Raw genomic sequence first — 57,671 nt, forward strand, 5'->3', positions numbered from 1 at the left:
GAGTCGTCGCGGGAATTGTTGGGATAACGCACCAATGGAGCGTTTCTTTAGAAGTTTGAAATCTGAGTGGATACCCGTAAGTGGTTATGGGAATTTTACAGAAGCAGATAAAGAGATCACAAATTACATCACTGGATATTACAGTGAGACCAGACCCCATCAATATAATGGTGGGTTAACGCCAAATGAGTCAGAACGTTTATATTGGAATGACTCTAAAATCGTGGCCAATTTTACTTGACCACTACAAAGCGCAATGACGTGTACACACAAGACTTAAGCCTAGCAGCGGTGAGCTCTGTTTTAGCTTTATAATCGTTAATATCAAAATCCCGAATAACTTGCTCTTCAGGTGCTTGCCCCGGCTGACCCGTACGCAAAATAATGCGGGTACTGTGGTTATTTAATTCAGTGCGAATTTTTTGGACGAGCTCTAAACCTGCATGATCGGTTTCCATGACGACATCAATAAAGGCCAAAGCGATATCTGTTTCGGTTTGAAGTAACGCTAAGCCTTCCGCGGCGCTATAACAGGAATAGAACTGCAAGACTCGATTATCTAAGGTCAGATTTTTTAACGCAAATCGAGTGACATCATGGATCCCAGGTTCATCATCAATAATGGCCACCTTCCAAATGCCTTGTTTAGGCTTATGGGATGTATCTTCGATAACATCAGCACTTTTCTTAAATAACGCCACAAAACCACCGTTTACGATGAATAGTTACGTTTTAGTATAGATTCAATCTTAAAAGTGACTAGTTTCAAAGGATAAATTATCATCCCATTAATTACCGCTTAGGACTAACAACTAACATACTGGCCACTTAAAACCCACACAAAAACAACTTAAGTTATTGTTATAAAAATAGAAATAGCAAAAATTAGCCTAACCCAGTCTTGGCGGGTATGATGAGTGCACTTAATGCATAATTCCCAAAATTTCTATTGGAGCTACTATGAAAAAATCACTATGTTACATCGCACTGCTGGCTTTATTCACCACGGCTTGCTCAGAAGCCCCAAAAGAAGAAACGGCAGTCAATACAGCCCAAGCCCAAGCTCAAACAGAAGCGGCAAAATCCGCCCCAGTAGGTGATACCAGTCAAAACTCGCTCGATTGGGCTGGTAGTTATGAAGGCGTATTGCCTTGCGCCAGTTGTGAAGGAATGCAAACCCTAATCACTTTGCAAGCTGATAATAGCTTTGTTCAAGAAACAGTTTATTTAGGTAAAGATGAAAAGATTTTAAAACTGATGGGCAAAATGACATGGGACGAACTGGGCCAGAAAATCACCCTAGAAGATGGTACACAATATTTGGTCGGTGAAAATCAGTTGATCATGTTAGACACTGAAGGCAAACGGATCACCGGCGAACTTGCTGCAAATTATGTGTTGAAAAAGAAAGGTCTATAAAAGCAGAGCTGACAGCTAGCACTAAACTGCGGTACTAGATTATGAATAACGGAGGCTTTGCACTTACCGTAAGAGCAAAGCCTCCGTACCGTTATCCATAAGTCACGCTGAAATGTTCTGCAATCGCAAAGCTATGCTTTAGAAGTTGTGAAGCTAAGAAAGGCGAAACAAACCTTCTTAAACAATAAAGAGGTGATTTTGAATAACAGCATACAACTGATCCGCTATCAAGATTGCCCATCAACACCATGGAAAAATGGTGGTGGAAGCACAAAACAGCTACTCATTTCCCCCATCAATGCCGAACTTACTGAATTTGATTATCGGATCAGCATTGCAAGTATTAGCAGCAACGGACCTTTTTCATCATTTATTGGCATAGACAGGCAACTGGTCATTCTGAAAGGTGATGGTGTTGAACTCAGCATCAATAGTCATGAAAGGACAAAACAGATAAATGGCCTTGGAGCTGGAGAAAAGATATCAGGAAATACAGATACAACTGAGTATAAACGACTCACACCCACAGATAGCCCATTCTGCTTTACTGGTGAAACCTCAATAACAAGTCAATTATTAGGCAGTGATGTTATTGATTTCAATGTCATGACCAAACGCGGCGCATTTAAAGCGCATACGCAAAAACTTAGCTTTGATGACACATTTATCGAAGAACAGATTGCAACCTCAAACAACTATCCAAATGAACTGCAAAAAACTGAAGCTTACGTCCCTATCATCCAAATACTTTGCTGCTTAGATATCATGACATGGGAGCACAATGGAAAGCTTATCAAGATCATGCCCTATGATATTCTCGTTTTCCAACAAGGCGATGGTATAAGGTTAAAATCAACAAGACCAAGTCGACTACTTAAAGTGTCTATTACTGCCAGTTCTCTATAACAGTATTTGCAGGTTAAGTTCCAATATTACTCAATTGACGCGTTAAAATACCGAGCTACTATCCACTCGACAGTTTTTCTGAGCCCAGAATCGAAGGACTCTAATGGTTGCCAACCAAGTTCTCGCTGGATCTTGCTCGCATCAATGGCATAACGCACATCATGCCCAGGTCTGTCTGTAACGTCATTTGCCCAATCAGCATCAGGACCAAGGCAGAACCGATAAAGCAGACTCCACCGATAATGAGTATTCGCTTATCGCTAACCCAAAAGTAGAAGGTTAGAAAAACAAAAAGCCGAATCTAAAAAATTCGGCCATCATAAAAGCGTGTACATCTATATTAGCTCTAGCAAAGTTAACTCACTTTGTAGTAAGTACGATACCAATCTACGACACTCTGAACGCCTTCTCGAACACTAACTTTAGCTTTATAGCCAGTTGCAGTGAACAGGTCCGCCGTATCAGCATAGGTTTTATAAACATCACCGGCCTGCATTTCCCTGTAATTTTTAATGGCTTCTCTACCTAACGCCCTTTCAATCTCTTGGATAAAATCCATCAAATTAATCGGGCTTCCATGGCCGATATTATACACTTTATAAGGGGCAGAGCTGCCAGCGGGCGTACCAGTTTCAACCTTCCAATGTTCATTACGCCTAGGTATCACATCTGCGATACGCACAACCCCTTCAACAATATCGTCAACATGGGTAAAATCACGCCACATATCACCGTTATTATTAATATCAATTGGTTGACCTTCTAGTATTTTCTTAGTGAAAATAAAGGGCGCCATATCAGGTCGCCCCCAAGGGCCATACACAGTAAAAAATCGCAAGCCAGTGGTAGGCATATTGTATAAGTGCGAATAACTATGTGCCATCAGCTCATTAGACTTTTTGGTCGCCGCATATAAGGATACAGGATGATCAACAGAATCAGAGGTTGAAAATGGCGTTTTTTCATTTAGGCCGTAAACAGAGCTGGATGAAGCATAAATCAAATGCTGTACTTTTGTATGCCGGCACCCTTCTAAAATATTAAGATGCCCCACTAAGTTACTATCTGCATAGGCCATTGGATTATCAATTGAATAACGAACACCAGCCTGCGCCGCTAAATGTATAACCCGATCAAAACGTTCATTAATAAATAAACGCGAAACAAGGTCACGGTCCGCTATATCCAACTTAATAAATGTAAATGAAGTATCACTGACGATAAATGCTAACCGAGCTAATTTCAAAGACACATCATAATAGTCATTTAAATTATCAACACCAGTAACAGCATGACCACAAGCCAACAACCTTTCACAAACCTTCGCTCCAATAAAACCTGCTGCACCTGTCACTAAATATTTCATTTTTACATCCTAAATTCAGCACTTACCCAATAAAATCAATCGCTACCGAATAAATCACGGGTATAAACCTTGTCAATAACATCGGAGAGTTCTGCTGCCATGCGATTAGATATAATAACATCGGCTTCAATTTTAAATTCAGCAAGATCTCTCACTACACGAGAATGAAAAAACTCATTCTCGTGTAGTACAGGCTCATAGACTATTACCTCTAATCCCTTCGCTTTAAGGCGTTTCATAATCCCTTGAATGCTTGAGGCTCGGAAGTTATCGGAGCCTGATTTCATGATCAGACGATAGATACCTACCGTTCGAGGATTACGGCTTAGAATTGAATCAGCAATAAAGTCTTTACGTGTCGTATTAGAATCAACAATCGCCCCGATAATACTATTAGGTACATCTGCATAATTTGCTCTAAGCTGTTTAGTATCTTTTGGTAGACAATAGCCGCCATAACCAAACGAAGGATTATTGTAGTGATTGCCTATTCGAGGATCTAAACACACTCCCTCAATAATTTGTCGGGTATCTAATCCACGAGTCTCGGCATAAGTATCAAGCTCATTAAAGAAAGCCACTCGCATAGCAAGGTAAGTATTTGAAAACAACTTAACTGCTTCAGCCTCAGTTGAGTCGGTAAATAATACTTGAATGTCTTTCTTTACAGCACCTTGCACTAGTAAATCAGCAAAAACGCTTGCTCGCTCACTGAGTTCACCCACGATAATTCGTGATGGATACAAGTTATCATAAAGCGCCCGACCCTCACGCAAAAACTCGGGCGAAAAAATAATATTATCACAATGGAATTTTTGCTTAACCTTAGCAGTAAATCCCACCGGTACAGTTGATTTAATCACCATTACCGCACTAGGATTAATAGCTAAAACATCTTGGATAACGGATTCTACGGTAGAGGTATTAAAATAATTAGTTTTGGGATCATAATCCGTAGGCGTAGCAATAATGACAAACTCAGCATCTTGATAGGCTAACTTTTTGTCCAAGGTAGCAGAAAAACTCAGCGATTTATCAACTAAAAATTCGGAAATTTCTGCATCAACAATTGGCGATCTTTTATTATTGAGTAAGTCAATTTTCTCTTGAACAATATCAACTGCAATTACATTATTATGCTGTGCAAGAAGCATGGCATTTGATAAACCAACATACCCAGTTCCAGCAATTGCGATTTTCATTTAAGCCTTTCCTTTATTTACTCACAGTAACTATGAGCTCGATTGACAAGAGTATTAAACATGACGTACTAACGACCTAACAAGTAAAATTTACCGCTCAGCACCTTTTACTACCTGTACTGTAGTCGTTGGGCTATCAAGCTTGATCTGAAGGCAAATCTAAACATAACTTAATCAATTGCATACACCTTGCCACATAACCAAAAACTCCTACAAAATATCTATCAAGCAGCCTAAAACAAAAATGCCAATTCAAATGAATTGGCATTTAAAAAAGAATGAACGCTTAAAACAGTTAAGCATCACAAACTTCAGGTTTAGGCTGCTCGTACCGCATCTGCGATATATTCAGCTTGAGTCTGCGTCATAAGATTATCAGTAGATTCGACCATTACCCGAATAAGCGGCTCTGTACCCGATTTACGCAGCAACACACGCCCTTGGTCACCTAAGATCCCTTCGGCTTTAATCACAGCTTGCTGTACGCTGCTTGTCGCTAAAATGCTGTCAGCATCAGCCGTGGCCAAACGCACATTAATTAACACTTGAGGAAATTTAGTCATGCCAGCTTTAATCTCAGACAAACTCTTCTGGGACTCTAATATAGCTTTAAGCACCTGTAAGGATGCAACAATGCCGTCACCCGTTGAAGCATATTGCAAGCTCAATATATGTCCAGAACCTTCACCGCCTACTTGCCAGCCAGTCGCTTTAAGCTGTTCAACTACATAGCGATCGCCCACATTAGCGCGTATAAAAGGTATCTCCATCTTTCTTAAGGCTAACTCTAAGCCAAGATTTGACATTAAGGTACCAACCACGCCACCCGTCATTTCACCTTTGCTGTGGGCTGCCTGGGCAAGAATAAATAAAATCTCATCACCATCAACCACATGGCCATTGTGATCGACAAACATAACCCGGTCAGCATCACCATCGAGCGCAATACCTAAATCAGCTTCATGTACCATAACCGCTGTTTGCAAACTGTCTAAATGTGTCGCCCCACAGTGATCATTAATATTCACACCATTAGGTTTATCATTGATGCTAATCACTTCAGCACCAAGTTCACGGTAAACATTCGGCGCGATATGGTATGCAGCACCATGGGCGCTATCGACCACGATTTTCAATCCAGCTAAAGACAAATGATTTGGAAAAGTGCCTTTGCAGAACTCAATATAACGACCGGCAGCATCATCAATACGGCGCACTTTGCCCAGCTTCTCAGAGGCAACACACTGCATCGCATTCTGGTTCAGCGCCTTTTCTAACAAGGTTTCGATTTCAAGTTCTTGGGCATCATTTAACTTAGTGCCGGAATTAGAAAAAAACTTAATGCCATTATCATAAAATGGATTGTGCGATGCGCTGATCACGACCCCTGCGTCAGCGCGAAATGTTGAGGCCAAATACGCCACCGCGGGTGTAGGCATAGGGCCAATAAGCGCAACATTCACGCCTGCAGCAGAAAACCCTGCTTCCATTGCCGACTCAAGCATATAACCACTACTACGGGTATCTTTACCAATTAGCACTTCTTTCGTTCCGCTAGACGCAAGCACAGTGCCCACAGCCCAACCTAACTTCATCGCAAAATCGGGGGTAATTGGAAACTCACCCACCTTGCCACGCACACCGTCAGTTCCAAAATACTTCCTAGACATGAAAAATCCTTTAACGAATGATAAAAAGCAAAATGCCAATTCAAATGAATTGGCATTTTAAAAAGAGAAAGATGGATCGGCTAATCTTTACGAACCCAAGTCAAAATTTGCCACACATTTGATAAGGCCCAGTTATAGCAAACAAAAATAGCCAAAAATGTAACAAACATTACCCATTCAGGAAGATGCAAAATCTCAGCTACGACACCGATAGTTGCAAGTAAAAGTGAAGCAAGCGTAATTCGAATTAATGTTTGCTTACGATTATAGCCAGCTCGTTCGAAAATATGGTGCAAATGATCTCTATCGGGCTTAAAAGGGGACATACCTTTTTTTACTCGCCGATACATAATGGCGGTCATATCCATCAAAGGAATAGCGATTAAATATAATGCGGTCACTGGGCTAAATACACTAGTCTGAGGTTGAGTACCAATCACCAACATCCAAACTACAGTCAAGCCGATTAACATACTGCCGGCATCACCCATGAAGATTTTGTCGAAAGAAGGAAACGGCCACCTTAAATTGAAAAGTAAGTAGCCACTGATAGCCCCAATAAACAGCAAAGGTAGCATAAACCAACTATTTCCAGCCCAGTAAAACAAAAAAGCTAAAGATGAAAAAGTCACTAAACTCAGCATACCCGCTAAACCATCAATACCATCAACCATGTTAAAAGCATTAATAGCACCAATTACGGCTAAAATAGTAATAACAACACCGACATAGCCTAATTTAAGCTCAAAAAAATGCAGGATATGACCAAATGATGTTAAATATAATCCCGCACCAAAAATCAATATGGATGCAGTAATGACCTGTGCAGCCATTCTCACCCGTACCGAAAGATCATATTTATCGTCAAGAACGCCCAGAAAGAGGATTAGCGCAGCAGAAATCAAATATAGGTTAAAAACTTGGCTCTGCTCTATCACCATGCTAGAAACAAGTAGCACACTACAATAGATAGAAATGCCGCCAATCAAGGGGATAGCACCAACATGTAACTTACGCTCATTCGGCAAATCAACTAAGCCAACCCGTTGAGCAATAGGGTTAAACACTTTTATGGCGACACAAGTTAAACAAAACACAGTAAAAAGCGGTATGAGGTATTCCATAAATCTCTTCCTTAAGCCAAATACATCATCATAAAAATGACTCTAATAACATTTTATTTAAAAAAAATGACACAGGATTATAGCAGTAACAGATGAAACAGATAAGCCATGAAGGAACAGAAAATGTACTGTTCGATTTAAGCCATTAAATAGACTTAGTAAATTTAAAGTCTCTACGCAAAAATGCAGTAATCCGCCATATATTATTCATAACGATAAAATACAAAGTAAAAGTGGCTAAAAAAGCAAAAAACATAATATTTTCATTCACTTTAGCTAGCTCAGACCAAATACCGATTACTGCCATAATGCTTGCAGCAGCACAAATAACGAATAATGACATATGGGGTGACAACCCCACACGTTGACAAATATGGTGCAAATGCTCTCGGTCCGGCTTAAACGGCGATTGGCCTTTGCGAATACGGCGGATCATGATGCACACCATATCCATCAGAGGTAAAGCAATTAACCAGAGTGCAGTAACAGGGCGGATAGCAGTAGCTCGCTCACCTTGACTTGCGACAATCAATAACCAAATGACGGTAAATCCAATGAAAATACTGCCCGCATCACCCATGAACACTTTAAAACGTTTACCAAACGGAAACCCTAAATTCAGCATGATGTAAGGCAGCATAGCGGTCACTAGCAGTGTGCAGAAGGCGGCAAAACTGTGCATACCATGTAAATAAAACAAAATACCTAAGCCACCAAAAGTGACGGATGCTAAACCACCAAGTAGGCCATCAATACCATCCACCATATTAAAGGCATTAATTGCCCCGATAACCGCAACAACAGTTAAAAAGTAACTGGCAACTTCAGGAACACGTATAGCGTCACTTCCCATTAAATAGCCAAGGTTGTGCAAACTCCGTTCACCAAGCACAATCATCAGTATCGAAATCCCCACCTGCACGATAAGACGAAACTTAAAACTGATGTCATAGCGATCGTCAATCACACCTATGACGACAAGAATAAGGGCACACCCAACGAACAATCCAGGAGCCAACAATAGTTCAGGCGCTAAGAGCAGTGTGAGCATCATGGTAAAAAAAACGCTGACCCCTCCGACTAAAGGGACCTGACCAGTATGATGCTTTCGCTCATTAGGCTTATCAACTAGCCCTATTTTTTTAGCGATCTTGCGAAACACAAACAAACTGATGAAAGAAACAAAAAAAACAAATAAAACAGCGATGTTTGCTGACATAAAACAACTCAATAATTATGTAATATATGAGAACAATTAGCGAAGTACTAAATAACCCCATCAATAAAGCATACCAGCCCCTACTAAGGCAAAAAATTAATGCCATTCGCACTATCATCAGAGACAATCAATAGCTCAAAGTAAGCAGGAGTCTAATAACTAAATACAATCCATAGAGATTAAATCATAATAAAAGTATATAAATAAAAATTGAGACAGTTTCAAAAACTATCTCACAACACCACTTCACATTTGATTTATAAGACAATAATCGCCGTAACCCTATACGCAATACGATCAAAAATACCTAATCTGAACCAAACAAATCGCGAGTATAGACTTTATTAGCGACATCAGCCAGTTCCTTAGCCATCCGATTCGACACTATAACATCTGACTTAGCTTTAAACTCGTCAAGGTCTATCACTACGCGGGAGTGGTAAAATTCAGTCTCTTTTAACACAGGTTCATAAACAATAACCTCAATACCCTTAGCCTTTAAGCGCTTCATAATCCCTTGAATACTCGAAGCACGAAAGTTATCAGAACCTGACTTCATGATAAGACGGTAAATACCTACTACTTTAGGATCGCGACTTAAAATGGACTCAGCAATAAAGTCCTTACGGGTAGTATTAGATTCTACAATCGCACCAATAATGCTGTTAGGTACATCGGCATAATTAGCACGTAATTGCTTTGTATCTTTAGGTAAACAATAGCCACCATAACCAAAAGAGGGGTTATTGTAATGGCCGCCTATACGAGGGTCTAAGCATACTCCCTCAATAATCTGCCGTGAATCTAGCCCATGAGTCTCAGCATAGGTATCAAGTTCATTAAAATAAGCTACACGCATGGCAAGATAAGTATTGGAGAATAATTTAACCGCTTCCGCTTCAGTCGATTCAGTAAATAATACCTGAATATCTTTTTTTATAGCGCCTTGCACTAATAAATCAGCAAAGACTTTAGCGCGCTCACTACGTTCACCGACAATAATCCGCGAAGGATGCAAATTATCATAAAGTGCTTTACCCTCACGTAAAAACTCCGGCGAGAAGAGTATATGATCACAATTATATTTTTGTTTAACCTTAGCAGTGAAACCCACTGGCACAGTAGATTTAATTACCATCACGGCTTTAGGATTAATAGCCAACACATCTTGGATAACTGATTCGACAGATGAAGTATTAAAGTAATTGGTTTTTGGATCGTAATCCGTAGGAGTCGCAATTATGACAAAATCGGCGTTTTGATAAGCTAACTTTTTATCTAAGGTAGCGATTAAATCGAGTTTATGATGAGCTAAAAAATATTCAATTTCAGCATCCAGAATTGGCGACTGTTTACTATTAATCAATTCAACTTTTTCAGGAATCACATCAACAGCAACAACTTGGTGGTTCTGGGCTAATAAAATGGCATTAGAAAGACCAACATAGCCAGTGCCAGCAATAGCGATTTTCATTACTTATGTCCTAATGTGTGTAAGCAATGTCTAATCTGCTCACGAAAAATATCACTCAATATGTCGTCATTCCTGCGCAGGCTGAAATCCATAACAAATAGCTAAGAGTTACAAACATGCAGAGAAAATACAAACCATCAGGCGAATTACTACCATCAAGAATGGCGGCAAAACAAGGCATTTTACGTACGCAAAGCGCGTTATAAATTTCGTCTTACAATTTAAATGGTTTAAATAATTCAAATGACATTTTTAACAAACTTAAATCCGGTAATAACTGCGATACCATGCCACAAACTCAGCCACGCCTTCTTTTACGCCAACTTTAGGTTGATATCCTGTAACAGCAAATAAGTCTTGGGTATCCGCATAGGTTTGATAAACATCACCAGGCTGCATCTCGCGGAAGTTCTTTTTCGCTACAATGCCTAATTCATCTTCAATGGCTTTAACAAAGTCCATTAAATTAATTGGCGAACCGTGACCGATGTTATACACCGCATAAGGCGCTGAGCTGCTAGCGGGAGTACCAGTTTCAACCGTCCAGTCATTATTGCGTTTAGGAATTACATCACTGATACGCACCACACCTTCGACAATATCGTCTACATGGGTAAAATCGCGCCACATATCACCATTGTTATTAATATCTATGGTTTCACCTTCTAAAATCTTCTTTGTGAAGATAAATGGCGCCATATCGGGGCGGCCCCAAGCGCCATAAACAGTAAAAAAGCGTAATCCGGTTGTAGGAATATCGTAAAGATGAGAATAACTATGCGCCATCAACTCATTTGCCTTTTTGGTGGCAGCATATAAGGATACTGGGTGATCAACGCTGTCACTAGTGGCAAATGGAGTTTTAGCGTTTAAGCCATATACAGAACTGGAAGAAGCATAAACTAGATGCTTCACTTTGGTTTGGCGACAACCTTCAAGAATAGCTAAATGACCCACCAGATTGCTGTCCGCATAAGCAAAAGGATTTTCAAGCGAATAACGCACGCCAGCTTGGGCCGCCAGATGGATCACCCTATCGAAACGTTCTTGTACAAACAACTCTGCCATCCCTTCACGATCAGCCAGATCGAGTTCGCGAAACACAAAATGGGGCTCATCCGCCAATCTGGCTAGCCGCGCCACTTTTAACGAGACTTCGTAATAATCATTCAGATTATCGATACCGATAACGGTATGACCTTGCTGACAGAGACGCAGACTGACTGCACTGCCAATAAATCCTGCTGCACCCGTGATAAAGTAATGCAAAACCTAACTCCTTGACTGTAATCAATTAAAAATAATACTTTTATATAAAAACTCATTCTTTGCTAAGAAAGTTACCTTAGCAAGGTATGGCGCAATAAGATAAATCACATACAATCCAAATTTAACGAAACCTTTTCTATAAAATATAATCCCTACGTAATATAATGGGAAAACAATAAAAAACCAAAAATAGCTAGATATCCTTGATAATATAGCTATATCTAATGACATTAAAAAAGACCAGTATGTACAAGAGAAGATAAATATTAAAAAAGAAAAATATCCATCTTTATAAAAAAATCCACTGGCTTTAATGCTTTTATTATACAAATAGAAAAAAAATAATAATGCGGGTAGATAGTAAACTTTTGTGATTATAGTTATATAACTCCCTGCATCGAAGTAATCACTTTCAATGTATGATGAGAACCTTAACCCTAAGCTCTCTAGAAGTACTGGCGTATACTTTGCAATTAAAAAGTAAAACGGAATAGACAATATAAAAATTGTAAAACCACATCTATAAAGTCTTTTGTATAAAAAAGGAATGAAAATCAAAGCAATAAATATTACCGAAGATGAGTGAAAACTCATTGCGAGAGCCATCAGTACTCCAAAGTAAAAAAAACGCCTCTCATATAGAAAAATTGTTAGTAACGGCAACAATGTTAATGCTGCATATTGCCTAATACCATTCATTTGATTGTGATATATGTTTGTGACAACAAAAAAAATCAAAAACAATAGCCAAAGAACAAAACCTTTCTTCTTCAATTCATTAAAGTAAACAAATATAAAAATTGATTGCAAAAATGAAAAAGCAAAGAAAATAGATTGACCTGAAAAACCAAAATTTTTAAAAAAAATATTCAAATAATAAAAAAAATACTCACCCGACTCAAAGTAACGACCCAAGACCCATTGATTTTCGAAGATATAAATATATGAGAAATAATCAGAGCCTACATTATACTGAAGTGAGGATATTAAAAAATATAAAATAAAAGGAGGAAGTAAAATTATAAAACTTGCCTTGTAATTTTGGACGCTATACATATAGAGCGTACAAAAAACACATAGTGATATATATACCATTTTTTATCCAAAATGAATCACGGACTTCTTTCTAATGCCACTTATCTGGAGAAGTCAAAACCCCTACTTTCTTAGCTAAAAGAGGATACTTAGCCCTTAAAACACCACGGAAGGCGTATTGAAAAAAATAATACAATGCAATGACCAAGTACAATTTCTCTTGTTCTCTTAGAAGCATCCAGTTTTCTTTAGCCATGTTGAGCTTCTTAGATGATGACTGATATGGATAAATTCGATAGCTAGCAAGTACTTTGTTAATACCATACGCAATGATATTTTCTTCGCGCATTATCTTTAACCATAATGCATAATCCTCGCGCTTGGTACCAAGTGGCATATACATTTTACCTATTTGAGTGGTATCGTAAATAACGGTCAAGCAACCTATGATACAAGCTTTCAATAAATCTCGATATGATAGAGAAGAAGGAACGCCAAACTCTAAAATATCATTTCCATATTCATCTACTTTCTTGTACGCAGTATAAGAAAAAGCTATTTTATTTTTTAGCATGAAGTCAATCTGAATAGCCAGCTTTTCAGGGAACCAGATATCATCGCTATCAAGAAATGCAATGAATCTCCCCTCTGCAAGTTCAATAGCTTTATTGCGAGCAATAGCTGCTCCGGAATTCTTATCTAACTTGAATAATTTAATACGACAATCTCTATCACAATATGATTGCGCGATAACAAAGCTATCATCACTTGAGCAGTCATCAATCAATACTAGTTCCCAGTTGGTGTAGATTTGTTTTAAAACTGACTCAATTGATGCCGTAAGAAAACGTGCGCTATTATATAATGGCATGATAATGCTGACTTTTTCCATACTATTTTTTTATCTCCATTGCACCTTTTACCATATTATTACAAAACTTTATAAATGAAACTGAATGTCGATAAACTCTATATTTTTTAATAGCGAAAATTATTATCATTGGATAACATATGTAGGAGGGAAAAACCCGTTTTAACATTGCCCCTTTTGCCATTATTTTATGTTGTGAGCTATAGAAATCATCACCACTTGATAGTGGCGGATGCTTGCATAGCTTTATCGGATAAAAAGCAACCTTTCCACCAGTAGAAAGGAAATCATTAATAAATATAAATTCCTCCCCAGATGGATACCTGCTCCCCAAGCCAAACCTGCAATCAAATAAAATATTATTTGAAAAAACAAAATCAAGATCAATTATAATCTCGACGCTACATACTCTGGCGGCACTCAATCTAGAATGAAAATATGTGTGAGCACTATATTTTTTTAAAAAACCATCATCCGTAGCAACGATACCTGTCAAGCATGATAACTTTTTCTCACGCAGTACTGTAACGGCATCTAATAAACCATCAACAGATAATGAAATATCATCATCACATACATATAGATAATTCCCCGCACCAGAAAAATTATCTAGGGTAAGTTTTATAGCATTATTTCTGTTATGTGACAAACCTAATTCTGGCGCTTCTCCCCATACAATATCATCACCAAATATTTGGCTCAGAGACGATTGATAGTATGTATCATCAAATTCTTTTCTACCTTGACATGAGATCACATACATTAAATTTTCATTTAGTGGGAATTGTTCTTTCTTTATTCTATTAATACGACTAAATAGTGTTGAAATAGCGACAACAAGCATAATTTACTCGAACATTATTTTTGAATATGAATTAAATACTGCTTCTTCACTGTACTCAGTCCTCATACGAGAAGAAACATCCTGTTCTTCATCAGAACTGACTATAGACTCTAGTTTTTTACCAAAATCATCAATGTTATCGTTTATATAAAAAGAGCCTATGTTCAATTTATTAAGAAATGCAACTGATGTTGTCTGCGAATCAGAAACCAATATCTTTTTATTTAATGCTGCAGCTTCTAGTAGAGCATTAGAAAATCCTTCATAAAGTGAAGGCAGAACAAATACATCACAGGCATTCACAGTTGCCAATGGATTCTCTTGAAAACCTAAAAAAACAACATTATCGGATATACCTAATGACTCTACTCGCTCTTTAATTTCTTCTTTAAGTGGTCCATTACCTACTAAAAACCACTTAACGTTTGGATTTATATTGATGTACTGTGCTAGGGCATTTACCATAAAAAGATGATTTTTTTGTGGGTAAAGACGAGCTACAGTGACAAGCTTCAATATAGTGTTATCATTTAAAGCGTCATGCTTAAGAGGTGACATGATCGCTTTTTTCATTTTATCAAAACCAATTGGATTAGGTATAACACTAATTTCCTTTGATAAATGAAAAGAACACACCAGATCAACCTTTATCTCTTCTGATAGCGCAATAATCTTGTCAGCAAATCGGTAAGATATGGCAATTAAATAATTCTTAATTCGCTGTACAAATTTTTGCTCTTCTTTTAATTGGAACGATATCGTATTAGCTTCTCGAATAACCATCTTAGCATTCGAAAATGCAATATATTTTGATACAATCATGATGAAACAACTTTCTTTCATCGTTGTAAAAATCACATCTGGTTTCATTCTTTTTATAAGAGATGGCATTTTAAATAAGGTATGCCATTGATTCTTTAACCCCAAGCATAGATATTCGATTCTTGAGTCTAGAATGTCTTCAAGTGGCCCGCCATCAATTGAAGTAATCAATTTAACTAAGTACCCTCTGCCTGCTAGGTAATTAGCTAAACGCACGGTAACAGACTCTGCTCCACCACAGTTCAAATTCGGTAAATAGATAAGCACCGTTTTCATATTTTTTCCATTTATAAATATCTTAGATTGTTCAAGCAGTTCACATTTGAAAGATAATGTCAATTACGACTCCTAATCGTCGTATATACAAGCATAAAGTCAAAGAAAAATAACATTCTTGCTATTGTAATTGCTATCGCACCACCTAATAGCCCATAAAAAAAAATAAGGCCACAAGACATGACTCCCGCGATAAAAGATACTCTGAGTGAGACGTTACGATAAACTCGGTCGTGACCATTTGGCAAGAGGTAGCCTTGACTTATAGCGTTCGACAGTCCAATAAAAACAATACCGACACAAAGAATTAATAGGTATTCATTAACACCAGAAAAACCCTGACCTAAAAAGATTTTTAATGCCCACTCCCCAACACTAAAAATAATAATCGCAGGAACAATGGAAACTAGAAGATTAAGATAAATCAATTTTTTAACTTGGCTATTTTTTAACATAGCAAGCACTGGATATGCAGCCTTTGCTATCACGTTCTGAAGTGTCACAATAACCGAAGCCAAACGTGTGGCAATTGCAAATTTGGCAAATTCTGCAGGAGGATACATCGAACCAAGCGCTATTGTTGGAACAGCATTATAGAAATTGGGAGCCAATAGCCCTATAAATACATCTCTGCCTTCATAAAATGATCTTCTGAGCCGAGAAAATGTTGGGAGAGCAACACCATATTTCACCGATGCTAGATAGCTAAGGTATATTCCACCAAGCAACATAGGTATGCAAAGTGAAGCGATCACGATGATCAAGTCTTCTGGTGAATGTATTGCGAATATAATAACCAAGAGATTAACTAGTTTAATCACAATAGATACTTTCATCGCTCGAGCCACCTCACCAATCCCCTGGAAAAACCAGAGAGGTGTCAGGGCGTATCCCAATAAATAGGTCGACGAAGCAAATAGCATATAAATTGCTGCATTATCGAACGATAAAAACAGTGAGTATGAGATAGCACCAAGACTGTAGAGAATACATAGAAAAAGTCGCAATCCCTGCGTGTGCTGATATATACAACTTACTTCATGAGGATTATCACGATGATTGGCTAATGCTCTTACTGCGGTGTACTGAGTGCCATAATCTATAATGGTATGGCCGAAATAGAGTATGGTCAGTATCAACATATATACACCATACTGACTTGGCCCTAGAGCCCGAGTCAGTATAGGCATAGTTATAATAGGTATAAGCAACCCTAAAATATCAACCGCTCCAAAACTTAGGAAGTTTTTGATGAGCTCTTTTTTATGTGACATTTTATTTTCTTGTATATGGGTAGTCTGAGCTTCGCTTCTGAAATTCAATGATTTTTTTATTAATAACAAAACCACTGTCAATCTCTACTGCTGCTGCAAGTACTGGGTTATGTTTCCAAGTTCCATCAATAAAATCAGGCAAATAACTCATAATAGAACGTGTAATTTCATACGATGCAGAATCCCAATAAAGAGTTGGAGTATGATCTACACTGTAATAATTGATATGTGCACCAACGTTAAAAGATGGCTTATCAAATGAGGTTGGTTTTGCAAAATAGAAACCCATGCCACGATCACAACTGATATCAATAATATCCATTTGTTTATCAATTGAAGACATATCATGCTCTTCAATAAACATGATCGGATTTACAGGATCTTGCAGGATGCAATTCACTACCACATCATAATCACACAACACTTCGACTGGAGTAACAAAGTGTTGATATTCGTCACTTTCGAGAAAGGTCTTCCCATCTCGTCGCTGTATCTGCTTATAGGTAATACTTTCAATGGGGGCATTGAGCAGATGATTTGGCCTTTGACTATAGACACTCACATCTACGATACCAAGAGATTTTAAACAGTTAATAGCACCTCGAGCAGTGGCTCCAAATCCGAGCACAGCAGCTCTTAATCGACGACCAAAGTAACCCGTTTTGCCAGTAAGCATCATCATATGCTGTACGGCAGCATATCCGGCGAGTTCATTATTTCTATAAAAAACATGAGTCCGATCAGAACCACCGAACATTGCTTCCCATGCAACCAATGTCATTTTTGCATCAATTGCCGCTTGTGCAATGTCATGTCCTTGTACGCAGTGCGGCCATCCCCAAAGAATTTTCCCTTCACTGAAGAATTTAAAATCTTCTTTTTCTGGTTTAGGCAATAGGAACACATCACCGATGGAAAATAGCTCTTTACGAGAAACAACTCCCCCAAAATGTTCACCTAGATATTCATCTTTAATCCCCAATGAAGAAGCATACCCCTCTTCAAATATTAATTGACTGCGTACCTTTTCAGGTATTTGCTCAAATAATGCAGGATGAATGGGGATTCTCTTTTCATTTTTTTTGCAGGAGGTCCCAAAAACACTTATTTTACGCATTATCTCTATCTCCATTTAGCATTCGAATAAAATCCTCCACACGGGGATTCCAACATGCATTCTGGCAATGGATGCCTTCTTCAAATTGGAACTCTCCATCTCTAAGGATGAAACGGCCAGGCTTCCCATCCACCTTCATTTGATATGGTCGATAAGCACCGATAATAGCCTGCATTTCATTAACATAAAATTCACCATTAACGGTCTCAAAAATATCTAACGTCATACAACGCATTCCCATTTTCTCGGTTGCGTTATGTAATAACCAAAGTAGTTCGTCAGAAGGCCTTTCCCATCCAACTAATTCCGAACCACTGGCAAACCCATTATCCCCTAATAATTTTTGATGACCAATATAACTGTCACCAATCCGTATCATTCTCCATTCCCACTTTATATTTAGAAATTCTTGGGTTAGCAGATAATGTTTTTGTGCTCTACCAAATCTAGGCAAAGGAATTCCATATTTTTTGCCTATAGGAAACCATCCAAATGAAAATTCAGGGCTAAATCTGCCAAAGACTTGGTTTACCAAACGCACATACTTGCGTTTATTTTTAATAATTTGAACGGCGCTACCACTGGCACCAATATTACTCTTAGATACGATAGGGAATTGCAACTTATCCAAATTAGCAAGAGCCTCCACCTTTCTCATATAAACTTTTGTATTTGCATGGGGAATACTATGCCCCGACAAAAATAAATGCATATTCCTCTTATTTTCATACGTATAAAGTTCTTTAAATGAGGGATATATTGGTTTACCCAACACCTCATTCAAGAAGTAAATCCTCTCATCAAAAATACATTTGTGTTCTTGGTAAGTGCAAGGCGGACGAATAAGATATCCATCAATATCATCCTGACACTCAGTCATCCAGTCTGGAGACATGATATTAATTTCGACATATTTTGCATTATGATCAAGACAAGCAGATTTTATTTCCTCTAGCCCCATACCAGGATAACATATAATTCCAAATTTATTTTTTTTCATTTCAAAACTCACTAGGCCAATTCCAAATAAAATCTATTCCATAATCAAACCGAAATCCAACAGACGTCCTAGGAACAAGCTGGCCACCTTCTGTTTACATACCTGCCAGGCTCTTTGAAAGAAATAACTTTTGCAGGTACACCAGCAACAGTACAATTATCAACAATATTTCTTGTTATTACGGAGCCTGCACCTATTGTAACACTATTTCCTATATCGACATTTTCTACAATACAAACATTTGGTCCAATGTAAACATTATCTCTAATAGTTGCAGCTTTGCCATGATTAGAACCTATTGTAGTAAATTGACTTAAGTTGCAATTATTACCAATTTTAACGGTTGGATTTAATACTAAAGCCATTCCATGACCTATATACAGTCCATAACCAATATCAACAGTTATAGGTATTTGAATACCATACTTCCTACTGAGTCTGAAATGCATTACTTTAGCTATAAAACTTATGCCTTTATTTTTAGATTTACAGAGTCTAAACCAAAAAGTATAGCAAAAAGATCTATTAAATAAATAATTTTTTAATAGGTGTTTTTTTGATACTTCTCCAGTATATCGATAAAGATCACTTTTTATAAACTCGATTATTGCTCCAAATTGCATCCCCCCCATAAATTAAGCCTCCTCATAACTATTTTACGCTTCGAAATATAGGAGCAGTACCAAAACATTTTGCTTCTAGAGTTGAATTTAATTGACAGTAACTTACAATTTGTTATTTCAATATTCAGTTCTCAATACCCCAAGCATTTCCTAATCGATATCATATTCTCCAGTTTGATTACTTCCCACTTCCCATAGAATCATAATGTCTTCTCTGAGGGGCAAGTAGTAATATACTGATGATAAACCAAACACATATTCCGGAATATAATAACTCATTGATGAATAAACAATACTTAATTTTTTGAGTTTAGCAATGCAGTGCCGTACAAAAAATTAACTTTGTAGCGTTCTTCAAGCTCGCTTAGCCGGAACCATATTTTTTTTATTTTTTGCAAAATCTCTTACCAATACAAACATTATACCGAGCATCACCCCCAGCATAGTGCCTAATACGCAAATTAATGCGCGTTTAGGTTTTGCCTTTTCTTCAGGTACTAATGCTGGATCTATGGTTTTAAATACGTATTCGTCTCGGACTTCAGCGAACATAATGGTTTTAGCTTGTTCTTCCACCAACTTGTAAAGAATCGCTTTAATATCAGCAACATTAGTTAGGGCAATTTGTCTATTTAAAAACTCACTGCTGCGATTAGCCTCGGCAACATCACGCTCTTTCATGACTTTATTAATATCTTCGATTAACCAAGTAACCCATTGTTTTGCAACGCTTGGGGATACATGCTCAACCGCTAGAGTAACCATACCAGTTTCTTTAGCCGTATTAATAGCTAATATTTTGCTAAAAACTTTATAGGCTTCCTGCATTGAAGGTTCTGATTTAAGTGGAGGGTCAACTTCGCGTACCCAATGATTTGATTTAACATCATAAAGATCCGCATCGTATACGATTATATCCAAATCTCGATCCCACTTTTTTGCTGCCATTATATCAGCAAGAATATTATGCTTTTGAATGAAATCACTGGTAAATTGACGGGATTTTAATACCTCAATGGCAAGCTGGGTTTTATCAGTGCCACCCTTAGCACCTAAATTAACACCAGCAAGACTGGCTAAGCCGCCAAATTGAGAGGCTAAGGCACTTAACCCACCACCTTGCTCTTCTGCTGCAGGGGCCAGTAATGCCTCAGACTTATAGATATTGGGTTGCATTATCGCAAACACCACAGAACCAATCGCGAATACAGCCGTAATGGCAATGATTAACCATTTGCCTTGCCATATAACCGAAAAAAGTTCACGAAGATCAATTTCGTCATCTTGCACTTGAGGAAATCTTGCGTCGGATTGGTATGTGTTTGGATTTTGAGTAATTTGTGTATTCATTGGCTCTTCAAATTCTAGATTCTAGTACGCTGCGCGGCTAGAGCGCTGCGCTTCTATAAAAGCAAAAGTTAACAGCAGAACGGGCAGAGCGTCGGTTCGCTCCTTCTAGAATCTAGAGCGAGCTGACGAGCGTTCTAGCAGCTGCGAAGCAGCGTTCTCGATTCTAGGTCCACGCAGTGGCGTCCTTCTTAGCTTTTACTCTTACTTTGCTTTTGTTTGATAATTGCACCTAAGATTTTGGCTAATTCTTTTGCCTCTTGGACCATAAGTAACGCGGGTTCCCTTGGCAAATATCCAACTTCAATACCTATATAGAGTTGAGTGACTAACTCACCTAGAGAGCCTTTGGCATAGTACAAAAAGCGAATTTGATCTTTTAGTGTTTCACGCTCTTCACCCTCAGCAATATTTGAAGGGACAGATAACCCTGAACGAGTTATTTGATCTTTAAAACCCCAATTACTTACTGATTCTGTCACTTGATATATTTGACAAGATAATCGCGAAGCGCGTTTCCAAACATCCAGTTGTTCGAATCGCATATGGGCTCCTTTCAGTCGCGATAGTCTAGAAAAATCAGAGCGTCGCTTCGCTCCTTCTAGATTCTAGAGCTTGCGAGCGTCCTAGAAGTTGCGAAGCAACGCCCTCGAACTTTGCTTCTACAGTCCTGAGATTACAGACACTGCAACAGCAGTATTATAGATAATGCCAGTGACTTGACTCCAAAGCGTTAAGTTGTCTTTATATTCAGTATCTAATGGCACAACTATGGTATCGCCAGGTTCTATAGCACTGCCACCATTAAACCAGAAGGATGTGGTTGGCATTTCGACCGAGCCATCAGCCCTTAGAATATATGAGCGAGATTCATCGGCACGTTTACGTGCGCCACCAGATAATGCTAAATATTGGTCGAATGTTAAACCTTGCTTATATCTATGTGTGCTTGGGTGCTGTACTTGGCCCATGACTGACACGGTTTGATTAGTCGCAGGAATGTACAACGCATCCTCATCTTCAAGCATAAGGTTAGCACTATCTATACCCAGTTGGATTGCATTGATATCAACAACTAATCGACCGACAGTTTTAACATTTTCAAGCTGATTTAACATCAGCTGCGCATCGTTATAGCCAATAGTTGGTGTATCTTTTGTCAACGCTTTAGCAGCAATTTCACGGCGTAATTCATCAGCAAGTTTTGATAACTCAAGCTGCTCTTTATCTTTTACTGACTTACGTAAAAATACAGCACTGCGAGGAGCTGCATCGCTCGTCAAACCACCTGCGCGAGATATCACATCTTTCAAGCTTTCGCTACGCTGAATACTGTAAGTACCGGGAAACTTAACTTCACCCTTGATAGTCACCCAGCGAGTCTCCTGCCAATCAGGAAGCGTGCGAACAGTTAGGATGTCACGGCTTTGAAGTATAACGTTTGCAGTTGGTACATTTTGCATGACCTGATCTAAGCTCAGCTGCATATGTTCAACCGATACACCGTTTTGCTCAGAAACATTTTGACGAGTCAATTCAGCCGAAAGTGTGTAGGCACCTTCTTCTAAACCACCAGCCGCAATGAGTAATTCTTTAACATCGCCATTAATAGTAATGGGGTATTGCCCAGGAAAACGCACATTTCCATTGATGCTGACTAACTTAGCGGCATCGCCGAAACGACTCTGCTCTCTCAGTTTTTTAACTATAGGTTTTAATAACTCTTCACGGTCTGCGTAATCAAAAACAATGATTGAATCACGCGGATTTAGTTTAGGATTATAATGTGATTTAGGTTCTGCTATCGCTCGTCCAAGCGCAATACGTTCCACTTGAATATCACCGCGTTGATTTATTTCACGGACAAGTAAGGAATAATCCAAATCAGCGGATATGGTTAGATCCCCCCAAACTGAAGGGAGTAAATCGGCAACAGTTAAACCTTTAGTCCATTGATACTTACCAGGTCGAACAACAGCGCCTGCCAGAGTAATCGCATTATCAATACGGCTAGAGGCAGATCTTACATTTAAGAGGTCGCCATTTTTGACTAACGTGTTTAGGCCTAAATTTTCAGTTAGATCAACGCTTACTACAGTTTTAACTGATTCATTACTATAACGTTCAACTGTACTTGCTTTTGGATAAGCGCCCGGATTTAAACCACTGGCCATGCGAATAACATCAGCCATGGTTTCATTATTTTTAAGTTCATATATAGCAGGACGACGAACTTCACCAATCACGCTAACTGAACCACCTGATGATGGAATAAAAACCACATCACCTGATTGCAAGCGAATATCACCTGATGCATCACCACGCAGAAGTAAATCATAGAGATCTAGGCGACCTACGGTTTTACCTGCTCGTTTAATTTGTATGTCACGCAAGCTACCAATTTGATTCACACCACCGGAAATAAATAATGCTTGAGTGATCGTCGATAAACTAGAAACAGTGTAGGAGCCTGGTTGAAAAGCATCACCAGCAACAAAGATACGAATTGACCGTAATTCGCCCATTGTGATATTTGACTCTATGCCAATCATACTTTGGCTAATTTTTTGCTGTAACAATTCGCGTACTTCTGAAAAACTCAAACCAACAAGCGATATTGGCCCTAAACCCGGAAATTGAATTGCTCCATCACGACCAACGGTTAGCGTGTACTGGTTATTCTCTTTACCAAACAACTGAACATTTAAGCTATCACCGGGACCAATCATGTACTCAGCAGGCACTGGCACATCGCTAACTGGTGCAAAAGTGCTTGGCGAACCCGCAAAGAGATCGTAACCAAAACGCTTTAATTGATTTTCTTTTTTGTCTTCAATAGCTTCAACCTTGTCCGCCGATTTAGTGGCCTGATTTAGCTGGTCATTATCAGACTGGTCAACTACATCATTATTGGCAGCACGTGGGGTCACCACAGTTGGATTTTCAACTACTGTTTGAGCAGCTGAACCACCAGTGATCATCGAAGGGTCAACGCCATATTGACGTGCTAGCCTTTCTTGTTCTGACTTAGGTAAAGCTTTGAACTGCTCGATCATCTGTGGAGATGGCGTAATGGCATTAGCCTGCGCGCCCATCAAAATCGCGGCACTTATGCCTAGTATGATGAATTTTTTGACTTGTCGTAGCACCAGATATCTCCGTTTATAAAAATGAGTCAAAGCTTATTATTGGATTTTTAGAGGTAAAACCTGAGTTTCACATTCAAACACTCGGCAATCAAACGCCATTTAGAGTGTACAAAAAACTAACGATTCTTTGGGGTAAATGTTGGATTGTTTACATCATCAAGCAGCTACGGTTAATCGTATCATGGCTGAATAAAGGTAAAATTGGACATATTAATGGCTATTGAGGCTCCCTGCATTACCCATTTAATGAAGAAACTGTTTTTCGATAAATATCCCTATATACCTGCCTGTTCGGTATCCATACCTCTCGTTCGAGGGATCAACCTGCGGTTTCTCACCTTTCAGACACGCTACCGATCCGCGTGGCGGCCCGAGGCCTTCGGCGTCCGCTTAACGAATGAAACTTTTCATTCGTTGCCTTTCAGACACGCTACCGCCCATAGATTGCGGCTTCTATATTGCCCTTCGCGACGCGAAAACTCATATTTTTCATGTAATAAAACCTCATCATTCTTTATAAAAAGAATTACAAGGCTCCAATCCATTTGAATTTCTAGCGAGTGATATCACCACTCTTGTGGGAAAAACACGCCAAATTATTAATTAGAACAAGACTATCGCAGCCTAAACCAAATAGTCACCTAAACGTCAATGCAGGCCTTAGGCAGCTAAGTTTGCGCATCAACTAAAGATTCATTTTTAACAACATACCAATGACGTTAAGAAGGATAAACGACAATCTTAAAGTCTGGTTACATAAGTTTACTTCAAACCCGAAAGCTTGACTGGCTAATTAACAAGCAATTACAAGTCTATGTTTCAAATTTTAGAGATAAATTAAAATCTTAATGATTTCAATTTTGTAAAAATCCATAAAAATCTTATTATTTAATAACTTAACAAAATTTTATCCATCTCTGGCAAAAAGCCTTAATAATAAGAATAGTCAATTTCCTACAAATATTTCATCTTAATTCTTACAATGAAACTTGTGTCAATTAGTTAACTACAAACTCTTTCAACCGTTTGCTCAGGTACAGTAACCGTCTTTATCTGCCCCATAATGTTAAAAAGAACATGACAACGTTTATTTGGGCATTTTTCTTGAAAAATGCCTTCGAGATCAACAAAGGGCCCATCTGTAAAACGAATTTTTTCCCCCGTTTTTAGCTCTAATTCTTCGGCTAATACTGTTTGGGAAGGCGTTAGTTCTTTCATGCGAATGGCATGGATAATTCTGTCGTCAATGGGCGTCATTTTCTCTTGACAATTAACGATTCGATTCACACCACGAGTAGAATGGACCTGCCTGACACTTGTCTGGCTTGGGTCAAAATTGATGAATAAATAATTTGGAAATAGTGGTACACGACAAACTTGTTTGCGCCCGCGCTGAGATTTCTCTTCAGAGACCATAGGCAAATACGTCTCTAAATTTTGAAGTGCTAAGTTTTGTTGTGCTCTCGCTTCACTACGAGGTTTACAATACAAAAGGTACCATGCCTTCATAAGCTAATCTCACTACCCTATAAATAAGTGATGTCCATTCACGGGTCGCAATCATAGCAAAGATGCTCAAGTCGGTGGAAGTAATTTTTCGACTATTCCAGTCTCTCGCTCGGTATGCATACAATGACACTCACATTAACTAATTCATAATTAAAATCACAACACTATACTGCTGATAATGTCACCACTTAGCTTACCAAAATTGACTTTGGTTGCTTTTAAGGGGTATATAAGGTGGGATTTTAGCGAAAATACTCATTTTACTGCTAAACACATTACTTTTATTATAAGAACGTAACAATAACCCATACGTAACTAGCGGTTATTCAACAATTAATGAATCCTATAGCGGGAATTAATGGTTGAATAAATCTGCAGGCGATATTGGGACGAGCAACAACCATTTTTCTGTGGTGACATCATCCTGTTTCAGGGGCCCACAGGCAATCACGAGCTTAAGGTGGAAGACTTCATGACCGTAGCAAAACCACAAGGAACGATGCTTGGGCATCCCAAGGGATTGTTCCTGCTGTTTACAACAGAACTTTGGGAACGATTTAGTTATTATGCAATGCGTGCCATTTTGGTACTGTATTTAGTTGATCAGGTGGGTAAACAAGGCGGTGGCGGCTTAGGATTTAGCCAAGCTGACGCTTTATCCTTGTATGGTACTTTTACTGCGTTAGTGTATTTAACGCCGCTGATTGGTGGTTGGTTAGCTGATAATTTTCTGGGTCAGCGCAAAGCCATTTATTTTGGTGGTGCGTTAATGGCGGCTGGCCAATTTATGCTAGCTGCGCCTCATGCTTGGTTTCCTGGTATTGAAACGACCATTTTTTATATCGGTTTAGGTACCCTTATTCTGGGTAATGGTTTGTTTAAGCCGAACATTTCCACTATGGTGGGCGATCTCTACGAGGAAGGTGATCACCGTCGCGATGGTGCATTTACTATTTTCTATATGGGAATCAATTTAGGTGCGGCATTATCCGGCTTTATTGTTGCTTGGGCTTATACTAGCTTTGGCCACACTGAAATGGTTAATGGCCAAGAGGTTTTTGTTAATAACTGGCAGGCAGGTTTCTTCTGTGCTGGTATTGGTATGCTGCTATCGCTGGTGATTCAATTTTTATTTGCTCAAAAACTGTTAGGTAACATTGGTACCGTGCCAGCGGCCAAGCTGGAACGTGAACGCCAGGCTAAGCTAGGCAATACCCGTAAAGAACCACTTACTAAAATTGAGCGTGATCGTCTCAAGGTGATTATGGTGCTGGGTTTGTTCACGATTATTTTCTGGGCGGGCTTTGAACAAGCGGGCGGGTTAATGAACTTATTTACCAATGAGTTTACTGACCGTTACATAGGTACTTGGGAAGTGCCCACGACTTATTTCCAATCGCTAAACGCTATTTTTATTGTGTTATTTGCCCCTGTAATTGCTTCTATCTGGATCCGTTTAGGTAAAAATGAACCTAACTCACCAGTGAAATTTGCCTTAGGTTTGTTCTTATTGGCGATTGGCTTCTTGTTCATGATTGGCGCTGTGGTTGAGATGGGTAGCGATCCTACTTCTAAATCAAGCATGTGGTGGTTAGTGGGTGCTTATTTCTTCCATACGATGGGTGAATTATGTTTGTCACCTATTGGCTTGTCTATGGTGACTAAGCTTGCTCCACTGCGTATTGCCTCTTTGATGATGGGTGCTTGGTTCCTGTTTATTGCGATGGCGAACAAGGTTGCTGGGGTCGTAGGCTCTTTGATTGGTCACGGTGGTGGCAAAGAGGAACAACTTGCTAATGCTATGTCAATTTTTGCCGGTATCGCGATTACAGCGGCTCTGTCTGGCGTGATCCTGTATTTTATGGCTGACAAATTAGTCGATTGGATGCATGGTGCAGAAACCAAGCATCATACTGAAGCCGAAGCCTTAGAAAGTGAAATTGCAGTGACGGCTGAACATGAAGCGATAAAACGTTAATAATCCTGTTCGACTGTTTTTTACTGTTAAAACAAAACGCCTTACTCGCAAGAGTAAGGCGTTTTTGTTAAGTCAGCTATTCGGTTACATATTCAATTTCGCCAAAGCATCTAAAAAAACTAAAGGCTTAACTGTAGAAAACCACCTGCGGGTAGCGTTGCATCATAGACTAAGCCCCTAAACTTGTTATCAAGTAAAGCCTGTTTATGCTCAGGCTCACTTGTCGCAATACACAACTGTTCTTGCGGTAAAATACTGCGGAACTGAATGCTCGGTTTACCCCAATCCAACACGCCAAGCTGCAGGCTCTCAGACAGTGCTAACGGGCTTAATCCCTCGTCATTACGCAGATAACAACGCAGCCCCTTACCCGCTTGTGCAATAGCAGCACGGTACTTAGTTAGCTCAATGGCAACATAAATCATATCGGCTTTGATATCGAGACCAGATTTCACTAAACGCTCGTTCAAATAGCTCATCATGTTAAAGGGTTCAATAATGCTTTGACTCTGGCCATTTCGAAAATCTTTAAGCTTCTGATTAACAAAACTTCTCAGCAGAACGCAGGCAAACGCAGCTCGATTATCCTCTGGGTACAAATGGGCCATGTACATAATCAGGTAATCACTACCTACCATAGTTGAATCAATGAAATAACTGCTTATATCGCTATTTTTATAAAGGCTATAGTCAACCTTGGCTGCCGGATAACTAATATTTGAAGCGGGAAAGAGTTGTTGCTGAACTTGTTTTGCCGCAGCAACACTTTGCTCAAGCAATGCTAGATTATCACTTAATTCTTGGTGGGATAGCGCGTCAAAATCTGCGGCTTGAGTATCATCAATGTAGGAACTATGAAGGCTTTGTTTAATGGCTTGTTCAATAATAAATAAATCAGATACTGGCTTAACGAGATAATCACTTGCGCCAATGCGTAAGGCTTCTACGACGTCAGCCATGACATTATTACCCGAGATCACGATAGAAGGTACTAAAGGTGCTAACCTTGTCATTTCCTTAAGCATATCGAGCCCACCGAGCTTAGGCATACTCAAGTCTGCAAGAACAATATCGAAGCGCTGCGATTTAAAAACTGACAATCCTTGTTCTCCATCACAGGCTTGTGTGACTTGCGCACCTCTACTATCGAGAAAGCTTGCAACAATCTGCCTAAACACGGGGTCATCTTCAACTAAAAGAACCGCAACACCATTTAACGCCATAAAGGTTCCCGAATAAAGTTCATCGCATAGCCATTACTCAAGTGAATATGCCAATAACAAAATTTAACAAGGCTAGCATTTGATGACTAAAGACAAATGCTGTCAAGTACGGCCAATAGGGTTACTCAAGCTCCTGCATATACTGATCGAGCAACTCATCATCATCTTGCTTTTGAGGGACATTACCATCATAGACTTTATAGTCCATGTGCTGTAAATATGCATCTTTGACAAAGGCATAAGGATCGAGTGCATTATCAACAAGTCGCTCTTGATCGATTGCTGATGCTCTAGAATGAAGGTTTTTAAGTCCCCATTTAACAATGGATTGCCACATTGTTAACTCCGACAATGGGAAGTATAGACCATCAACCCAATCAGACGCGAGTTCTCGCACAACATAAGGACCCGCAAATGGCGCCATGAAGTAAGGTCCATTAGGCACCCCATAATAACCCAGCACTTCATTAAACTCATCTTGCTTGCGGCTCATACCCATCATGTCAGCGACATCAATGACACCTAATAAGCCGACAGTAGAATTGATTGTAAAGCGTCCACCAGCATTAGCTGCCCAACCCCACTTACCCTGCAGCACATTGTTTACTAAGCTGCTAGGTTCCTCTAAATTCTGCACAAAGTTATTGATACCTGTTTTAGCAGGCGTAGGAATATAATCGTTATAACCATGGGCTACAGGACGATATAAATATCTATCTAGGTAGAGATAGTTGAAGTCCCACATAGCTCGGTTAAAGCCTTCGAACGGATCGCGGGGATCATCATAGGTAATTTGTACCTTAGCAGGTGTTTCCTGCTGAATGGTATCTGGTAGGGATACTTCAGCCGATTGCACTTTAGGCAACAGCATTAACCCCAAAGATAATCCCATCCATTTTAACTTCATATCGCTCTCTTAATATAAATGTACTGTTTAGACATCAAATTTTCGCTAAAGTGACAATACAAAAATGACGATATAAAGATAATTCGTCTTAGTGGCATACTATCCAGTATGACAGTTCCTTTGTCACAAGGCGCATAAGCATACTTGGCAAAAAAAATTGGTCAATTGTTAATTTTACTAAACGAATGTATCGCAGGATAAACTATATAAGGTTATTAAATGGAGTCGATTCCACTTGTCAGCAGTCAAAATTCGCAGTTACACACTGCGATGGCTAACACTGATGCCCTCAATGCTACTCCACGCCCCATTCCAGCTCAGGTGCAAACATCACCTGAAGGAGATAGTATTATTCTAAACGGTACAGAATATAATTTAAAGCTAGTTAATGCTCAACAGCGGCAAATATTGTTGACTGCTAATAGCTTTTTAGTCACGCCCAATGCGCAAAACAGCTCAACTCCAACTACGATAGTGCAAAACTCCACTAGCCAACTGCTTGCGTTAGCTGCACCTCTCGTACTGAAAATCCCTGAGGCAGTGATCAATCTGGCGCAACAAAATGGCATCTCTCAAACGCAGCTTTCAGCGCTCGCGGCTCGCACACAGGGCTATCCATTACCCAACGTCACTATAGTTAACAAGGAGTTTCAATTTGCTAATGGTACCGTTGTAGCACAAGATCCTGGACCCCAGCTGAATCAAGGTGAATTCATCGCTAAAATAGCCTTTCAACAAGGGCGCCCTATTTTATTACTCACCCCAATACAGAGCAAACTCGAAATCATAATTGGGGCGCCAGTAAATGAAACTCAGGTTCCCACAAATAAACCATCTTCTGATCTTGTGATCGCGAAAATTGAACCAGCCCAGATCATTGCCTCCTTTCTAAAAAAACTCGAAAATATCAACTTTCTGCCTGAGCCCACAAAACAAATGGTCACGGCCAAAGTCGATATAATGCAGCTTCAAAATAAAGTAGATGCTCCATCAGCGTCTACTGCGACTGGCTCACAGAATATCTCTAACGCGCAAGTCATAGCGCCAACAACTAAAGACCTAGGTCAGATCAGCACCCAAAACTCAGCCCTTGAAAATCGGCTTGTGGGTCAATCACCAGCATCACAAATGGGTGAAAACGTAAATAGCAAAAACGGGTTACCTCAAAGCTCAAAAACGTCACAAGAAATCCTAAGTGTGAGTCCTACAGACATAAACAAACTTAAGAATATTTTAGGATCCAGTAACCAAAAGAGTGAACAACAAGGCAATGATGCTAAGACTGACACTTCGATAAAAGTGGCCGATGTCTTACAAAAAGCGTTCAATAAAGCGGGGGCACTTCCTATTGAGTTATCTCGTTCTAATAGCAGCTCGAATTTAGCATCTGAGTTATTGAAACACCTACCGCATTTAGGGCTACCACCACTGAGCCAATTGAATGATATCGATGAGCTCAAAGCCAATATTCTCGGTCTAGCGAGTCTAAATCTTGCTACGCCTCAATCAAATCAAGCCTCTATGCTCATGAATGGGAGTGCAATTACCTCACTTTTTCAGCTGCTACTTGGCTTTAAAGCCAATAACAATTCGAATTCCATGAGCAAAAAGCTTGTCGACTACCTTGAGCAGTTACAAGCTAAAGTGGGCTTCTCCACTAAACTACTTGGGCAACTGAGCAAAGCAGGAGGCCTTGATAGCATGGGACTATTAGCCTCTAACCTGCATTTATACCAACAGGCAAGTAATGAGAGCGCAGGCAATTTGGTGTGGTTCTTTGCCCTGCCCTATGGCATTAACCAACGACAGGAGCAACTGGAAGGGAAATTTGAGCAAGAAGCCGATCCTGATGACCCAGATAAAAAAATGGGATGGCGTTTACAACTGAAGTTTAATCTAGCACAAGGACCTCTGCTGATTTCAGCCCAAAACCACAATCAACAATTAGATATCCAGTTTAAAGGCAATAGTCAGATACTACTTAATAAGGTTAATAACTTTTTAACGCCCTTAAGCCAAAAACTATCACAACTGGGTTTTACGCCTGGAGAACTATCAACTCAAATAGCGCAAGTACCAGCAACCTTATTACCTGGTGATCATTTCCTCGTAAAGACAAAAGCTTAATGAGTGACAATGCTCCAACACTAATATTGAGTTCATTATACAAAACATTGGGAATAACGATATGAGCGAAGAGAGTGAACCTAAACAAGCTGTCGCACTCAGCTACGATGGCCGTAACGCTCCTAAAATAGTCGCGACTGGTGAAGGGCTTATCGCAGAAGAAATTATTGCCTTAGCTAAGGCTAACGGCGTTTATATCCATCAAGATCCCCATCTGAGCCATTTTTTGCAATTGCTAGAGTTAGGAGAGGAAATTCCCAAGGAGCTTTACCTGCTTATCGCCGAACTGATTGCATTTGTGTATATGCTCGACGGTAAATTTCCTGAGCAATGGAATAATATGCATAAAAAAATTGTCGAGAAGGCATAAAATAAAAAAGCTAATTCAGAAAAATTAGCTTTTAGTGTTCAATTGGCTACCGATTACTTACGATGCAGACGGATCAACAGCTCGGCTTCAGCTTTAGGTAATTCGCATTCCTTAATCAATTCGTCGACACCAGCACCAAGCGCGACCATCTTCATGGCTCGAGTATAAAGTTTTGCCTGTGGATCCTGTTGAGTCGTCTCTTCAATACGTTCAGACTGTTGCAGTATGCGTTTTTCTAATTCAATAACACGACGGCCTACACCGATTGTGCCACTGCGTAATTCTTGTAATTCGCGTTTAAAAGACTCTCGCTGCCGATCGCCCTCTTTAACTAACACAGTCAATGCCTCAACTTTGCTTCTTAATTTACTCAATTGCTTTTGTAAAAAGAGTACTAACCCTAAGCATGCGATGACATAGACTAACGCTGCGATCAAAAATTCATCGCCCATCAAAAATCCTTATACTCACTCAAAGCCATAGATTAGGAGCTGGCTTACAAGTGAGTTATCTATTACAAAGTGCTCACTTAACGTCACCAATATAATTGGCCATTGTTCAAGCTATAATAAAAAGACTTCGTCTATCCATAAATCGTAAATACTCAACATCATCGATTTATTCGCAAATAAACAAAATGGCTGAATGAATTCTAATCATTCAGCCTTATCACACTCATTGATTAGATCTGAGTCAACTCAGCCCATTCTTCATCGGACAATAATTTGTCGAGATCAACTAGGATAAGTAATTCATTGTCGCGATTGCTCACGCCTTGAATAAACTTAGCACTCTCTTCCGTTCCAACATTAGGCGCATTGTCAATTTCAGAGCGGCGCAAATAAACTACTTCTGCAACACTATCAACTAAAATACCAATGACCTGCTTTTCAGCTTCGATGATAACGATTCGGGTTGAATCATCAACTTCAGCAGACTGTAATCCAAAACGTGAGCGAGTATCAATTACAGTGACAACATTACCACGCAAGTTAATGATGCCTAGAACATAATAGGGGGCACCGGGTACAGGAGCTATTTCAGTATAACGCAGCACTTCCTGCACTTGCATTACGTTGATACCGTAAGTTTCATGGTCCAACTTAAAGGTAACCCATTGTAATACTGCATCATCTTTACTTGCAGCGACTGCTGCTACATTTCTTGTATCTTTCATGTTTACCTCAACCAATTGAGTCCTGACAACCTAAACCCGCATTAAGCATTTCAACTAAGGCTTGTACGTGCAAAATGCCACACATCTGTTCTTTCACTACACCCGCTAACCAAGGGCGTTTACCCGCTTGACTACGCCAGTTGACTTGCGATTTATTAATTTTTACCGCATTGACCAAGGACTCACAAGTCAATCCCCAGTTACTGCCTTCTAATAATACAAGATATTGATAATTTACCGATTGCGCCAGTTTATCTGTGTATTTTTCTGGCATAACCCACGCACAAGTATCAACAATGTTCAATTGCTCCTCCCTATGCGTCTGTACACCAAGAAACCATGCGGGTCGACCAAAGATGTGGTTTATCCGCTCAACTTTTACTATTCCGCCTAAACTCACCAAAGGCACAGCCAATGTCAGCCCTGCTACTTTAAAGAATAGTACCTGAAACTCATCATCGAGCACTTCTTGCAAATCTTTTGTCACACTAGGAGGCGTAATGCCGACTTGTGTTTCTGGCACAACCACTGGCTCAACGATTTCATCAGCAACGGTTTCATTAACAACAGGCTGAGCTTTTGGTACTTCCACCACAACAGGTTGAACATCAATAGGTGGCGCTATCTCTACTGAAGGTGGTATCGGTTCTAACCTTGCAGTCTTTAGTACTGGCGCTAATAATTTCTCTAACGCTTGCTTATTCACTTGAGCTACAACCTGGCTTACCGGAGCAACAAACTCATGCTGTCTTGGCGCCGCTTTTGGCTGCAACTGCGCAATAGGCGTTATGGCCTTCTCTACATTCTGCGGTGCGGCAGTACGACCATTTTCAGCCAAAATTGCCGCATCGAGCAATGCTGCCTCCGTTTGATTAACGGCAACATTTTGATTTGAGTCTGCTTTTACAATGCTTTGAGGGGAAACAATCTGGTTTGGACTGTCGTCTTCCTGCAGCAATAATGCGAAAAAATCAAAAACAGTTTCATCAACCGATTTTGACATGGCCAAACTCCCCAACTAATAAGAAATCTAATAATCTTTCATAGGCTTTAACGCCGCGGCAACCACTCGCATAATGCGATGCTGGTAAATGTGCCAAACTGGCATCTCTAAACTTAGTGTCTACTGGAATAACGTCTTTCCACAAAGTATCACTGTATTCGGCACCAAGAACTTGCAAAGCCGCAGGTGATGCTTTGGTGCGTTTATCGTACATGGTAGGCACAACAGTGTAACTGTAGCGCGTCTTCTTAGATCGGCCCATTAACTCCATCGTTTTAATCATCCGCTCTAGCCCTTTAATGGCAAGAAACTCCGTCTGCACAGGAATAATGATATGCTGACTTGCCGCAAGCGCATTGACCATTAATACCCCGAGTACGGGTGGGCAATCAACGATAGCAACATCATAATCATCAGCAACCAGTGCTAATAAATTACGTAGTACTAATCCCATTCCTTCTTGATGACCTAAGGCTCTGTCTAAGGTAGCCAATGCCATAGTTGCAGGCAATAAATCCAAACCATCGACTAAGGTTGGCACAACATGGGATAAAACGAGTTCCTTAGAAAGGTTTTTATGGGCAAGAAAAACATCAAACAACGAGCCTGGAACCTCTTCAGAATCAATGCCTAAGTAATAACCTAACGAAGCATGTGGATCGGTATCTATCATAAGAACACGCTTGCCACGCTTAGCTAATGTTCCCGCTAAACTCGCTACCGTCGTGGTTTTACCTACGCCACCTTTTTGATTCGCTATGGTCCAGACTTTCAAGAAGTGACCCCTACCTATACTGGTTAATATGCTAATGAACTAGAAAATTGTGAGTTCACAAATTCTAAAAATTACTGCTCTTTTCTGGTCGTGACTCGAATGCCGCCATTGGGCAAACTAATCACTTTGACACCATCGGCATTCTCAGATATCACCACGGGCAGCATCTCTGCATTTTGGGGGGCAATTGTCTGAGAAACAGCTTTAACCTCTTTTTCTGGCGCTTGAAGCTGTTTAGGAATAGAGGATTCCAGATTAGTTTTTTCCTTCGCCGTATCTATTTCAGTATCTGGTTCGCCCAGCAAAGGCGGAATGCTATTTTGTACCGGCTCAGGACCAATCGCTACAGCCTTCTGCTCACCAGGAGCCGCTAATTGCAACATTGCTTTAGTCTGATCGGGATGAGACGCTAACCAAGTTGCAATGGCTTCAGCCTGTTCGTCAGGTACCATTAACAGCACCTGAGTCGATTCCAAACGTTTTATATCCGCCTGCAGCAAACTATTCTTACGCTTGTAATCAAGGCTTAAGGCACCAAGAACCAAAATGGCTATGCCCATCAACAAGATGATGAGCACACTATTTGTGCTCATCGGATATTGGTTTTTAGACACGAACAGACTCTTTTAAAATACATTCGGCCATGTTGTCTAAGGCTATCGACTGGGTGGCAATCCCTGCACTCGCAACGGCTTGTGGCATACCATAAACCACACAACTGGCTTCATCTTGCGCCCAAATGGTAGCGCCTACAGCTTTCAACATACGTGCGCCTTCTCTGCCATCCGCCCCCATGCCAGTTAATACAACAGCAAGCACATCACCACTAAAGGCTTTAGAAGCAGAAGCAAAGGTGATATCCACACAGGGCTTATAATTCATATCAGCACTGCCTGCGATAACTTTTAATCGGCCACTTGCTCCAGTACGTTCAACCATCATTTGCATACCACCTGGCGCTAAATATGCACAACCCGGTTTAAGCAGATCGCCATTAGCGGCCTCTTTTACTTCAATCTTACATAAGCCATTTAAACGACTCGCAAATGCAGGGGTAAAGGCAGCAGGCATATGCTGGATTAATAAAATAGGATGCGGATAGTTTGCTGGAAACTGCGTGAGTATTTTTTGCAGCGCAACCGGACCACCAGTAGATGTACCGATCAGCAATAATTTATACTGTTTACCACTTGCACGAATCGTCGTTGCCGTTGAGGTTCTAGCAGGAGCTGCGACAGGCGTATGAGCCGATATACTCGTTGTACCTAAAACGCTACCTGTTGGACGCACACTAGGTGTTGGCGCAACCACAGGACGTGCAATCGGACGAAACATTCTGCGTCGTCCCAATGCCTTAACTCTTTGTTGCAACAATAAAATGGCATCATCTTTGTTGGTCGCAATATCTTCAAAACGTTTAGGCAGAAAATCTAATGCACCAGCATCTAAAGCGTCTAACGTTGCTTTAGCGCCATCATGGGTTAAAGAAGAAAACATCAAGATCGGAGTCGGACACTTAGCCATGATTTCACGAACAGCAGTAATACCATCCATGACAGGCATCTCAATATCCATAGTAATAACTTGGGGATTAAGCTCAGCAGCCAACTTCACCGCTTCGGCCCCATTTGAGGCCGTCGCGATAACTTCCAGTTCAGGATCTTGATTGACTATTTCACTAACACGTCGTCTGAAAAAACTTGAGTCATCAACGACTAATACTTTAATGGCCATTCCATTCCTTAGCTTGGAAACTAATTCTTACTTTTCGCATAATGCTTTAGCAATCCAGGAACATCTAAGATCAGTGCAATACCACCATCCGATGTAATTGTCGCACCAGCCATCCCAGGTGTGCCATGTAACATAGCGCCAAGAGGTTTAATAACGACTTCTTCTTGTCCTATTAAGGCATCCACTACAAAACCAATTTGCATCATGCCTAATTGCACGATAACCACATGACCATGCTTTTTATCGCCATGTTTAAAGGTGGTTTTGTTTCTATGTAGCCAGTGTTCCAAATAGAACAAAGGTACGGCCTTATTACGCACTATGACAGTCAGTTGCCCATCAACAATATTGGTTTTTGTGAGATCGAGATGGAAAATCTCATTCACGCTAGATAGAGGTAATGCAAACACTTGTTTAGCGACATCGACCATTAAGGTTGGCATAATCGCCAGTGTTAGCGGTACTTTAATCTCAAGTATCGTTCCCTTACCTTTCATGGAATCAATATGTACAGTGCCATTCAGCTGGGTGATACGAGTTTTTACCACGTCCATCCCAACACCACGGCCTGAAATATCTGAAATCTCAACTTTAGTTGAAAAACCTGGTGCAAAAATCAAATTATAGGCTTCGCTGTCTGTCATCCGCGAAGCAGAATCTTCATCGAGCACACCACGGTTTATGGCAATTTTTTTGAGTTTTTCAGGATCCATGCCTGCGCCATCGTCTTCGATTTTCAGCAGTATATGGTCGCCTTCCTGACTTGCAGATAAGGTAATCGTTCCCGTTCTTGGCTTACCACTAGCTTCACGCTCGTTTGGCATCTCGATACCATGGTCCACAGAGTTACGCACTAAGTGGACGAGTGGATCGGCAAGCGCTTCAACGAGGTTTTTATCTAAGTCAGTTTCTTCACCGACCATGATCAAATCAATTTCTTTGTTTAGTGTACGAGCAAGATCACGTACCACCCGAGGGAAACGACCAAACACTTTCTTGATCGGTTGCATACGGGTTTTCATCACAGCGCCTTGCAAATCGGCAGTAACGAGATCTAAGTTCGCGAGAGCTTTCGACATCTCCTCATCATCACGGCTGATGCCTAAGCTCACCAATCGATTACGCACTAACACTAACTCACCCACCATATTCATGATCTGGTCGAGTCGTGCAGTATCTACACGTACCGTTGTTTCACCCTGAGGCACATTCGCAGAGCTAGCCTTAGCAGGTGCTTTATCGACAACCGCAATTTCCACCTTAGGTTTTGCAGCAACGACTGGGGCAGGAGCTGGTACTGCGGCTTTTACTGGCGCAGGAGCATGTGGTGCAGCAGTAGGTGCTACAGTCGAAACAGGGGGCGTAGGCGCTTTTACTTCAGCTTTCGCAGGTGCTCCGCCTTTCCCATGGAGTTCATCGAGTAATCGCTCAAACTCATCATCGGTAATTTCATCAGCATCTACAATCGGTTGAGGCGCAGGTGTTGCCACAACCTTAGGCTTAACAGGCACTTCAGCCTCAGCTTTAAATTTACCTGAGCCATGAAGTTCATCCAGTAACGCCTCGAACTCATCATCAGTGATGTCATCACCTGATGTTGAAGGTGTTTTAATTGGTGCAGCAGGCTTGACAGCAACAGGCTCAGATACAAATGTGGTAGCAGCGACCGCAGGTCCCTTTCCTGAACCATGAAGCGCATCCAATAAAGCTTCAAATTCAGCATCATTGATATCATCGATACTTGAAGACGTATTTTCAATGGAAGATGAGTTATCACTTATGTCAGCAGGGATTTCTTGAAGGGTAGGAGTATCAATAATGACTTCAACAACAGGTTCTGGCTCTACAACCTTGGCAGAAGCGACTTCAGATGGCAAAGGCGCACCTGAACTGAGCATTTTAAGTCTCGCTAACAAACCTGAATCGGCGGGGTCTTGTTGCTCGCCCTGCTGGGTTTGCGCAAACATGGTATTAATTGCATCAACAGCCTGCAAAATAATATCCATCAACTCTGCGTTAACGCTACGCTTGCCTGTCCGCAATAAATCGAAGGTATTCTCAGCCTCATGACAAACATCAACCATGGGAGTTAAGCTAAGAAAGCCAGCACCACCTTTAACGGTATGAAAACCTCGGAAAATGGCGTTCAGCAAGTTAGTATCATCAGGATTATTTTCAAGCGCAACGAGTTGCTCTTGCAGAAGCTCTAAAATTTCACCGGCTTCGATTAAAAAGTCCTGGAGTATCTCTTCATCTACATCAAAGGCCATCAAATTGACTCCCAGTTAGAAACCCAGACTCGATAGAAGATCATCCACTTCGTCTTGACCCGTTACCACATCTTGACGAAGCTCGGCATTCATTATCGGGCCTTCTGCTTCAATATTATTTTTCTGAGCAATCTGACTTTCAATCATAGGTTGCTCACCAAATACCGTCAGCATAGAAACCAGATTACTTTCTACTTCCATTACTAGATCAATAACACGACGTATTATTTGTCCTGTTAAGTCTTGAAAATCTTGCGCCATCAAAATTTGATTAAGCAATTCACGTAATCGAGTCGAGTCATTTGCACTACGAGACATAAGGTCTTGTACATCGTGACAAAGGCCCTTAAATTCAGTCAGCGCTATCTCGCGTCGCATTAATCTGTCCCAAGATGGCATGACATTTTGAATATTTACGGTCACGGCATTAGCCAAAGGTAAACATTCTTCAACCGCATCCATGGTTTTATTTGCAGCTTGTTCGGTCATGTCAATAACGTAATTTAAACGTTGCTTGGCATCGGGGATCTCTGTATTGGCTAATTCAGCAAGACGATTATCAACTTGAAAATCCATCAGCGCACTATGAAGTTGCCGAGTTAATTTACCTACTTCTTCGAATAATTCTCGTTGCAGTGGAGCAGCAAGCTCCCGAAATAAATCATCTGCCTGACTTTGCTCACATGCACTTAATAATTCAACTAAATGCTGAGCTTGCTCGAGCGTGATGAGCCCTGATGTTTGTGACTTCATAGCTCATCCTTGCTCAAGCGAGTCGTTCGAATATTTTATCTAACTTCTCTTTCAGCGTTGCAGCGGTAAAAGGCTTAACCACATAACCATTCACTCCCGCTTGAGCGGCAGCAATAATCTGTTCACGTTTTGCTTCAGCAGTTACCATTAATACGGGTAAATGCTTTAGCGAATCATCAGCGCGAATTGCTTTTAACAGATCGATTCCTTGCATACCAGGCATATTCCAATCTGTAACAACAAAATCAAAATCCCCCTTTTGCAACATCGGCAGGGCTGTTGAGCCATCGTCTGCTTCTTGGGTGTTATTAAACCCCAAGTCTCGCAACAAGTTCTTGATGATACGCCTCATTGTCGAAAAATCGTCAACAATGAGAATCTTCATATTCTTGTCCAAGGTTTCCTCCGGTGAGCTGACATTCTGTGCTCGATTAATAATTATACTTATGTCCAGTGCTTGAGTTTAGCTTTCAATCGCAACATTGCCTGACTTAATATCTGGCTAACCCGCGATTCACTGACTTCAAGAATGGCGCCAATCTCTTTTAAATTCAATGCTTCATCGTAGTACAGGGATAACACTAATGCATCTCTTTCAGGCAATAATTTAATTGCCTCAACCAGAGCAGAATGAAATTGGTTCTCAGCTAATGCTTCAAATGAATCATCATCGGACCGATCACTCACTGTAAGTATATCCTGAGATACGCCTAAATCTTCTATCCCTATGATTTTTCCGACAGAAACATCGTTAAGAATATGATGGTACTCATCGAGCGTCATATCAAGTTTTTCTGCAATTTCTGTGTCGCGTGCATCACGGCCCAGTTCTTGCTCTAACTCATCAATAGCGTGTGCAACCTTACGATTGTTACGATGAACGGAACGAGGGACCCAGTCGCCACGACGAATTTCATCTAACATGGCTCCACGTATGCGTATGCCGGCGAAGGTTTCAAATTTCGCACCCTTGCCACCATCAAACTTGGATGATGCTTCTAGTAACCCCATCATCCCAGCTTGGAGTAAATCATCTAACTGCACAGATGCAGGTAGTCTGGCGAGTAAATGATGCGCAATTCTTTTAACCAACGGAGCATACTGTTCAACGATCGACGATTTATTGTCTAAACAAGTATACGCAGCGGCTTTATTCACTCGTTTTTTCCTCTTGAAAATCTGGTCGTTGTACTAAACGCTCAACGAAAAACTCCAAATGCCCACCAGGTTGCTGCGGCACAGGCCAGCTCAAAATTTTATTTGCCAATCCTTGATACGCAATCGCCGCTGGTGATTTAGGATAAGCTTCAACCACCAATTTTTGTTTACGAACTGATTTACGTAAGTTTTCGTCAAATGGAATCGTGGCGACTAATTCAAGTGCAACATCTAAAAATCTGTCGGTCACTTTACTGAGTTTAGCAAATAATTCCATACCTTCGCGTAAACTACGCACCATATTGGCAACTATTTTAAAACGGAACACGCCATGCTCACGGCTGAGAATTTTAATCAGGGCGTAGGCATCGGTAATCGAAGTGGGTTCATCACAAACAACGACTAGCACATCCTGCGAAGCACGTGAGAAACTGAGCACCATATCTGAGATCCCAGCAGCAGTATCTACGACTAGAATATCAAACTGAGTCCGCATCTCACTAAATGCACGGATTAATCCAGCATGTTGCGCTGGGCTTAATTCCACCATCCCCTGTGTTCCTGAGGTGGCAGGTACTATGCCTATCCCCTTAGGACCACGCACGATAATATCGTCAAGCTCTGCATCACCAGAGAGAACATGAGAGAGGTTACGCTCGGCACGAATACCCAGCATGACGTCGACGTTTGCTAAGCCAAGGTCAGCGTCAAGTACCAAGACACGCTTGCCTTTTTCGGCTAATGCCACAGCAGTATTAATAGAAACGCTGGTTTTACCCACGCCTCCTTTACCACCAGTGACCGCGATTACTTTCACTTTTTCGTTATAGGGTTGATTCATCATACGTAAACCACTTGCTTGATCCAGGGTCATAAATCTACTCAAATGCACAGGCCATATTATCTGACCACGCTGTGTCTTGTAATGATTGTTGTTCTGTACTATCTAACGCTGCGAGTGCCTGCTGGGCTAAATCTAGGGTATCCGCAACTTTCATATCTTCAGGAACTCTTTGTCCATCAGTAATATAACTTAATGGTAATCCGTTTTGGATCAACACACTTAATGCCCCTGCTAACGACACAGATTCATCGAGTTTTGTGAGAACGACACCAGATAGGGGAATGCGTTTAAAATGATTGACTGCATCTTGCAGCACACGGCGCTGCCCTGTCGCAGACAGTACCAGATAACTGCGGATAGGTATCCTGCTATTTGCAGTTAAATTATCAAGTTGCTGGTAAAGGCGCATATCTCGCTGTCCCATGCCAGCCGTATCTATCAATACTAGCTTGCGATTCCTAAACTGATAGAGAATTTGCTCTAATTCATTTAGATCATGAGCTTGCTTTACTGGGCAGCCCATTATTTTGCCATAAGTTGCTAATTGCTCATAGGCTCCGATGCGATAATGATCTGTGGTAATTAAAGCAACATGTTCAGCACCATGATGTGCCGCAAAACGGGCAGCAAGTTTAGCTAATGACGTTGTTTTACCAACGCCAGTAGGGCCAACTAATGCAACCACCCCGCCCTGTTTCACAATGTCATCACCCTGATTGTCAAGCATATTAGCAAGACTTTGTGGTAATGCTCTGACTAATTCAGCCGGCGTATAATGCTGACTCAGCGCGGCTAATTTATTCGCAACCGCAGGGGAGAATTCAGCCTCAAGCAATTTGGCTTCGAGCATAGCACCGACGGGATCGATGCGTTTTTTATGTTCCGTCATCAAGGAGGATACTTGATGTGTCAATAAATTACGCAGTGATGCTAATTCATCACGCATAGCCTCAATATCAGCACTTTGTTTCTGTGATGTTTGTGGCTTTTTATCAAACGAGGAAGGTGCTTCACGACGTTCTGGTTTCACAGCAGTAGGGGCTTGTAAGCCCTTAGCCCATGCAGGTAACTCGGCATCAACTTGCTGATGTGACATTTGTTGATTCAAACGGCTTTGCTGCTTCTCAAGTAAGGCTTGTAATGAGTCTGCAGGTGCGGCTGGCTTAGCGCGAGTTTCTACACGAACTGGCTGCTTAGCACCCAGGGACACGAGATCGTCGCTCACGTCCATAAAGGTCGGTGCTGGCGCAGTGGCTGCAGTTTTCGCTTTAGGTTCGTCATAGTCAACGGCAGCGACAATTTCGATGCCACCGTTCACTTTTTTATTTGACATAATGACGGCATCTGAGCCGAGTGTTTCTTTCACTTGGGCCAGTGCGGCGCGCATGTCTTTGGCAAAAAATCGTTTAATCTTCACTTATGCGTCCTCTACTGGCCGACTGCAGATACGATACGTATTTGCTTCTCATCAGGTATTTCTTGATATGAAATGACTCTGAGATTAGGAATAGTATGTTTAACAAAGCGTGACAGCGTCGCGCGTAACATACCTGACGTCAACAATATGGCGGGTTGTCCGACCATTTCTTGCTTCTGAGCCGCATCGGCAAGGGACTGCTGCATGCGTTCTGCAAGACCGGGTTCAATATTAGGACCATCACCACCGGTTGCTTGCATTGACTGATGCAACATCTGTTCCAACTCTGGCGCCAAAGTAATGACGGGGATTTCGAGCTCTGGGCCTGAGATTTCCTGAACTATCATACGTTTCAAAGCGATACGTACAGCGGCAGTCAAGACTTCAGTGTCATTGCTCTTAGTGCCATATTCTAACAAAGTTTGCACTATAGTACGCAAGTCTCTAACTGAAACCCCTTCATTTAATAGGTTCTGCATCACTTTTACGACATGTCCTAGTGGCATGATATCTGGAATAAAGCCATCAACCAGCTTAGGTGAGTGTTTCGCAAGCATATCCATCAGTTGTTGCACTTCTTCGTAACCTAACAACTTAGCAGCATTATTTGTGAGTAATTGACTAATATGAGTTGCAACAACAGTAGCGGCATCGACGACGGTATAACCTAATGTTTGTGCGTGCTCACGTAACTCAGGAGCGATCCATACCGCTTCTAGGCCAAAGGCGGGATCGCGCGTTTCGATACCATCGAGTTTGCCATAGACTTGACCAGGGTTGATCGCCAATTCGCAATCATGACGAATATCAGCCTCTCCGACGACGACGCCCATTAATGAAATGCGATACGCATTAGGCGATAAATCTAAGTTATCGCGAATATGCACCGCGGGCACTAAGAAGCCTAATTCCTGAGACAACTTTTTACGCACGCCTTTAATGCGGCTTAGTAACTCGCCACCTTGGCCCTTGTCTACCAGAGGGATCAAACGATATCCAACCTCAAGACCAATAGTATCAACATGATGTACATCGTCCCAACCTAGCTCTTTAGGCTCTTTATCTTGTCTTTCTATTGGACCCGATTTCACTTGTTCTAGCGCTTTAAGACGTTTGTTTTCATTTCGTTTATAAACAAAATAAGCTGCACCAGCAGTCATAAAGGCAAAGCTTAAAAACGCCATGTGCGGCATACCAGGAACAATACCCATTACAAACAGGACTCCGGCGGCGATACCCAATGACTTATGACTGTCAAACATCTGACTCATCATCATTTGGCCCATATCACCTGACTCGTTTTGACGAGTCACCATCAAGGCTGCGGCGATTGACAATAATAGACCAGGGATCTGCGCCACTAAACCATCACCGATAGTCAGTAAGGTATAAATTTCAACCGCTTCAGAGAAACTTAAGCCATGCTGCACAATCCCTATGATGAAACCACCTACGATGTTGATCACTAAGATCATGATACCGGCAATCGCATCCCCTTTAACGAATTTGGACGCACCGTCCATCGCACCATAGAAATCGGCTTCACGGGTCACTTCGGCACGGCGTATTCTCGCTTGGTCTTGATTTAAGGTTCCAGCATTTAAGTCAGCATCGATTGCCATTTGCTTACCAGGCATAGCATCCAAGGTAAAGCGGGCGCTAACTTCTGCGATACGACCTGCACCTTTAGTAACTACCGCAAAGTTGATGATAATCAAAATGATAAAGACCACTAGACCAACGGCATAGTTACCACCGATCACCACAGAACCGAAGGCTTCAATCACCTTACCCGCTGCATCACCGCCATTATGACCCTCAAGTAAAACCACACGAGTAGAGGCAACGTTGAGCGCAAGACGTAATAATGTCGCCACCAGTAACACAGTTGGGAAGGCAGCAAAATCTAAGGGTCTATCGGTATAAATAGCCACCAGCAATACGATGAGAGCTAACGCAATGTTGAATGAAAAGAGTATGTCTAATAGAAATGGAGGGATAGGTAAAACAATCATGGCCAATGCAGCAAGCACAACCACCGGCGTGCCAATGCCTTTAAAAGTGCTGAGCCTAATTTGTTTTACTTGACCAAGAGTCGCTTTAACATCCATTCGCTATAACCTAAACTTTGACGTGTAATAGCATGAAGCAAAAAACGCGCCAACAAGATTAAAGCCATTAATGAAGGAAAAATATGTACTGTGACTGATTGATATACATAAAATTAGCCATAAAAAACAAATGAACTCGACATCATCAGCTTTGCCAATGACTACCATCTGAGACTAGTCGTTCAATATTTCAATTCATCTGGTATAGGTTGATTGAGTGGGACAGGAATAGGTTTACGGCCGCGTCCTTTTTGATATTGGCGCAGCTGGAATACATAAGCCAAAATCTGTGCGACAGCAGTAAACAAACCTTCAGGGATCTGCTGGTCTAACTTAGTCGTATGGTAAATAGCCCTTGCAAGTGGTGGGGCCGAGACAATCGCAATATTGTGCGCGCGGGCAATCTCACGTATTTTAAAGGCCACATCATCAACACCTTTCGCTATCACAAAGGGAGCCGCAGAGCGCTGCACATCGTATTTAATCGCAACGGCAAAATGCTCAGGGTTAACGACAATCACATCGGCATTTGGCACTTCAGCCATCATACGCCTTTGTGCTAGTTCACGTTGCATCTGCCGTATATGCCCTTTCACCTCAGGTTTACCCTCAGTGTCTTTATATTCATCTTTTACTTCTTGTTTGGTCATCTTAAGTTGCTTGTTGTGATTCCAAATTTGGAACGGCACATCGATGACGACAATAAACAAAATCGAGGAACATAACAGGATAAACATCCAAACCAACAAATCTAATGCATGGTAAACATTACCAGGAAGATGGTCGCTAGACAGCAACATGATGTCATTGAAATAGAAGCTTAATAAAAAATAAGCAGAAAACGCTACTACCGAAAATTTAGCAATGCCTTTGGTGAGTTCAACCAGAGCCTGCACGCCAAACATGCGTTTAAAACCAGCAAGGGGACTCATTTTACTGGCTTTTGGCATCATAGCTTGGGTCGAAAAATTGATCCCTCCAAGAGAGACGTTACCAATAAACGCAACCACCACAATCAGTAGCATAATTTTAGCCATGGGCCAGGCTATTTCACTCGCAACAACACCCCACACTTTGAACATTTCATTAGTATCAAAAATTTGCGCCCTATCCATGGTAAATACAATTTCAAACACCCGAGTTAGGCTAATGGCCAAACTTGGGCCTAGCATATAAAACCCACATGCCGCCGAAATCAATACCGCTGCAGTGCCGAGTTCTTTCGAACGTGCAATTTGTCCTTTTTCTCGCGCCTGTTCTAAACGCCTCCCCGTGGGTTCCTCTGTACGTTCGCCACTTGATTCTTCAGCCATGGGCTTCTCCTAATCCCATCATATCAAGCCATCAGCGTTACATTGGAGCGCTAACATATCGCAAAGCAACACTTGAGCCGTCGACCATACTTCATCGAAGTGTGCCATTACCGGTGTTAGGGTTAACCACAGAATAAACAGTCCACCAATCATAGTGATCGGAAAACCAATAGAGAAAATATTCAATTGCGGCGCGGCGCGGGTCATGACCCCGAAGGACAAGTTGACTAATAACAAGGCAATAATCGCAGATATCGACATAGTGAGTGCCGCACCAAACATATACGACCCCCAATCAGCCAGTGATCGATAACTTGTGAGTGTTAAGCCTTGATTAGAAATTGGCAAAGTTTCAAAGCTTGCCACTAGCATACGGATCATCAAAAGATGGCCGTCCACAGCTAAGAAAATCAATGTCGCCAATAAAAGGAAAAAGTTACCAATAACGGGTGTTTGTTGGCCAGAACCTGGGTCAACCATAGAGGCAAAGCCTAAACTGGTCTGCATACCAATGATCTGTCCAGTGAGCACAAAGACTTGCATTACCATTTGAGTCACAAACCCCATGGCAACACCGATAATAATTTGCTGCGCGGTGATGAATACTGCGCTTAACGAAAATAAATCCACATTTTGAGTTGGAGGAAGAACGGGTGCTATCGCAAAGGTAATTGCCATCGCCAATAATAAGCGCACTCGTGTTGGTGTCGTTGCCGCCCCAAATACCACCATGACCATCAACATACTCGCGACGCGAAACAATGGCCAAATATAAGCGGCAATGGTTTGCATTAAGGTATCGAGCAGCAGCTCCATCGCGTTAGCCTATCACTTGAGGAATGCGATTCACCATCTCGATGAAAAAGTCCATCAGGGTTTCAACTAACCAATGTCCCATAAACATTAGGCCAAAAAGTGTCACTAACAAACGCGGAAGGAAACTTAAGGTCTGCTCGTTAATAGAAGTCGCCGCTTGAAACACAGCAACAATTAACCCAATTCCCAGCCCAGGCAACACAATAGCAGACACCATCATGACGATAACAGCGAGAGCTTCACGAAAAATATCAATTAGCGCCTCAGGACTCATGTGTTTACTCTCCCTTGGCTATCCGAAACTATTCGCTAATGTCCCGAGGACTAAGCTCCAACCATCTACGAGCACAAACAACATGATCTTAAACGGCAGCGACACTATCATGGGGGATAACATCATCATACCCATAGCCATCAAGATACTCGCCACCACTAAATCGAGTACTAAAAAAGGCACAAATAGCATAAAGCCAATCTGAAATGCTGTTTTTAACTCACTGGTAATGAAAGCGGGCACTAACACACTCATGGGTGCTTCTTCGGGAGACTTAATATCCTTATAGCCAGAAATCTCAATAAAGGTCTTTAAATCCGTCGTTCTTACTTGGCCCAACATAAAGCCTCTCAGCGGCTCTTTCCCTTTATCAAACGCTTGCTGCAAGGTTAATTGCTCATCGATATAAGGCTTCACCCCTTCATCATAAATCCGATCGAATACCGGTGCCATGATAAAAAAAGTCATGAACAAACTCATGCCAATTAAGACTTGATTAGATGGCGTCTGTTGTAATCCAATGGCTTGGCGTAATATCGACAGGACAATGATAATCCGCGTGAAAGAGGTCAACATGATGAGCATCGCAGGTAAAAAACTCAGCGATGTCATCAGCAGTAAAATCTGCATTGTGACCGAATATTCCGTTGAGCCGTCTGGCGCCGTTGTTACTGTTACAGCAGGTAAGACGCCATCAGCGGCCCATGCTGACGGCATAAATAGCAGCATAACTAACCCAACTAACGCGAGGATACGTGTTGTCATTGTTTTAATTTCGCCTGGCGTAATCGACTCGCAAACGAATCAGCTTCTAGATGGATAGGTTCAGCTAACTTATCAATCAAACTCACCTGCTGCGAGCTAACCCCAAGTAAATATTGTTGTTCTCCCACCTGAACCAAGACTAAACGCTCTTTTTGACCTAGGGAAGTCACCGCAATAGTCTTTAGCACGCCATTGGTCGTGGGGACTAAATTAAACCTTCTCAGTAAATAAGCTAACGCGAAAATTAATAATAAAACCAGAATCAAGCCGCCTAACATACTTGCTAAGGTTGCAACTTGAGAAGGTTCTGCCATTTTTGCAGCAGGCGCTATTGAAGCAATATTCGCTACGCCTTCCCCACCGAGGCTATCGGCGCTCGCTTGAACCGCTACCACTAAACTCTGTATTACCGATGTGCTCATTTAAAGTTCCAACGACTTTTACATCTCGAATTATTTAAGCTTTTTAATTCGCTCAGTTTGACTGATCACATCCGTTAAGCGAATACCGAATTTATCGTTTACCACCACCACTTCACCGTGAGCGATAAGCGTGCCATTGACCATCACATCTAACGGTTCACCTGCGACTCTATCTAACTCAACCACAGAACCTTGGTTAAGTTGTAATAAGTTTCGAATACTAATATAGCTACGGCCCACTTCCATCGAAATGGTGACAGGAATATCTAAAATTGTATCTAACTTAGCCGCTTCAGCCTTAGAAATAGGTCTTGAATCATCAACCAGCTCATCGAGTTCAATTACGTTGGCTTCTTCTAACGCTTGTTCTGCCATTGCTGCAGCCCAATCATCCGTATCGTCTGTGCTCATCTTACTTCACCTTATAATTCTGATATATCACGAGATTTACCCTTACGCGTCACCAATTGCAGCTCAGATTTAACTGTCTCTGGCCGAGGGATTTTCTCACATATTTTAAGCGCTAGGTTATCTCTAGAACGGCCCATTTTACAACGATATGTCGGTAAATCCTCGATTTTCATCATGATAAACTCGGGTAACTCAATCGGAATAATATCGCCCGCTTTAAAATTCATGACCTCTTTGAGCGTTAATTCATGTTCAACAATATTGGCATCGAACCCAACCTTCACATCCATGATTTCATCGTGCAATGCCTGTGACCAACGCATATCAGTATCTTGCTTGTCACTTTGCACACCCGCATCGAGTAACTCTCGGATAGGTTCAATCATGGAGTAAGGCATAGTGATGTGAAAATCACCACCGCCTCCATCGACTTCAATATGGAATGAATTAATCACCACAACTTCGGTAGGACTAACAATGTTCGCCATGGCGGGGTTGACTTCAGAGTCCAAATAATCAAACTCAACATCCATTACGGGCGCCCAAGCATCTTTATAATCTTCAAATATAATCTTAAGCAGTAACTGTACGATTCGTCTTTCTGTCGGCGTAAATTCTCGCCCTTCAATCTTGGCATGGAAACGCCCATCGCCACCAAAGAAGTTATCCACCAGGATAAATACCAGTCGCGCTTCCATGGTGATCAATGCAGTGCCTTTGAGTGGGCTAAAACGCACCATATTCAAGCTAGTAGGAACAAAAAGCGTATGTACGTACTCACCAAACTTGAGCATCTGTACACCGTTAATCGACACTTCGGCCGCTCGGCGCATCATATTAAACATGCTGATGCGCAAATGGCGCGCAAAACGCTCATTCACGATTTCCAGCGTCGGCATACGCCCACGAACTATTCGATCTTGGGAAGAGAAATCGTAGGAACGGGCATCTTCTCCAACAGCGTCAATTTCGTCATCATCGACGTCATCAACCCCGTGCAATAGCGCATCAATTTCGTCTTGGCTTAATAAATCACTCACTATATTGCCTTCGCCTCTTTTGGTGCTGAAGTTAAAGGATTATTGCATTACAAAACCGGTAAATAGTACTTTCTCGACAACCTTACGCCCAGTTACTGACTGTAGAGTATTTTGCACACTCAAAAGTGCTAACTGCCGTAACTCATCTTTCCCCGCTTGCGTGCTGAGCTTTTGTACATCTGCACCACTAAAGGTCGTTAAAAGCGCATCTTCAATCAGCGGAATATGTTTTTGTGTTAGCACATCATCATCGGTACCACGCACCATAAGCTGCACTTTAATCTCAACTAAACGAGCCCTATCAGGCCCAGGTAAGTTGAATAAGAAAGGACGCGGCATAGGCACGTATGATGCGGTAGCCACTGCTCCTGATGCTGGAACTTCAGCCTGAACTGCACCATCGGCAGCTACGGCGGGAACCTCTTCGGTACCGCTTCCTATAAAGAACCAGACGCCGCCACCGATTAACAGCGCGACTAAAACGCCTAGACCAGCAAAAATAAATAGTTTCTTCTTACTCTTAGGCCCTTCAGTACTTTCAAGTTCTAACGATTCTTCCTTAGCCATCACTATTCTCTTTAATTTAGGCGGAAACTCATTACAGTTTTATTTGAAACGTAATTATGTCAGTCATTGCTATAGGTTACCTGCTTAAGCGTAATAATCTATACCTGAAGTTACACTAATCGCTTGATTTAAACCTAAATGTAACTCTTCTGCCGAGATTTCATCCATATCAGCCGCATTTGAACTGCCGGCATCACCGAAACTACCTTCCCGACGCTCACCTTGATCGCCTTGAGAAACATGGCTGTCAGCCAACTGCATCCCTTGCTCTTGCAATAACTCACGTAATCTTGGCATAGCTTGTTCAACCAGATCGCGCGTTTGCGGCTGAGTAACATGAAACTGTACTTGGGTTTGGTCGCCATGCACTTGGATCTTTACCAACATATGCCCAAGTTCAGGTGGATCGAGCCGGATTTCCGCATGTTGGATGCCTTGACTCACCATAGTAATCAATTGCTGCTTCATCACAGGTGAAAATCGTTGGATCATCTCCTGCATTTGGTTTTGCTGTTCTACTCCTTGACGCAATGACAGCTGAACTTGCATGGTTTCTTGGCGATTTAATTGTGACATCGAGAGTGTCTGTATGGATGATGTCGACTTAAGTTCTGAGAAAGTATTACTATCATCCATAAAACTTTCGTCTCTGGGAATATCCATCGCAACCGTTAATTTAGCATCTTTCAGTAATAGGTTAGCAGCCAAATCGGAATTGGGACTCCCATCAAGATCACTTTCTGTTACAGATGTTGTACCTAATGGTTCAGATGAAATTGAAGAGCCTAAGGTATTCAGGTCGAAAGTATTTCCCGAGGTCGCGATATTACCCGTATTGAGACTATTCACTGTCGAGCTACTAGTCGTTGCTTTTGCCGCAGTGTTAGTTGCCGACTTTATCGTTGCACTGTTCGCTAAGCCCGCTTGATTAATCACAGCATTAAGTGTGACCTCATTCTCAACTAAAGACTCATCTATACTCACCCCGACTTCAGTGGCAGAGACAAGCTCAGTGTCTTCTAAAGGTAATTCTGAAGCGTCATCGGTCAAATTTGGATCAATCACAGCATCACTATCCGCTGACGCTTCAAGTATATTTGGGTCTATGGGAAGAATATGTACGAGTGACTTATCAGTCAAAAAAGATGGTTTCACGTCATCTGCGAATGAAATTGCTGCCATATCTGGGCTAGTAGAAACTAACTTTTGTAATTCAGCAGAAAAACCAGCTTCATCTATATCTGATGCCAGTTCAATCTCAGCAAAAACAGTAGAAACAGTAGAAACAGTAGAAACAGTAGAAACAGTAGAAACAGTAGAAACAGTAGAAACAGTAGATGCCAATGCTAAATCAGCAGAAATAGTAGGTGCCAATGTTGAATTATCAGAAACAGTAGGTGCCAATGCTGAATCAGCAGAAATAGTAGAGGCCAATGCTGAATCGGCAGAAACAGTAGAGGCCAATGCTAAATCAGCAGAAATAGTAGATGCCAATGCTAAATCAGCAGAAATAGTAGATGCCAATGTTGAATTATCAGAAACAGTAGATGCCAATGCTGAGCCGGTTAATAACGCTGATGAAGTATCAATATTTTCTTCACCAGTTATATCTTCTTCAGCATTTAAAAATGCTAGCGGCAAACTATCTCCATCAGATGCCGTTTTCTTCATATCATTTGCCATGCTAATTTGGGCAAAAATGAGATTTACGTCGGCGTCATCAGTTGATATATCGTCATCTTTTACTTTATCAGCAGAGGTAACCTGCACAGTATCATCAGTGTTAGCAATGGTTTTTTTAGACGCAGAAATAGAGAATGAGCTAGCGGTGACTGACGCAAGTGTAGATGAAAAGTCTTCATTATTAGACTCTTGGGAAGATGTCTTAGCGGAATTGGCCGCAGAGTTGCCTGTTTTACTTAACAGGATATTGGTCATTTGTTGCATAAGTGCTCCCAAACATCACCCAGCAAAAAAGAAAATGGCTAGGTAGAAACGTCAATTAAACACTGCGGTTGCAGGGTCATGGACTAAATCAAAGCAAATAAGATGCCAAAACATCAGGTTTTACGACAGCATATCGAAAAGAATTAACTCTGGGAGGTGTCAAATTGATGCTTATGCCATCAATACAAAAAACTAAAGAGCCTATCCGGCTCGCGAGCAGTAAAGATGCCTATCATTTCACTAACGTTGATGACGGCGATAAAATTGCTGGGAAGCAAATTCATCGGTCATTTTTTGCTCCCTTTTTTGTTCAACCACTTGACGCTTCTTCTCTTTACTGGCTAAGAGTAATTCTACTGCCTTACGTTTTTTTTGCTTTTCCAACCAATGTTGTTGTCGATATTCTTTTTGCTTTTCACCGTCGGCTACGACGCGATTTTGCTGGATAATAGCGTCATCAATCTGACGAATAAAACGGTGAAACTGGTGATAGTGACTAGCACTAATGGCTTGACCTTGCTGGGATTGCATTTGCTTCATGTATTCTAAGCGATAGTTATTTAGAGCACTGAGTTGATTCAACCGTTTTTGACACTCTAACTGCGCAGATTTTAACAATAAAGCCGCTTGTTCTTCGGCATCATTGGCAAGCTTTAACACTAACAACAAGGGATCGGCGTTAGCCATACTAGACCTCAATTAATTCGATGACGCCATTATTTGCACTGTGCAGCAAGTTGCCCAAGCATGACTTGGCTATCGGCAAAGCTAAATGCATCACGCATGGTTTGTCGCAAAAAAGCATTCATTGCTGGCTGCAGTCGTATCGCATTATCAATGCGAGGATCGCTTCCTTGGGCATAGGCCCCAATAGAAATCAAATCTCGATTTTGCTGATACAAAGAATAGGTTTGTTTCACGCGGCGCATCGCCTCCAAATGTTCATTGGAGATCACCATAGGCGCGACTCGGCTAATAGAAGCTTCAATATCAATCGCAGGATAGTGCCCCGAATCCGCAAGCGAACGTGACAAGACAATGTGACCATCGAGGATCGCCCGCGAAGCATCGGCAATGGGATCCTGTTGATCGTCCCCTTCCGTCAACACAGTATAAAATGCCGTAATTGAACCTTGCCCGGGGCCACCGTTTCCGGCGCGCTCAACTAAACGTGGCAATTTTGCAAACACAGAAGGCGGATAACCTTTAGTCGCAGGCGGTTCACCCACAGCCAAAGCAATTTCACGCTGCGCTTGGGCGTAGCGTGTTAAACTGTCCATAAGCAATAAAACGTTATAGCCTAAATCGCGAAAGTATTCGGCAATACGAGTCGAGGTTTCACAGGCGCGAAGGCGCATCAGAGGCGATGTATCCGCAGGCGCAGCAACAACGACTGAACGCGCTCGACCCTTCTCACCAAGAATTTCCTCAATAAACTCTTTCACTTCCCGGCCACGCTCACCCACTAGCCCAACCACAATAATGTCGGCGGTAGTACCGCGAGTCATCATACCTAAGAGCACACTCTTACCTACACCTGAGCCCGCAAACAAGCCCATACGTTGGCCTTTGCCCACGGTCAGCATAGCGTTGATAGCGCGAACGCCAACGTCCAGCGGTTCAGTAATAGCACGGCGGGATAAGGGATTAATGGCGGCGCTATGTCTTGGTGCTTGTTGATCGGTCTGCAACGCGCCTAAACCATCTAAAGGCACACCGTTACCATCGAGTACGCGTCCTAGCAGGGATAAACCAACATTGAGTCCAGTTTGTTCCCCCAAAGGCACAACCCGCGCACCGGGCAATACACCACGTAATTCTTCAATGGGCATTAAATATAATAGTTCGCCATCAAACCCGACCACCTCGGCGATTAACTCGCCCGCCATGGTTTCGATCGAACATAAACTGCCCACAGGCGCACGGCAACCGCTTGCTTCTAAGGTTAAGCCGACAACACGCACCAGTTGACCACTGGCCACAGCGCGAAATGGCGGCACCTTACCCTGATGATGATTAAGTCTATTCAGCAGTTGATGTTGGCGATTTTGCATCTGATTTTGCCTCTAATTGCTCACCTGTGTTTGAGGCAGATTGTATATCCTCAGCATGTTGAGAAACCGTATCGACAACCTGATCATCAAGCTCTGATCCCACAGCCTCAGAAGCAGCAACGTGTTTAGCGGTATCTTCAACCTCTATCGCCTCTTGCAATTGACGCTGCTTGTCACTTAAGTGAGCATGTTGGTTCCGTAAAGACTCAAACACAGCATCAATACGCGATGCGAGGGTCAAATCGACTAAAGAACGATGACTACTGAGAATACAGTCACCTGGGCTTAAGGAAGGGTCAACTTCAAGTTCCCACTTACTGCGGGTCAATTGAGCGCTGGAATAAAGTTGTTCGACTAAAATAACATCGTCAGGATGCAAGCGGATTGTGACTGTTTGTTCTTTTATCGGCAGTGATTCTATACCTAAGCGCAATGCCGAAAGCACTTGTTCTGGATGAGTTTTTAATTCGTGGCCAATGACAGATTTCGCTAATGTCATACTCAGGTTCAGTAGCGAAAGTTCAATATCGCCATCGAGCAATTGCAATGGTTTTTCAAATTGAGCTAATAAGGTTTCAAAACGCGAGAGCAATATTTTTGCTTGGGCTAAACCGGTTTCTAATCCTTGCTCATGCCCTTGGGCGAGCCCTTCAGTATGGCCCTGCTCTAACCCTTCTAAACGTCCTTTTTCTAGCCCTTGCTCATACCCTTGCTGCTTACCTTCGCTAAAGCCTTCTTCTTCGGCTTGGGCGCGAATGTCTTCAATCTCAGCCATAGTCGGTGGAGAAACACTTTCCACAGTAGTCGACTTAGCGGCTTGATGATTCGAATGGCCGAACAGATTTGAGATAGAATCATCATCGGCTTCAGTCACATCTGGCAGCGCCCAGTGACTAAATTCGACATCTCCTTCGCTCAAGACCTTATTCAACAATTTATTGTCGCTCGGATTAGAGGAACTCATCGCCACCACCGCCGCCTAACATGATTTCGCCGCTGTCACTTAAGCGACGAGCAATAGACAGGATTTCTTTTTGGGCAACTTCCACTTCACTGATGCGGATTGGGCCCATGGCTTCAAGATCATCACGCAACAATTCAGCGGCACGTTTTGACATGTTACCCAAGATTTTTTCTTTCAGCTGATCATCTGTGCCTTTGAGCGCCTTCATCAGTACATCTTGCTGCACTTCACGCAACAGGGCTTGAATACCGCGGTCATCGACATCGATTAAGTTTTCAAATACAAACATCAAATCTTGGATTTGCTGCGCCATTTCTTCATCAGACTCGCGCATTGTTTCCATCAACTGGCTTTCGATACCCGTGTCTAAGTAGTTCATTATGTTGGCAGCCGCTTTTAAGCCACCCATTTTCGCGGCCTGGGCGCCACCTTGACCAGCAAACTGTTTCTCCATGATGTCGTTCAACTCTTGCAGTGCAGCAGGCTGCACTTCTTCAAGATTGGCAATACGCATCATCAAGTCTAAGCGGGTATTCTCAGGGAATTGACCAAAAATTTCCGCCGCTTGATCGGGTTCTAAATAAGACAGCACAATGGTTTGGATCTGTGGATGTTCGTTTTGAATAATGGTCGCCACTTGGCGTGCATCCATCCACTTCAACGAGTCCAAACCTTTAGCGCCACTGCCCATGATAATCTGTTCAATCAGATTACCCGCTTTATCTTCACCCAGCGCAGCGGTTAAGGCTTTACGGACGAACTCTTCACTGTTGAAACCAATTGAAGAATACTTTTGAATATCATCAAGAAACAGCTTATGTACTCCGATAACTTTTTCCTGACCAAACTCATCCATTGCCGCCATGGCCATACCCACTTTTTGCACTTGCTTCGGCTCTAAGTGTTTTAAAATGGATGCAGCATCAGCCTCACTCAAACTGAGGAGTAAGATAGCGGTCTTTTCAACGCCACTAATATCTTTGATATTAAAGGCAGGTGCGGCCGCAGTAGCCACTTCTTTCGTTTTATTCTCAGCCATTGTCTTGTAACCAGTTTTTCACGACTTGAGTAGAGAGCTCAGGCTCATTCGCCACGAGCGCACGGATAGCTTTAATCATATCATCATCTTTGTGAAGATTAGGGATATGAATTGAGCCATCGTCAGCATAACTGTATTCCGCCTCTTGAGTATTGAGCATCCCTAGCGTATCAGCCGCATATTGGTCCTCAATTTCGGCTAATTCATTACCTAATCTGCCATCCTCAGGCATATTCACACTGTCAGGATAGATTAAGCGTTTCAGCATAGGACGTACCACAGCTAAAATCAGCACCAAAATCACTAGCGCACCAATCCCAAGCTTAATCGCACGCCAAAACCAAGGTTGCTCCCAAAGCTCAGGTGCGGGTAAATCTTCAACCAATTGATCCATAAAGGGAACGGTTACCACTTCCAGCACATCACCCCGTTGTGAGCTAAAACCAACCGCGCCTTCAAGCAAACGACGGATATTGGTCAGTTCTTGTTCGGTACGGGCAACACGGGCTACTTGACCATTTTCTCCAGCGGCGCCAGGTTTAAAGTCTACCGCGACTGAGACACTAATGCGGCGCACTGCGCCAACTTGCTGGCGGGTATGGCTAATGGTGGTATCTAATTCAAAGTTACGGGTCGCTTCGCGGTGCGAATTACCTGCTGCAGCTGTTGCTGACTCTGCCGCTTTTGTTGCATCTT

General features: G+C 41.6%; 54 protein-coding genes and 3 pseudogenes (1 of these 57 running past the window's edge). 7 read left to right on the forward strand and 50 right to left on the reverse strand.

Going from position 1 to position 57,671, the window contains the following annotated elements:
• Positions 1–241 (forward strand): integrase core domain-containing protein (locus L5M29_RS16175; RefSeq protein ID WP_263168274.1); only part of this gene is annotated, 241 nt, incomplete at its 5' end.
• 10 nt (positions 242–251) lie between these two features.
• Here L5M29_RS16175 and L5M29_RS16180 read toward each other — a convergent pair.
• Positions 252–701, reverse strand: a pseudogene (locus tag L5M29_RS16180) (response regulator); the annotation flags it as partial.
• A gap of 259 nt (positions 702–960) precedes the next feature.
• On the opposite strand from L5M29_RS16180, the gene L5M29_RS16185 reads away from it, so the two are divergent.
• Both L5M29_RS16185 and L5M29_RS16190 read left to right on the forward strand, forming a co-directional pair.
• Positions 961–1,419, forward strand: coding sequence for a copper resistance protein NlpE (locus tag L5M29_RS16185; RefSeq protein ID WP_263168777.1), 459 nt, complete (start codon positions 961–963; stop codon positions 1,417–1,419).
• Between the two features lie 198 nt (positions 1,420–1,617).
• A complete protein-coding gene (locus tag L5M29_RS16190) occupies positions 1,618–2,325 on the forward strand; it encodes a HutD family protein (RefSeq protein WP_263168779.1) in 708 nt (235 codons plus the stop codon).
• Between the two features lie 26 nt (positions 2,326–2,351).
• On the opposite strand, the pseudogene L5M29_RS16195 reads toward L5M29_RS16190, so the two are convergent.
• The 20 genes and pseudogenes from L5M29_RS16195 to rfaH form a co-directional block, all read right to left on the reverse strand.
• Positions 2,352–2,507: pseudogene (locus L5M29_RS16195) on the reverse strand (GDP-mannose 4,6-dehydratase); the annotation flags it as partial.
• Positions 2,508–2,680: 173 nt separating this feature from the next.
• On the reverse strand, positions 2,681–3,691 hold the full coding sequence (locus tag L5M29_RS16200) for an NAD-dependent epimerase (RefSeq protein ID WP_263168782.1): 1,011 nt from the start codon (positions 3,689–3,691) through the stop codon (positions 2,681–2,683).
• A gap of 35 nt (positions 3,692–3,726) precedes the next feature.
• The gene (locus L5M29_RS16205) at positions 3,727–4,893 is read right to left on the reverse strand and encodes a nucleotide sugar dehydrogenase (RefSeq protein ID WP_263168786.1); all 1,167 of its coding nucleotides are present in this window, start codon (positions 4,891–4,893) and stop codon (positions 3,727–3,729) included.
• Between the two features lie 317 nt (positions 4,894–5,210).
• Entirely contained in the window at positions 5,211–6,563 is a 1,353-nt protein-coding gene (gene glmM, locus L5M29_RS16210; protein ID WP_263168788.1) for a phosphoglucosamine mutase, read from the reverse strand.
• An 80-nt stretch (positions 6,564–6,643) separates the two neighbouring features.
• Positions 6,644–7,687, reverse strand: a complete 1,044-nt coding sequence (gene wecA / locus L5M29_RS16215; RefSeq protein WP_263168792.1) for a UDP-N-acetylglucosamine--undecaprenyl-phosphate N-acetylglucosaminephosphotransferase — start codon at positions 7,685–7,687, stop codon at positions 6,644–6,646.
• Positions 7,688–7,832: 145 nt separating this feature from the next.
• Entirely contained in the window at positions 7,833–8,906 is a 1,074-nt protein-coding gene (gene wecA / locus L5M29_RS16220; RefSeq protein ID WP_263168794.1) for a UDP-N-acetylglucosamine--undecaprenyl-phosphate N-acetylglucosaminephosphotransferase, read from the reverse strand.
• Between the two features lie 307 nt (positions 8,907–9,213).
• Positions 9,214–10,380: a nucleotide sugar dehydrogenase gene (locus tag L5M29_RS16225; protein WP_263168796.1), complete on the reverse strand. Its 1,167-nt coding sequence runs from the start codon at positions 10,378–10,380 to the stop codon at positions 9,214–9,216.
• A 261-nt stretch (positions 10,381–10,641) separates the two neighbouring features.
• A complete protein-coding gene (locus L5M29_RS16230; protein ID WP_263168797.1) occupies positions 10,642–11,649 on the reverse strand; it encodes an NAD-dependent epimerase in 1,008 nt (335 codons plus the stop codon).
• A 21-nt stretch (positions 11,650–11,670) separates the two neighbouring features.
• Positions 11,671–12,744: an EpsG family protein gene (locus L5M29_RS16235; protein ID WP_317633254.1), complete on the reverse strand. Its 1,074-nt coding sequence runs from the start codon at positions 12,742–12,744 to the stop codon at positions 11,671–11,673.
• A gap of 31 nt (positions 12,745–12,775) precedes the next feature.
• Positions 12,776–13,576 (reverse strand): glycosyltransferase family 2 protein, encoded by an 801-nt coding sequence (locus L5M29_RS16240; RefSeq protein ID WP_263168801.1) that lies wholly within the window; start codon positions 13,574–13,576, stop codon positions 12,776–12,778.
• 1 nt (position 13,577) lies between these two features.
• Complete coding sequence (locus L5M29_RS16245; RefSeq protein ID WP_263168804.1) at positions 13,578–14,399, reverse strand: hypothetical protein; 822 nt, start codon at positions 14,397–14,399, stop codon at positions 13,578–13,580.
• 3 nt (positions 14,400–14,402) lie between these two features.
• Complete coding sequence (locus tag L5M29_RS16250) at positions 14,403–15,560, reverse strand: glycosyltransferase (RefSeq protein ID WP_263168807.1); 1,158 nt, start codon at positions 15,558–15,560, stop codon at positions 14,403–14,405.
• On the reverse strand, positions 15,557–16,771 hold the full coding sequence (locus L5M29_RS16255; protein WP_263168809.1) for an oligosaccharide flippase family protein: 1,215 nt from the start codon (positions 16,769–16,771) through the stop codon (positions 15,557–15,559). Before L5M29_RS16255 ends, L5M29_RS16250 begins: the two co-directional genes overlap by 4 nt.
• A 1-nt stretch (position 16,772) precedes the next feature.
• Positions 16,773–17,888, reverse strand: a complete 1,116-nt coding sequence (locus L5M29_RS16260) for a N(5)-(carboxyethyl)ornithine synthase (RefSeq protein WP_263168811.1) — start codon at positions 17,886–17,888, stop codon at positions 16,773–16,775.
• On the reverse strand, positions 17,881–18,888 hold the full coding sequence (locus tag L5M29_RS16265; protein WP_263168812.1) for a hypothetical protein: 1,008 nt from the start codon (positions 18,886–18,888) through the stop codon (positions 17,881–17,883). Before L5M29_RS16265 ends, L5M29_RS16260 begins: the two co-directional genes overlap by 8 nt.
• A gap of 68 nt (positions 18,889–18,956) precedes the next feature.
• Entirely contained in the window at positions 18,957–19,520 is a 564-nt protein-coding gene (locus tag L5M29_RS16270; protein ID WP_263168813.1) for a serine O-acetyltransferase, read from the reverse strand.
• Positions 19,521–19,865: 345 nt separating this feature from the next.
• Positions 19,866–20,861, reverse strand: coding sequence for a Wzz/FepE/Etk N-terminal domain-containing protein (locus L5M29_RS16275; protein WP_263168816.1), 996 nt, complete (start codon positions 20,859–20,861; stop codon positions 19,866–19,868).
• Between the two features lie 188 nt (positions 20,862–21,049).
• Positions 21,050–21,403 carry a four helix bundle protein gene (locus L5M29_RS16280; protein WP_263168819.1) on the reverse strand — a complete coding sequence of 118 codons (354 nt, stop codon included), beginning with the start codon at positions 21,401–21,403 and terminating at the stop codon, positions 21,050–21,052.
• Positions 21,404–21,520: 117 nt separating this feature from the next.
• A complete protein-coding gene (locus L5M29_RS16285) occupies positions 21,521–24,007 on the reverse strand; it encodes an SLBB domain-containing protein (RefSeq protein WP_263168933.1) in 2,487 nt (828 codons plus the stop codon).
• A 1,002-nt stretch (positions 24,008–25,009) separates the two neighbouring features.
• A complete protein-coding gene (gene rfaH / locus L5M29_RS16290; RefSeq protein ID WP_105251953.1) occupies positions 25,010–25,516 on the reverse strand; it encodes a transcription/translation regulatory transformer protein RfaH in 507 nt (168 codons plus the stop codon).
• Positions 25,517–25,988: 472 nt separating this feature from the next.
• Between rfaH and L5M29_RS16295 the strand changes: the two genes are divergently transcribed.
• Positions 25,989–27,494 carry a peptide MFS transporter gene (locus L5M29_RS16295; RefSeq protein WP_263168821.1) on the forward strand — a complete coding sequence of 502 codons (1,506 nt, stop codon included), beginning with the start codon at positions 25,989–25,991 and terminating at the stop codon, positions 27,492–27,494.
• Between the two features lie 119 nt (positions 27,495–27,613).
• Here L5M29_RS16295 and L5M29_RS16300 read toward each other — a convergent pair whose 3' ends face one another.
• Positions 27,614–28,717 (reverse strand): response regulator, encoded by a 1,104-nt coding sequence (locus L5M29_RS16300; RefSeq protein ID WP_263168823.1) that lies wholly within the window; start codon positions 28,715–28,717, stop codon positions 27,614–27,616.
• A 121-nt stretch (positions 28,718–28,838) separates the two neighbouring features.
• Positions 28,839–29,624 carry a VacJ family lipoprotein gene (locus L5M29_RS16305; protein WP_219233968.1) on the reverse strand — a complete coding sequence of 262 codons (786 nt, stop codon included), beginning with the start codon at positions 29,622–29,624 and terminating at the stop codon, positions 28,839–28,841.
• Between the two features lie 219 nt (positions 29,625–29,843).
• On the opposite strand from L5M29_RS16305, the gene L5M29_RS16310 reads away from it, so the two are divergent.
• A complete protein-coding gene (locus tag L5M29_RS16310; RefSeq protein ID WP_263168826.1) occupies positions 29,844–31,751 on the forward strand; it encodes a hypothetical protein in 1,908 nt (635 codons plus the stop codon).
• 61 nt (positions 31,752–31,812) lie between these two features.
• The gene (locus tag L5M29_RS16315; protein ID WP_028761167.1) at positions 31,813–32,121 is read left to right on the forward strand and encodes an EscU/YscU/HrcU family type III secretion system export apparatus switch protein; all 309 of its coding nucleotides are present in this window, start codon (positions 31,813–31,815) and stop codon (positions 32,119–32,121) included.
• A 53-nt stretch (positions 32,122–32,174) separates the two neighbouring features.
• Here the strand turns inward: L5M29_RS16315 and L5M29_RS16320 are convergent, their stop codons facing one another.
• The 22 genes and pseudogenes from L5M29_RS16320 to L5M29_RS23805 all read right to left on the reverse strand — a co-directional run.
• Positions 32,175–32,573, reverse strand: coding sequence for a DUF2802 domain-containing protein (locus L5M29_RS16320; RefSeq protein WP_028761168.1), 399 nt, complete (start codon positions 32,571–32,573; stop codon positions 32,175–32,177).
• A gap of 230 nt (positions 32,574–32,803) precedes the next feature.
• Entirely contained in the window at positions 32,804–33,298 is a 495-nt protein-coding gene (locus L5M29_RS16325) for a chemotaxis protein CheW (RefSeq protein WP_006082380.1), read from the reverse strand.
• A 7-nt stretch (positions 33,299–33,305) separates the two neighbouring features.
• Positions 33,306–34,301, reverse strand: coding sequence for a chemotaxis protein CheW (locus L5M29_RS16330; protein WP_105251948.1), 996 nt, complete (start codon positions 34,299–34,301; stop codon positions 33,306–33,308).
• Positions 34,285–35,076, reverse strand: coding sequence for a ParA family protein (locus L5M29_RS16335; protein WP_028761170.1), 792 nt, complete (start codon positions 35,074–35,076; stop codon positions 34,285–34,287). The genes L5M29_RS16330 and L5M29_RS16335 overlap by 17 nt, the downstream gene beginning before the upstream one ends.
• Positions 35,077–35,147: 71 nt before the next feature.
• A complete protein-coding gene (locus L5M29_RS16340; RefSeq protein ID WP_198572674.1) occupies positions 35,148–35,669 on the reverse strand; it encodes a membrane anchored protein in chemotaxis locus in 522 nt (173 codons plus the stop codon).
• Positions 35,670–35,682: 13 nt separating this feature from the next.
• Entirely contained in the window at positions 35,683–36,810 is a 1,128-nt protein-coding gene (locus L5M29_RS16345) for a chemotaxis response regulator protein-glutamate methylesterase (protein WP_263168828.1), read from the reverse strand.
• 20 nt (positions 36,811–36,830) lie between these two features.
• Positions 36,831–39,080 carry a chemotaxis protein CheA gene (locus tag L5M29_RS16350; protein WP_131523093.1) on the reverse strand — a complete coding sequence of 750 codons (2,250 nt, stop codon included), beginning with the start codon at positions 39,078–39,080 and terminating at the stop codon, positions 36,831–36,833.
• Positions 39,081–39,095: 15 nt separating this feature from the next.
• Entirely contained in the window at positions 39,096–39,833 is a 738-nt protein-coding gene (locus L5M29_RS16355; protein WP_263168832.1) for a protein phosphatase CheZ, read from the reverse strand.
• 13 nt (positions 39,834–39,846) lie between these two features.
• A complete protein-coding gene (gene cheY, locus L5M29_RS16360) occupies positions 39,847–40,230 on the reverse strand; it encodes a chemotaxis response regulator CheY (protein WP_007649667.1) in 384 nt (127 codons plus the stop codon).
• A 47-nt stretch (positions 40,231–40,277) separates the two neighbouring features.
• A complete protein-coding gene (locus tag L5M29_RS16365; RefSeq protein ID WP_028761175.1) occupies positions 40,278–40,991 on the reverse strand; it encodes an RNA polymerase sigma factor FliA in 714 nt (237 codons plus the stop codon).
• Positions 40,984–41,865: a MinD/ParA family protein gene (locus L5M29_RS16370; protein WP_006082389.1), complete on the reverse strand. Its 882-nt coding sequence runs from the start codon at positions 41,863–41,865 to the stop codon at positions 40,984–40,986. The genes L5M29_RS16365 and L5M29_RS16370 overlap by 8 nt, the downstream gene beginning before the upstream one ends.
• 4 nt (positions 41,866–41,869) lie before the next feature.
• Positions 41,870–43,252, reverse strand: coding sequence for a flagellar biosynthesis protein FlhF (gene flhF, locus L5M29_RS16375; RefSeq protein WP_131523092.1), 1,383 nt, complete (start codon positions 43,250–43,252; stop codon positions 41,870–41,872).
• 11 nt (positions 43,253–43,263) lie between these two features.
• Positions 43,264–45,363: a flagellar biosynthesis protein FlhA gene (gene flhA / locus L5M29_RS16380; protein WP_028761177.1), complete on the reverse strand. Its 2,100-nt coding sequence runs from the start codon at positions 45,361–45,363 to the stop codon at positions 43,264–43,266.
• 182 nt (positions 45,364–45,545) lie between these two features.
• Entirely contained in the window at positions 45,546–46,676 is a 1,131-nt protein-coding gene (flhB, locus tag L5M29_RS16385) for a flagellar biosynthesis protein FlhB (protein ID WP_198572623.1), read from the reverse strand.
• 18 nt (positions 46,677–46,694) lie between these two features.
• Complete coding sequence (fliR, locus tag L5M29_RS16390; protein ID WP_028761179.1) at positions 46,695–47,492, reverse strand: flagellar biosynthetic protein FliR; 798 nt, start codon at positions 47,490–47,492, stop codon at positions 46,695–46,697.
• Between the two features lie 4 nt (positions 47,493–47,496).
• Positions 47,497–47,766 carry a flagellar biosynthesis protein FliQ gene (gene fliQ / locus L5M29_RS16395; protein WP_012587225.1) on the reverse strand — a complete coding sequence of 90 codons (270 nt, stop codon included), beginning with the start codon at positions 47,764–47,766 and terminating at the stop codon, positions 47,497–47,499.
• Positions 47,767–47,784: 18 nt separating this feature from the next.
• Complete coding sequence (gene fliP / locus L5M29_RS16400; RefSeq protein ID WP_263168836.1) at positions 47,785–48,531, reverse strand: flagellar type III secretion system pore protein FliP; 747 nt, start codon at positions 48,529–48,531, stop codon at positions 47,785–47,787.
• A complete protein-coding gene (gene fliO, locus L5M29_RS16405; protein ID WP_263168839.1) occupies positions 48,528–48,953 on the reverse strand; it encodes a flagellar biosynthetic protein FliO in 426 nt (141 codons plus the stop codon). Before fliO ends, fliP begins: the two co-directional genes overlap by 4 nt.
• A gap of 30 nt (positions 48,954–48,983) precedes the next feature.
• Positions 48,984–49,364, reverse strand: coding sequence for a flagellar motor switch protein FliN (gene fliN / locus L5M29_RS16410; protein ID WP_263168841.1), 381 nt, complete (start codon positions 49,362–49,364; stop codon positions 48,984–48,986).
• An 11-nt stretch (positions 49,365–49,375) separates the two neighbouring features.
• Positions 49,376–50,404, reverse strand: a complete 1,029-nt coding sequence (fliM, locus tag L5M29_RS16415; protein WP_105251943.1) for a flagellar motor switch protein FliM — start codon at positions 50,402–50,404, stop codon at positions 49,376–49,378.
• A 39-nt stretch (positions 50,405–50,443) separates the two neighbouring features.
• Positions 50,444–50,971, reverse strand: coding sequence for a flagellar basal body-associated protein FliL (gene fliL, locus L5M29_RS16420; protein WP_263168842.1), 528 nt, complete (start codon positions 50,969–50,971; stop codon positions 50,444–50,446).
• 84 nt (positions 50,972–51,055) lie between these two features.
• A pseudogene (locus L5M29_RS23805) lies at positions 51,056–51,541 on the reverse strand (flagellar hook-length control protein FliK); the annotation flags it as partial.
• Between the two features lie 535 nt (positions 51,542–52,076).
• On the opposite strand from L5M29_RS23805, the gene L5M29_RS16430 reads away from it, so the two are divergent.
• Entirely contained in the window at positions 52,077–52,964 is an 888-nt protein-coding gene (locus L5M29_RS16430) for a hypothetical protein (protein WP_263168845.1), read from the forward strand.
• Positions 52,965–53,158: 194 nt separating this feature from the next.
• On the opposite strand, the gene fliJ is transcribed toward L5M29_RS16430, so the two are convergent.
• The 5 genes in view from fliJ to fliF are tightly spaced (at most 29 nt apart) and all read right to left on the reverse strand, a layout consistent with a single transcriptional unit that may run on beyond the window.
• A complete protein-coding gene (fliJ, locus tag L5M29_RS16435; protein ID WP_028761186.1) occupies positions 53,159–53,605 on the reverse strand; it encodes a flagellar export protein FliJ in 447 nt (148 codons plus the stop codon).
• A gap of 29 nt (positions 53,606–53,634) precedes the next feature.
• Positions 53,635–54,972 (reverse strand): flagellar protein export ATPase FliI, encoded by a 1,338-nt coding sequence (gene fliI / locus L5M29_RS16440; RefSeq protein ID WP_028761187.1) that lies wholly within the window; start codon positions 54,970–54,972, stop codon positions 53,635–53,637.
• The gene (gene fliH / locus L5M29_RS16445; protein WP_263139365.1) at positions 54,941–55,936 is read right to left on the reverse strand and encodes a flagellar assembly protein FliH; all 996 of its coding nucleotides are present in this window, start codon (positions 55,934–55,936) and stop codon (positions 54,941–54,943) included. The genes fliI and fliH overlap by 32 nt, the downstream gene beginning before the upstream one ends.
• Entirely contained in the window at positions 55,923–56,975 is a 1,053-nt protein-coding gene (gene fliG / locus L5M29_RS16450; protein WP_131523088.1) for a flagellar motor switch protein FliG, read from the reverse strand. The genes fliH and fliG overlap by 14 nt, the downstream gene beginning before the upstream one ends.
• Positions 56,968–57,671 carry the 3' portion of a flagellar basal-body MS-ring/collar protein FliF gene (gene fliF / locus L5M29_RS16455; RefSeq protein WP_028761190.1) on the reverse strand. It continues 985 nt past the right edge of the window, so the window shows 704 of its 1,689 coding nt (coding positions 986–1,689); the start codon falls outside the window, past its right edge; its stop codon occupies positions 56,968–56,970. Before fliF ends, fliG begins: the two co-directional genes overlap by 8 nt.

It is taken from the genome of Shewanella sp. SM95, assembly GCF_025653595.1.
GTDB lineage: Bacteria > Pseudomonadota > Gammaproteobacteria > Enterobacterales > Shewanellaceae > Shewanella > Shewanella oncorhynchi.

What these genes read in the sequence shown, in the direction of transcription:
- L5M29_RS16185 (WP_263168777.1), top strand. Translation starts at nt 961, where the DNA reads ATGAAAAAATCACTATGTTACATCGCACTGCTGGCTTTATTCACCACG.
- L5M29_RS16200 (WP_263168782.1), bottom strand. Translation starts at nt 3,691, where the DNA reads ATGAAATATTTAGTGACAGGTGCAGCAGGTTTTATTGGAGCGAAGGTT.
- L5M29_RS16205 (WP_263168786.1), bottom strand. Translation starts at nt 4,893, where the DNA reads ATGAAAATCGCAATTGCTGGAACTGGGTATGTTGGTTTATCAAATGCC.
- glmM (WP_263168788.1), bottom strand. Translation starts at nt 6,563, where the DNA reads ATGTCTAGGAAGTATTTTGGAACTGACGGTGTGCGTGGCAAGGTGGGT.
- wecA (WP_263168792.1), bottom strand. Translation starts at nt 7,687, where the DNA reads ATGGAATACCTCATACCGCTTTTTACTGTGTTTTGTTTAACTTGTGTC.
- wecA (WP_263168794.1), bottom strand. Translation starts at nt 8,906, where the DNA reads ATGTCAGCAAACATCGCTGTTTTATTTGTTTTTTTTGTTTCTTTCATC.
- L5M29_RS16225 (WP_263168796.1), bottom strand. Translation starts at nt 10,380, where the DNA reads ATGAAAATCGCTATTGCTGGCACTGGCTATGTTGGTCTTTCTAATGCC.
- L5M29_RS16235 (WP_317633254.1), bottom strand. Translation starts at nt 12,744, where the DNA reads ATGGTATATATATCACTATGTGTTTTTTGTACGCTCTATATGTATAGC.
- L5M29_RS16240 (WP_263168801.1), bottom strand. Translation starts at nt 13,576, where the DNA reads ATGGAAAAAGTCAGCATTATCATGCCATTATATAATAGCGCACGTTTT.
- L5M29_RS16245 (WP_263168804.1), bottom strand. Translation starts at nt 14,399, where the DNA reads ATGCTTGTTGTCGCTATTTCAACACTATTTAGTCGTATTAATAGAATA.
- L5M29_RS16255 (WP_263168809.1), bottom strand. Translation starts at nt 16,771, where the DNA reads ATGTCACATAAAAAAGAGCTCATCAAAAACTTCCTAAGTTTTGGAGCG.
- L5M29_RS16260 (WP_263168811.1), bottom strand. Translation starts at nt 17,888, where the DNA reads ATGCGTAAAATAAGTGTTTTTGGGACCTCCTGCAAAAAAAATGAAAAG.
- L5M29_RS16265 (WP_263168812.1), bottom strand. Translation starts at nt 18,888, where the DNA reads ATGAAAAAAAATAAATTTGGAATTATATGTTATCCTGGTATGGGGCTA.
- L5M29_RS16270 (WP_263168813.1), bottom strand. Translation starts at nt 19,520, where the DNA reads ATGGGGGGGATGCAATTTGGAGCAATAATCGAGTTTATAAAAAGTGAT.
- L5M29_RS16275 (WP_263168816.1), bottom strand. Translation starts at nt 20,861, where the DNA reads ATGAATACACAAATTACTCAAAATCCAAACACATACCAATCCGACGCA.
- L5M29_RS16280 (WP_263168819.1), bottom strand. Translation starts at nt 21,403, where the DNA reads ATGCGATTCGAACAACTGGATGTTTGGAAACGCGCTTCGCGATTATCT.
- rfaH (WP_105251953.1), bottom strand. Translation starts at nt 25,516, where the DNA reads ATGAAGGCATGGTACCTTTTGTATTGTAAACCTCGTAGTGAAGCGAGA.
- L5M29_RS16295 (WP_263168821.1), top strand. Translation starts at nt 25,989, where the DNA reads ATGACCGTAGCAAAACCACAAGGAACGATGCTTGGGCATCCCAAGGGA.
- L5M29_RS16300 (WP_263168823.1), bottom strand. Translation starts at nt 28,717, where the DNA reads ATGGCGTTAAATGGTGTTGCGGTTCTTTTAGTTGAAGATGACCCCGTG.
- L5M29_RS16305 (WP_219233968.1), bottom strand. Translation starts at nt 29,624, where the DNA reads ATGAAGTTAAAATGGATGGGATTATCTTTGGGGTTAATGCTGTTGCCT.
- L5M29_RS16310 (WP_263168826.1), top strand. Translation starts at nt 29,844, where the DNA reads ATGGAGTCGATTCCACTTGTCAGCAGTCAAAATTCGCAGTTACACACT.
- L5M29_RS16315 (WP_028761167.1), top strand. Translation starts at nt 31,813, where the DNA reads ATGAGCGAAGAGAGTGAACCTAAACAAGCTGTCGCACTCAGCTACGAT.
- L5M29_RS16320 (WP_028761168.1), bottom strand. Translation starts at nt 32,573, where the DNA reads ATGGGCGATGAATTTTTGATCGCAGCGTTAGTCTATGTCATCGCATGC.
- L5M29_RS16325 (WP_006082380.1), bottom strand. Translation starts at nt 33,298, where the DNA reads ATGAAAGATACAAGAAATGTAGCAGCAGTCGCTGCAAGTAAAGATGAT.
- L5M29_RS16330 (WP_105251948.1), bottom strand. Translation starts at nt 34,301, where the DNA reads ATGTCAAAATCGGTTGATGAAACTGTTTTTGATTTTTTCGCATTATTG.
- L5M29_RS16340 (WP_198572674.1), bottom strand. Translation starts at nt 35,669, where the DNA reads ATGAGCACAAATAGTGTGCTCATCATCTTGTTGATGGGCATAGCCATT.
- L5M29_RS16345 (WP_263168828.1), bottom strand. Translation starts at nt 36,810, where the DNA reads ATGGCCATTAAAGTATTAGTCGTTGATGACTCAAGTTTTTTCAGACGA.
- L5M29_RS16350 (WP_131523093.1), bottom strand. Translation starts at nt 39,080, where the DNA reads ATGGCCTTTGATGTAGATGAAGAGATACTCCAGGACTTTTTAATCGAA.
- L5M29_RS16355 (WP_263168832.1), bottom strand. Translation starts at nt 39,833, where the DNA reads ATGAAGTCACAAACATCAGGGCTCATCACGCTCGAGCAAGCTCAGCAT.
- L5M29_RS16370 (WP_006082389.1), bottom strand. Translation starts at nt 41,865, where the DNA reads ATGACCCTGGATCAAGCAAGTGGTTTACGTATGATGAATCAACCCTAT.
- flhA (WP_028761177.1), bottom strand. Translation starts at nt 45,363, where the DNA reads ATGGATGTTAAAGCGACTCTTGGTCAAGTAAAACAAATTAGGCTCAGC.
- flhB (WP_198572623.1), bottom strand. Translation starts at nt 46,676, where the DNA reads ATGGCTGAAGAATCAAGTGGCGAACGTACAGAGGAACCCACGGGGAGG.
- fliR (WP_028761179.1), bottom strand. Translation starts at nt 47,492, where the DNA reads ATGGAGCTGCTGCTCGATACCTTAATGCAAACCATTGCCGCTTATATT.
- fliQ (WP_012587225.1), bottom strand. Translation starts at nt 47,766, where the DNA reads ATGAGTCCTGAGGCGCTAATTGATATTTTTCGTGAAGCTCTCGCTGTT.
- fliP (WP_263168836.1), bottom strand. Translation starts at nt 48,531, where the DNA reads ATGACAACACGTATCCTCGCGTTAGTTGGGTTAGTTATGCTGCTATTT.
- fliO (WP_263168839.1), bottom strand. Translation starts at nt 48,953, where the DNA reads ATGAGCACATCGGTAATACAGAGTTTAGTGGTAGCGGTTCAAGCGAGC.
- fliN (WP_263168841.1), bottom strand. Translation starts at nt 49,364, where the DNA reads ATGAGCACAGACGATACGGATGATTGGGCTGCAGCAATGGCAGAACAA.
- fliL (WP_263168842.1), bottom strand. Translation starts at nt 50,971, where the DNA reads ATGGCTAAGGAAGAATCGTTAGAACTTGAAAGTACTGAAGGGCCTAAG.
- L5M29_RS16430 (WP_263168845.1), top strand. Translation starts at nt 52,077, where the DNA reads ATGGGAAGAATATGTACGAGTGACTTATCAGTCAAAAAAGATGGTTTC.
- fliJ (WP_028761186.1), bottom strand. Translation starts at nt 53,605, where the DNA reads ATGGCTAACGCCGATCCCTTGTTGTTAGTGTTAAAGCTTGCCAATGAT.
- fliI (WP_028761187.1), bottom strand. Translation starts at nt 54,972, where the DNA reads ATGCAAAATCGCCAACATCAACTGCTGAATAGACTTAATCATCATCAG.
- fliH (WP_263139365.1), bottom strand. Translation starts at nt 55,936, where the DNA reads ATGAGTTCCTCTAATCCGAGCGACAATAAATTGTTGAATAAGGTCTTG.
- fliG (WP_131523088.1), bottom strand. Translation starts at nt 56,975, where the DNA reads ATGGCTGAGAATAAAACGAAAGAAGTGGCTACTGCGGCCGCACCTGCC.